This is a genomic window from Desulfitobacterium dehalogenans ATCC 51507 (genome assembly GCF_000243155.2).
Classification (GTDB): domain Bacteria; phylum Bacillota; class Desulfitobacteriia; order Desulfitobacteriales; family Desulfitobacteriaceae; genus Desulfitobacterium; species Desulfitobacterium dehalogenans.
In genome coordinates this window covers 4,091,461-4,149,131 of record NC_018017.1, presented here as the reverse complement: position 1 = coordinate 4,149,131, position 57,671 = coordinate 4,091,461, and the positions used below count along the sequence as shown (strand labels likewise).

The window sequence follows — 57,671 nt, the reverse complement described above, 5'->3', positions numbered from 1 at the left end:
GTTATGGATTCTGACGGATTATTGGGAGTGGACGGTTCCGGAGGGGATCGGCCATAAAATCACCGATTGGAAGAAAAAATGTTATAAGACCCAAATCACAGTAAAATTTACTAATCAAGAATCCATTTATAGACAGGAGCAATTTGCCTTTTCCTTAAAGCGCTTTCTGCGGGATATGGAGCAGGAAATGGGGATGCCCGTCCATTGTGAGATTGAGCTGTGGGGGGAGAAGGATGAGTTTTCTGAGGAAGAGCTTCTTTACATTAAATGTTTAAATCAATCTTTCACCGGCTTTACTTGGTCCATACAAGAAACAATCCCCCAACCAAAGTTGGGGGATCAGGGTTCCAGTTAAAAAGTGTCATCTAGGCAAAGTAAGGCGTATGCTCGATGAAGATTTTGCGTCGGGTGTTTCTTTTGAATCGCCTTTGGGTTTCTTATCGCAATCTTTATGATGCTTCTTCCCAAAATCAACCTTTCCGTTGGCTAGGTCCTCTTCTACTTTCTTTTGCCGCTCTTTAATCGCTTCTTTGATTTTTTCAGCCTTTTCTTTTTCCAGGATTCCGGCTTCCACTTTCTTATCGATCATTTGCACCTTAAGCTCAACCATTTGTTGATGGAGAGCTTTGATTTCTGCTAACTTGGCAGGATCCGGCGCAGTGGTGGTTGCCCCAAAGGCTGTACCGGCACCAAAGGTGAGGAAGGCGAGGGTCAATAAACTTACCGCGAGCTTCTTCAACAATTTACACTCCTCCTTTGTATGGATAGGTCAAGTGACATGCTTTTAACTGGAACATTTCATAGAATACCCAGAAAAAGAAAGAAACATAGTGGTAATCCTTGGATGGAATTATTTTGAAAAACAGGAAGGACAAAGACTGCTCGGGAGGGAATAGTACCTAAGATGATAGGGATAGATTATATCTTTCTTAACGGGATGCAAGGAGAATGCTATGATGTTCTACCTTTTTGTTGCAGATTCGGGGGAACTGACACTTTCCCCTCTGTTAGATGATAGACATTTCACAGAGGAGTTTGAGGTGTTGCGGCCCGGACTTCCCTTAAGCTTTGCCCAATTTCTTCTCGAAGAAATCCACTTTAAGAGGATGGGATCCATAAAAGCTAAGGTGCTTTCTCTATGGGAAGTTTATGCAAAGGAAAAAGGGCGGGATAAAAATAGGGATGGGGCATGGGTTAAAAGAGAGATTCTCAAGATCTTGCGGAAGCAGCCCGGGTTAAAGGACCGCAATTGGTGTTGGGAGAAAAAGACAGGTTTGCCTGAGAGTCCGTTGAGGAGCAATCTAAAGAACATAACAGAGAAAGAAAGAGTTCAGGATTTCTTGGATAGAACTACGGGCAGATTATTAGCTAAGGCTGATCTCCAGCGGCTGGGGCAGGAATGTCGCCTATCCTATACTGAAATCCTGACCCTTTGCCATGAGCAGGTTATGAAAGGGTATGCCCAATGGATTCCCGCAGTAAAAAGGGAAGGGAAGGGCTGGAGATGCGAACGCTGCGGGGATGCTTTGGTTGAAGAATGGACAAGCATCTATGGATTGGCCGCTACTTGTCCTGCCTGCACTTCCTTAGGGGCAGTAAGCTCACTTCATGAACTCTACCGGAGTATTGCCCCTTCCCCAATGAGTTCCCTCTCCTCTACGGAGACTGTTCATTCGGCTTCCTCCTCTTTTCACGGCCGTAGTAACATTTCTTGGGTATTTTCCCCTCGTTGGGAACTTAGCCAGGCCCAAAAGCTTGCGGCCCAACAGGTTTTAAATTTTGTAAAAGGGGGCGCTATAGACTATAACATGATTCAAGGAGAAGACTCCAGGAAGGAAATGCTGCTCTGGGCGGCGTGTGGAGCTGGGAAGACCGAAGTCTGCTTTCCTGCTGCGGCATGGGCACTTGAACAAGGGAAAAAGGTATTATTTGCTGCACCTCGTCAAGATGTGGTTCTGGATGTAGCCCCTCGTCTCCAACAGGATTTTCCCGGCTTAAAGCTGAGTATTCTCACGGGAACAAGTCAGGAACGTTTTACACCGGCTCCCTTTGTCCTGGCCACTACCCATCAAATCCTGCGTTTTTCACAGGCTTTTAACCTAATCTTTCTTGATGAGATGGATGCCTTTCCCTACTATGGCAATACAGCCTTAACTTGGGGAATGGAGCGGGCATTGGGTCCGGGAGGAAAGATAGTCTATCTGACAGCTACTCCCTCGCCGGAAAGCTTGGAGAAGGTTAAAGCAGGAAGAGTGGGGCTCATCCGCCTTCCTGCCCGTCATCATGGCAAGGCAGTTCCCGTCCCTCAGTGGCAAAAGGTTTCGGGGAGCCTGGATCCTGAGTGTTTATACCATAAGGGACAGGGACAAAAGGTCTTTGATTGGCTTAAGGAGTTGGCTCTATTGGGTCCTGTTCTTCTCTTTGTTCCGAAAATATCCTGGGTCAACCCTTGGGTCGAAATCCTAAGAAAGGAGTTCCCCCAATGGGCAATCTCTGGAAGCTATAGTGCCGATCCCCATCGCGGTGAAAAAATCGAAGCTCTGCGGAACAAAATGTTTCGAGTCTTTGTCTGCACTTCGGTTCTTGAACGGGGGGTCACCATACCTAATGTTCAAATCATCGTCCTTGAAGCGGATCACGGAATTTTTGACGAGAGAGCCTTGGTCCAAATGGCCGGGCGAGTGGGTAGGACTCAAGAGAATCCCACTGGAAATGCACTTTTCCTATCCTCCAAAAGAACGCCTTCTATAGAAAAGGCGATTTATTGGATTAAAGAACAAAATGAGATAGCGTTTGCACAGGGTTTGATTGATAATTAAGAAGTCGGAGTCTTAGTACGGTTAGTCATGGATAATCAGCTTAAGAGAGGGGATATAAATAAGGAGGTTCCTTATGTCCGGCTATACCTTATCTCTATGGCAAGATATGAAAGATCTTGCCCGGGCTCTGTTCTATGAAAAAAGTTCAACCTGCCTCCTCTGTGAAACCTACGTGTCAGGGGGTCAGGTTTTTTGTGATGATTGTAAGCAAGCCTATTTTCACCCGGATTTGAATCGGTGTATCCATTGCGGCAAGCTTCTTGAATCCCCTCATAAAAAATGTGAGGACTGCACTGAGGGCAGAGGGCCTAAAGGTATGGATCAAGTTGTGGCCTGGGGACATTATACGGGGGCTTGGCGGGAGTTCATTCAGGATGTAAAGTTTAAGTTTCAGCCTTATCTGCTGAAACGGCTTGGTCAACCTCTAGGAGAATTTGCTCTCTGCCATCTGCCGCCACCTAATATTCTTGTTCCTGTCCCCATGCACGATGAGCGATTAGGGGAAAGGGGCTTTAATCAGGCAGCGGTCATCGCCTCTCTTCTCCATTGGGAGCTGGGGATCCCTTTATGGGAGGGTCTGGCTCGGGTCCAGCCCACCACTCCGCAAGTAGGATTAAGTAGGAAAGAAAGGCTTCATAATCTGGAGTCGGCTTTTCAAATGCCTTCTTCAGCGCAAAGTCAAATCCATGGAGCTAAGGTTTGGCTTATTGATGATGTGACCACCACAGGTGCGACCTTGGAGCACTGTTCCAAGGTCCTCAAAAGAGGTGGGGCAGCTCATGTATATGGACTCGTTTTAGCGGCAGGTTTGGAGAAAAGGAGATAAAAGGGACTATTCAGTCTCAGAATTCGGTGTTATAATAGGGGCGGATAGGCGTGAGTCTGTTACTATTTTTTAAGGTAAGGGGATTTTCTTCATGGCGTTTCAAGACAAAGAACTAGTCTGCAAAGACTGCGGAACCACTTTCATTTTCACTGTGGGTGAACAAGAATTCTATGCAGAAAAAGGCTTCGAAAACGAGCCACAACGTTGCAGAGACTGCCGCAACGCACGTAAAACCAACCGCAACAGCGGTGAAACTCGTCAACGCGAAATGCACACTGTAGTTTGTGCTGAGTGTGGCGTTGAAACACAAGTTCCATTCCAACCTACTTCTGATCGTCCCGTTTACTGCCGTGATTGCTACCAAAATCATCGCGTAAGTCGCTAATCAGAGTAAACGAGAATATATGAGAGCATTGGAGTTTATCCAATGCTTTTTTTAAATGGTTCTTTTTATTCATTTTAAGGAAAAGCTGTTGAATAAATTTACATCCTTATGTATAATAATCAATATCCATAAGACGAATATAAAACTTTAGTTAAAAAAGTAGCATGTTTTGACCGTTGGATAAGTAAAGTAAAAAGGAAGAGTAAAAGGAGAGGGATAAAAATGAAAAAGAATGTACGTCATGGGATCATTGCTGTGGTTATGATGGGCTTGCTTGCCCTTACAGGCTGCGGCGGTAATCAAAGCCAGCCGTCTGCGAGCAATGGCTCTAATCCAGGAGAAGAAAAAGTATTAAAGGTCGGTTCCGCTATTGAGTATGCACCTTTTGAATTTATGGACGAAAAACAAAATCCCACAGGCTTTGATATCGATTTAATGAATGAGATCGGTAAGGACATGGGGTATACTGTTAAATTTGAGTCATCCTCCTTTGATGGGTTAGTTGCAGCAATCGGTCAAGGTAAATATGATGCAGTCATCTCTGCTATGACTATTACCGAAGATCGTTCCAAATCTGTGCTTTTTAGCGATCCATATTTTGAATCCGCCCAAATTATCGCTGTAAAGAAAGGTTCCGCTATTAAATCTGAGCAGGATTTAATAGGTAAAAAGGTTGGTGTTCAGCAAGGAACTACAGGTCAGGATGCGGTTGAAGGGTTAGGAATCGATCCTAAGAAATTTGAGACTATCGGGGATGCTATTAACGATATGATGATCGGTGGATCCGATGCAGTGGTTGCAGACACACCTACCCTTTACTACTTTATTAAACAGAACCCCAAGATGGATATTGAAATAGTATCCAGTGCTTTCGAAAAAGAGTATTTTGGCATCGCCTTTAAGCTTGATAACAAAGGATTAGCCGATCAAGTAAATGCTTCTTTAAAAAAGCTTATGGACAATGGAAGATACAACGAGATTTATAAGAGCTGGTTTAATGAGGATGCTCCTAAGTTCTAAGCCCGGCTCAGAATGATGATGACTCGAAACGCCTAGCAGTGCTGGGCGTTTTGTTTGACTATGATGCTCATTTTACAGGATGCCGGACAGACCGTTGGAGAAAAATGCCTGAACAATAATTCTTGAATAAACTTGCGATGAAATGTATAATTACCAAAGAATCAAAGAAGGACTTAAAAATGTGCACTATATAAGGAGGATGAGGGTGTGGAACTCCGTTGGGAATTGATGATTGATAGCCTTAGGCCTTTACTGAAAGGAACTGTAATTACCTTAGAGCTTACGGCTGGGGCTGTAGCTATGGGGATTGTCATCGGTCTGTTTATGGCTTTAATGCGCTTGTCCAATAGCCGAATTTTACGTGGCTTTGCTATAGCCTATATTGATTTTTTCAGAGGGACACCCCTTTTAGTACAAATCCTCATGGTGTACTTTGCGGTTCCTCAACTCCTAAATTTCCAGATTCCTGATAATTACCAGTTTGTTGCAGGTATATTGGCCATGGGTCTTAACTCGGGAGCCTATATTGCGGAGATTTTTCGGGCCGGGATTCAGTCTATTGATAAAGGGCAAGGAGAAGCGGCACGGTCTTTGGGAATGACTCATGGTCAAGCTATGAGACATGTTATTCTTCCTCAGGCCTTTAAACGGGTTATCCCTCCTTTGGGCAATGAATTTATTGCCTTACTTAAGGACTCGTCCTTGGTGTCCATCATTGCGCTTCAGGATCTTATGTATACCGGAAAGCTTATTGTAAGTCGTACCTATCAGCCTTTTGTTATTTATTTAGAAGTGGCCTTATTCTATCTGGTCATGACCCTGATCCTTTCTCGGTTCGTGAATTATACAGAGAGGAGGCTCGGTAAAAGTGATAACCGTTAAAAATCTGCATAAGCATTTTGGCAAACTTGAAGTCTTGCGCGGAATTGATTGTCATATTAAAGAAAAAGAAGTTGTGGTGGTTATTGGCCCCAGCGGCTCGGGGAAAAGTACTTTCTTGCGTTGCCTCAACAAGCTGGAGGAGACCACTGCCGGAGAAATTGTCGTGGACGGTATTCCTTTGAATTCGGAAACCAATGTGAATGCTATACGACGGGAAGTGGGAATGGTTTTTCAAAGGTTTAACCTATTCCCCCACAAGACGGCTTTGGAGAATATCACTCTGGCTCCGGAAATCGTCCGCAAGACTAACAAGCAGGAAACTGAAAAAATCGCCATGGAGCTTTTGATAAAGGTCGGCTTGGAAGATAAGGCTCATGAGTATCCGGATCGACTCTCCGGAGGACAGCAGCAGCGGGTCGCTATTGCAAGGGCTCTCGCCATGCGTCCTAAAGTCATGCTCTTTGATGAACCCACTTCGGCACTTGATCCCGAGATGGTGGGAGAAGTTTTGGCCGTAATGAAGGATCTGGCTCGGGAAGGCATGACCATGGTTGTGGTCACTCATGAAATGGGCTTTGCCCGAGAAGTGGGAGATCGAGTGATCTTCATGGATGAGGGGAAAATCATGGAGGAAGGATCCCCTGACGACCTCTTTGGAAACCCTCAGAATCCTCGCACTCAATCCTTCTTGAGTAAGATCCTTTAGATTTTAAATAGTGCAGATTTTGTTTGCAATATCTCTTCAGAAAAGCTGATGCTGTGGTCCATAGAGTCCTGCATCAGCTTTTGTGTTACGAAAAGATCTCTTATAAAGCTAAAGGCAGCATGAAAAAAGTTGCCAAAAAGAGGTTTAGATTAGCGTCCTCCTGGGCATCCTTCATAAGAGACTAGCTTTTGGCAGATGGCCGGAGCTGTCAAGGAATCAAGGAGGTTTTTTTCTGTGCTGGGTAAAGTAAAGTGGTTTAGCAAACAAAAAGGGTATGGATTTATCGAAGGAGATCATGGACAGGATATTTTCGTTCATTTCTCTTCTATCATGGGTGACGGCTTCCGTACTTTAGAAGAAGGTCAAGGTGTGGAATTCGACATTATCCAAGGTCCGAGGGGAGAACAGGCTTCTAATGTGCAAGCGAGATAAGTGATAGCGAAAAGGAAGAGCTGCTTCATTGAGTTTTGAGAAAGTTACTATCACATGAATAAAAAGAAGGATTGTTGGAATAATTTACAACGATTCTTCTTTTTTATAATGGAAATTTAGTTAAAAGAGAAGAAAGTTTTGGAAGGATTTTTTGCGGGAAGAGGGAATAATATAGTAAGCAGATATTAAGGGGGGTTTTACTATGAACATCAGCGTTCGCGGCAAACAAATGGAAGTCACCGATGCCCTGAAAGAGTACGTTTTGAAAAGGGTAGGCAAATTGGAAAAATACTCTGACGAGTTTATGGATGTTAAAGTAACCCTGCTAGTAGAGGAAGGCCGGCATCGTGTTGAGGTCACTGCACCCCTTCATGGCATGATTCTTCGAGGTGAGGAAGAAAGCGGAGATATGTATGCCTCCATCGACCTGGTAGTGGAAAAACTGGAGCGTCAAATTGATAAGTACCGCACTCGGATTAACAAACGGATGCGCACTAAAGTTCTCAAAGATCATGAAATTGAGCATCCTGCTCTCCATGAGGACGAAACTGAAGAAGTTGTCCGTCATAAAAAGTTTGGTACCAAACCTATGTCCGTGGAAGAAGCCATTATGCAGATGAATTTGGTAGGACATAATTTCTACGCCTTTACTAACATGGATACCAATGCCATCAATGTGGTTTATCGCCGGAGATTAGGCGATTATGGTCTCTTAGAGCCCGAAGATTGATTTTAATCGGCGAGCTGCAGAAATTGGGAGCCTAGGATAAAGTTAAATAAGCGTATTCAAAACGAATGGTCTACAAGCGTAGACCATTCTTGCGTGCATATGGTTGTTTTAGGACATTCCTACAGAATTTAGCAAGAGATTTAAGCCGGGCTATGATGCTATTAGCTTGCACCCTGTAGATGAGAATGATAAAATGAGTTGATACCCTTGGACAGATGGAAAGGTGGTCAATAATGGGTTTCTTAAATAAACTTTTTGATGACAATGCTCGTGAGATTAAAAAGTATCAGAAAAAGGTTGCTGCGATTAATGACTTAGAGCCGGAAATCAAGGCGCTGTCGGATGAACAGCTACGTGCCAAGACCGATGAATTTAAACAACGGCTGGAGAATGGAGAGAGTCTTGACAGCCTTTTGCCTGAGGCATTTGCAGTGGTTCGAGAGGCTTCCTGGCGTGTCAATGGACAACGGCACTACGATGTGCAGCTGATCGGCGGCATGGTCCTTCATGATGGCCGGATTGCAGAGATGCGTACTGGGGAAGGAAAAACCTTGGTTGCAACCCTTCCATCCTATTTGAATGCATTGACTGGTCGTGGCGTGCATATTGTTACCGTCAACGACTATCTTGCCCGTCGTGACAGCGAAATGATGGGCCGCATTCACCAGTTCTTAGGGCTATCTGTGGGTCTCATTGTCCATGGATTAAATTATGTTCAGCGGCGGGAAAGCTATGCTGCAGATATAACCTATGGTACCAATAATGAATTTGGCTTTGATTACTTACGTGATAATATGGTGACCCGACCCGATGGATTGGTTCAGCGGGAACTTCATTATGCCATTGTGGACGAAGTGGACTCCATTTTGATTGACGAAGCTCGTACCCCTTTGATTATTTCCGGGGAGGCGGACAAGCCTACAGAGCTCTATGACCGAATCGCGATGATTATCCCTCGCTTAAAGCCGGAAGAAGACTATAATGTTAACGAAAAAGACCGGGTTGTTACCCTGACTGAACAAGGAGTTAGCAGGGTTGAAACTATGCTCTCGGTCGAGAATCTCTTTGATGATCTGCACACAGAGTTGGCTCATCATGTGAACCAGGGATTAAAAGCCCATGCCCTCTTTAAAAGGGACCGGGATTACGTGGTTAAGGATGGACAGGTCATCATTGTTGATGAATTTACCGGACGTCTTATGTTTGGGCGCCGTTATTCCGAAGGCTTACACCAGGCGATTGAAGCTAAGGAAAAAGTAAAGATCGAAAAAGAATCCCAAACCTTGGCGACCATTACCTTCCAGAACTATTTCCGGATGTTTGAAAAGCTTGCCGGTATGACCGGTACCGCTATGACGGAAGAGCCGGAATTCAAGAAGATTTATAAATTAGATGTAGTTGAGATCCCCACCAATAAGCCCATGATTCGCGCGGATATATCCGATGTGGTCTATCGGACTGAGGACGGTAAGTTCAAAGCGGTGGTTGAGGAGATCATCGAACGCCACAAAAAAGGACAACCGGTTCTTGTGGGAACCGTATCGGTGGAAAAGTCCGAGCGCTTAAGCAGCATGTTGGAGCGCCGCGGTATACCTCATCAGGTCTTGAATGCAAAGTTTCATGAGAAAGAAGCCGAGATTATTGCCGGAGCCGGCTTGAAGGGCATGGTCACCATCGCCACCAACATGGCAGGTCGTGGTACGGATATTATCCTTGGGGAAGAAGTAGCCGAATTGGGTGGTCTGCATATCATAGGTACAGAGCGCCACGAATCCCGCCGGATTGATAATCAGCTCCGTGGTCGTGCCGGGCGTCAAGGAGACCCGGGCTCTTCCCAGTTTTTCCTTTCCTTGGAAGACGATTTGATGCGCCTCTTTGGTGCGGATAATATCACGGGTATGATGGATAAATTAGGAATGGATGACTCCATCCCCATTACGTCCAAGATGATCAGCCGTTCCGTAGAGACAGCTCAACGCCGAGTGGAAAATAGAAACTTTGAAATCCGGAAGCATGTTCTTGATTATGATGATGTGATGAATCTTCAGCGGGAAGTCATCTACGCCCAACGCCGTCAAGTTCTTATGGGTGGCAACATTCAGGAGAGCATTGCGGATATGCTGGAAAAAGTGGTTCGGGAAACGGTGGATATGTTTGGGGCACAGAGTCCCTATCCAGAAGAATGGGATCTCAACAGCTTCCTGGAGTATGTAGAAAACCTCTTCTTGCCCAATCACGATATCACCGCGGAACAAGTCGGGAGCATGGAAAAAGAAGAAATCGTGGAAATGCTTCTGGAAAGCGCTCAAGCTCATTACAAAACCCGTGAAACAGCCTTTGGTGAAGAGCTCATGAGGGAAATCGAGCGGGCCGTTATGCTGCAAGTAGTGGATAAGAAGTGGATGGATCACTTGGATGCCATGGATATGCTCAGAGAAGGTATTGGTCTGAGAGCTTATGGCCAAAAGAATCCCTTGGTGGAATATCGTCGTGAAGCTTACGATATGTTCCAGGGCATGATCAGTTCAATTCAAGAAGACACGATCCGCTATATTATGAGGGTGACACCTCAAGTGACGGAGCAAACGCCGGAAGAGCCTCAGCATGTCCGCACCAACCGGGATGAGGAACAGCCGGCACGCCCGGTCCATAATGAGGGGCCTCAAATAGGCCGCAACGATCCCTGTCCCTGCGGCAGCGGCAAGAAATACAAAAAATGCTGCGGATCAGAAAATTAGAGCACTTTTTATAAAGGAAAACTCGTAAGGCATAATGAGGCCCTGGGCTGCAATATGCCTTACTTTTCGAAAACGATAAGGTGGTGAACGTTAAGTGATATTTGAATGGAAAAAAGAGCTGGAAAGTTTAGAAATGCGCTTAGCTGATTTGAGGGTTTCACTTTGACGTCCCTCAGCGTGAGGATAAAATCAGTATCTTAGAGATCGAACTACAAAGGCCGGACTTTTGGGATAACCCCGAAGCGGCTCAAAAAGTCATGCAGGAACTTTCTTATCAGCAGGAGAAAGTCAAAACCTATTACACCTTAAAGCAGCAATTAGATGATATGCTAACCCTCTATCAAATGGCAGTGGAAGAAAAGGATGAATCCCTCGAGCCTGAACTTGAGGAAGGAATTTTAGCCCTTCAACAAAGCCTGGACGGGTTAGAACTGGAGATCCTTTTGAGCGGCCCTTATGATCGCAATAACGCCATTCTGACCCTTCATGCGGGAGCCGGTGGTACGGAAGCTCAGGACTGGGTATCTATGCTGTATCGGATGTATATCCGCTATGGAGAACGCCATGGTTATAAAGTAGAAATCATGGATTTTCTGCCCGGCGATGAAGCAGGAGTAAAGAGTGCAACCCTATCCTTTGCAGGAGAAAATGCCTATGGCTATTTGAAGGCGGAGAAAGGAGTACATCGCCTGGTGCGGATATCTCCTTTTGACGCTTCAGGACGACGTCATACCTCCTTTGCATCTGTGGATGTTATACCTGAGGTGATGGAGGATAATGCAGAGATTCAAATTCCTCCAGAAGATCTCAAAGTGGATACCTACCGTGCCAGCGGTGCGGGTGGACAGCATGTGAATAAGACAAGCTCCGCAGTTCGGATCACTCACTTACCCACGGGGATTGTGGTTCAGTCCCAGAGCGAGCGTTCTCAGATTCAAAACAGAGCCTATTGCTTGCGTATCCTGCAAGCCAAGCTCTTGGAGCTGAAACGCAAGCAGCAGGAAGATGAGATTTCCGAGATTCGTGGAGAACAACAAGATATTGCTTGGGGAAGCCAGATTCGTTCCTATGTGTTCCATCCTTATAATATGGTCAAGGATCACCGGACCAACGAGGAAACAGCGAATACCGGAGCTGTTATGGACGGAGAGATTGACCCGTTTATCGCTGCTTACCTGCAAAAGACAAAAGCCGCTCAGTAAGCTGAGATCAGATGTAGTATGCAAAGATAAAATATAAGCTGAATCAAGATGTGTAAAGATGAGGCTTGGCCATGAGCCAAGCCTTTTAAACTCATAGAATATAAATGTTGGCGATTTTTTAGATATTCTATGAGTTTTCGACTTTAAAATGAGATACTATAGAAAACTGGTTTTAATAGGATGCTTTGTCAACCACATAAATGGAGGGATTATGGTGAGTGTGATTGAACTCAAACGAATGGCCAATCAAATACGCCAGGATATTATTACCATGCTTGTGCCGGCCAAATCAGGTCATCCTGGAGGCAGCCTATCTGCTGCGGACATACTAGCGGTTCTGTATTTTCATGAGATGAACGTTAATCCGGAGGATCCCCATTGGGTTGATCGGGATCGCTTTGTATTAGCTAAGGGACATGCTGCACCGGTGCTTTATGCAGCCCTTGTTGAAAAGGGCTTCTTTCCCAAAGAGGAAATCCTGGGACTGCGCCAAACCGGTCGGATTCTACAAGGTCATCCGGATATGAAGAAAGTCCCCGGTGTGGATATGTCCACGGGCTCTTTGGGCCAAGGGCTTTCTGCAGCCAACGGGATGGCTCTTGCCGGAAAATTGGACAAGAAGGATTTCCGGGTCTATGTCGTCTTAGGAGACGGTGAAATGGCGGAAGGCCAAGTGTGGGAGGCAGCTATGGCTGCAGCTCACTATAAGCTGGATAATGTCATTGCCGTTCTCGACTACAACGGTCTGCAAATTGACGGAACAACGGACAAAATTATGTCCTCCGATCCTTTGAACGACAAATGGAAGGCTTTTGGCTGGCATGTCATTGAGGTGGATGGACATGATATAGAAGATCTACTGGCTGCCTTTGCCGAAGCTAAAAGTATAAAAGGAAAACCCACCATTCTTATTGCCCGGACCGTCAAGGGTAAAGGGGTGTCCTTTATGGAAAACCAAGTGGGCTGGCATGGGAACGCACCTAATGCCGAACAAGCAGAGCAAGCCTTGAAGGAATTAGGAGAGGAGGCGGCACGCCTTGGCTAAACAAGCAACACGGGATGCCTATGGTAAGGCCTTAGTGACCTTAGGGGCAGAAAATAAAGATATCGTTGTTTTGGATGCGGACCTGTCTAAATCCACGAAGACTGCTGATTTTGCAAAGCATTATCCGGAACGGTTTTTTAATATGGGAATCGCGGAAGCCAACCTTATGGGCACAGCGGCAGGTTTGGCAGCGGCGGGGAAGATTCCCTTTGCCAGCACGTTTGCCATTTTTGCCACAGGACGGGCCTTTGAGCAGATTCGCAACTCTATCGCCTATCCGAAATTAAATGTTAAAATCGCCGCCACCCATGCCGGTGTTACTGTTGGTGAGGACGGAGGATCTCACCAGGCGGTGGAGGATGTGGCCATTATGAGGGCTGTACCCAATATGACCGTATTAGTGCCTGCAGATGGGGAAGAAACCCGGCAAGTCATCCGCGCAGCTGCAGACTATGAAGGCCCTGTCTATATCCGTATGGGCCGGCTAGATGTTCCTCTGCTCTTTGATGATAACTATAAGTTTGAGATCGGCAAAGCCAATGTCCTTCGGGAAGGCTCGAACTGTGTCGTTTTTGCTAACGGAGTCATGGTGGCAGCAGCTTTGGAAGCTGCTCAGGACCTTGAAGAAGAAGGACTTGATGTTGCGGTGGTTAATGTGGCTTCCGTAAAGCCTCTCGATGTGGAGACCATCGTCGCTTGTGCCCAAAAGACCGGTGCGGCAGTCACTGCTGAAGAGCATAATATTATTGGCGGTTTGGGAAGCGCAGTGGCCGAAGTCTTAAGTGAATATAGACCTACTCCTTTAGTACGGGTTGGGATGAAGGATACTTTTGGTGAATCTGGCCGTCCTTTGGAGTTGTTGGAGAAATACGGCTTGACCAAAAAGGAAGTTGTGGAAGCAGTGAAAGCGGTTATTGCCAGGAAATAGAGATTCCCAAAAGGTAGGAGCGGGGAGGGATAGGTTTTGAGTAATCCCTGTGGTATGACTAAAGCTAATATTCTTCGACAAACCGAAGTGAATGGGATTCTTATTTATTTGGGTACGGGTGTCAATCCCGTGAATTCTCCAACACAATTTTTTGTGGCATGGGGCAATACAATAAAAAATGGCCTGATTCACACCTTCAATCGCGAAGAGCCTAATGAAGGTTGCCTTTGGTTCATTGATGAGGATGAAGCGGAGACAAAATTTTCAGCCTTGGAGAAAGCTTTAAAAGAGAATCTGTAACCCATAGTGTTATAAACCCGATTTTTCGAATCGGGTTTTTTCTTTTACCCCCAACTTCTTCTTTGAAATAAGTTTTTGGCATTTTGATAACAGGAAATCCATACCTCATGTCGAATTACCTTATAGGTTTGGATAAAATGGGAGCTCAAGGAGAATTCAAGGAGGCCTAGGAAAAAATGATCCAAATGACGAATGTATCGAAGATCTATCCGAACGGCGCCAAGGCCCTTGTCGATATTAGTCTAAAAATAGACAAAGGGGAGTTTATTTTTCTGGTGGGACCCAGTGGTGCGGGGAAATCCACCCTGATCCGCTTGCTCTACCGTGAGGAATTGCCCACCCGGGGTCAAGTGACCATGAATGGTAAAAGTATGATTCGTATGCGGGAACGGGAGGTTCCCCATCTGCGTAGAAATATTGGCGTTATATTCCAGGACTTTCGTCTTTTACCCAATAAAACGGCCTTTGAAAATGTGGCCTTTGCCTTGGAGGTTATCGGTGTTGGCAATCGGGAGGTCAAGAGCCGGACGAAGAAAGTTCTGGAGCTTGTGGGCTTAGCCAATAAAGAGAAAGCCTTTCCTCATGAGTTATCCGGAGGGGAGCAGCAGAGGGTTTCGGTAGCCAGAGCTATTGTCAACAATCCCTCCCTTTTAGTGGCGGATGAACCTACGGGTAATCTGGACCCGGAGACTGCCTGGGAGATTATGGAGCTGCTCTATAATATTAATCGCAGAGGAACGACCATTGTGATGGCCACTCATGCCCGGGATATCGTCGATCAAATGCAGAAGCGTGTCATAGCGATTGAAGATGGAAAAGTTGCACGTGATCAGAAGCAGGGGGCTTATGGATATGGCGTTTAATTCTCTCGAGTACATATTTCGCGAAGTAACTCACTCTATTCGCAGAAATTTATGGTTAAGTATTGCTTCAGTGCTGACGGTGATGATCTCTATGGTCATTTTAGGAGCATCGGTGTTCTTCTTGCTCAATGCCTCGAATCTGGCTTCGGATTTTGAATCCGAACTGCAGATTGCCGTGTTTGCTCAGGATGATTTGAATTCTCAAGAGGTCGGGGCTTTGGGTGAGAAGCTCAAAGGCTTGGCGGGGGTGGACACTATTGAGTTTGTTCCGAAAGAGCAGGCTTTGAAGAATTTTTCCGGTTCGATGAGTTCCACGACCATTGTCTCGGATTTAGGGGGCACGAACCCTTTCCCGGATAAATATACCGTCCATGTAGTGGACCCGCAGCAAGTTGAAAGTGTGGCCGACCGGATTACTAAGCTGACCGGTGTGGATAATGTAGTCTATGGGAAAAACCTGGTAGAGCCCTTGCTGAAGTTTACCAAGTGGCTCCGCTGGGCGGGAACAACGGTGGTAGGGCTGTTTGCCATCGCCTCCCTGATTTTGATCTCTTTAAACATTAAGATGAATGTTTTTTCCCGTCGTAAGGAAATTGAGATTATGAAGCTGGTCGGGGCGAGCAATGCCTTTATTCGCTGGCCCTTTATCTTGGAGGGGATGTTTTTAGGATTGGCAGGGGGTTTGTTGGCTATCCTGCTGGTGGGGTTCGGCTATGATTGGCTGGCTAAGTACATACAAACCACGTTGGCCTTTATGCCCGTGGTTAACGAAGCAGGGCTCATCGGAAAGGTACTGGGTTCCATCGTCCTTTTAAGTATGGGAATAGGTGCGGCAGGAAGCGTGATTTCCTTAAGACGTTTCCTGAAGGTTTAATGATCAAGGAGGGAAAAAAATGACCAAGAAAAGAGGAGCAATAGCCTTTTTACTTACAACAGTATTGCTTGCAGGTTCCGTCATTCCACTTCAAGCCGGGGAATTAGAGGACGCCATAAAAGAACAAAGGGAGCTGCAGAAGAAGGGAGAACAGGCCCGCAGCCAGCTGAACAATCTTACCCATACTGCCGATAAACTTCAAAATCAGATTAAGAGTTTAGCAACTCAGATTACCGTAGCGACGAATAGCTTGAATGAAAAACAGGTTGCTTATAACCAGGCTGTGGAGGCAGTGAACCAATCCGAGCAGGAGTTAAAGAAGCGAGAGGAAGAACTGGCCAATCGCCAAGAGGTGCTGCGGAAACGGGTCAAAGAAATCTATCAGGTAGGTCAAGTCAGCTATCTGGAAATTCTTTTTGAAGCAGAGGACCTCAGTGATTTTATCACCCGGGTGGAGTATTTTAACCGTTTGATTGACAATGACCAGAAGATTCTAACCGATATTGGCTTGGAAAAGGCAAGAATCGAAGAAGAGACGAAAGTATTGCAAGCCCACCGGGATGAAGCCGCCAAGCTTAAGGCTGAAGCAGAGAAAGCCAAAGCAGAACTGGATGCCAAGAAGAAGGAGCACCAAGTAGCCCTGGATACCAATAAAAAGGCTCAAAGTGATATTTTTGAACAAATCGAGCAAATGGAAGCGGACTCTAACGCAATTGCCGAAAAGATCCGCAAATTAACGGCCAATTCCGGTGTGGTTCATGGAACCATCAGCACCTATCCCTTACCCGGATGCTATGAAATCAGCGACGCCTATGGCTGGCGGATTCACCCTATAACGAAAAAGAAGAGCCTGCATACTGGGACGGACCTCCCCGCGCCCACGGGGACGAAAGTCTTGGCAGCAGGGAATGGGGAAGTCATTATGGCCGATTGGTATGGAGCCTACGGAAATGCTGTTATCGTCGATCATGGAGGGGGATACACCACTCTTTACGGCCACAATTCCAAGCTGGCCGTTAAAGTAGGAGATATGGTGAAGGCCGGCGATGTGGTGGCGTATGCTGGCTCAACAGGCTGGAGCACGGGGCCTCATCTTCACTTTGAAGTGCGTATAAAAGGGGAATCTACGGATCCTATGCAATTTTTTCGCTAAACAGAAAGAATGAGTCTGCGGAAGCACAAGGGCAACCAAAGGCTTCGCATTCTTATGCCTTCTATGAAGCGACAAATGCGAAGCCTGGTTTACTTTGAAATAAGTATGTCCTGAAGTGGATAGGCATATAATATAAAAAATAATAAAAGCCCGCCACTTATCTCCTACCAAAGATCAAGAGATGAGTCACGGTAAAAAACGTCCCAAGAAAGGAACATAAGATGATTGGGATCGGATCAGTGTAGGAAGGGGATATGGATTTGCAGGAGAGTCGATGGAAAGAGTATTTGAAAAACTTGGGATGGGTTCTTGTCATAGGGAGTTTGATTTTTACAGTGGCTGTCGGAGGGTTCATTGTAACTCATCTGGATCATGTAGGACGCTTAGCAAAAGTGGTCCAGCTTGTTAAAAGTGACTATCTTGAGGAAGTGCCTGTAGACACCCTAATTGATGGTGCCACTAAAGGAATTGTGGATTCCTTGGGCGATCCCTATTCAAGTTATATGAATGCTCAAGAGAATGAAGAGCTCATGCAACAGATTGAAGGGAAATTTGGCGGGGTGGGGATTATTTTAAGTCTGAAGGATCCTCAAAAGCTTGTGGTGCTGAGACCAATCAAAAATACCCCGGCAGCTAAAGCCGGACTACAGCCCGGGGATGTTATTATTAAGATCGATGATGTGGACGCTACCACCATCGATCAGGAAAAAGCGGTATCCCTAATGCGTGGGGATCCTGGGACCAAAGTTACCCTGGTGGTCTATCGAGAAAGCATTAAGCGAAATGTCACCGTCCCTTTAACCCGGGAAAATATAGCGGTACCCACGGTAGAAGGACTGGCTTTGCCAGGGAACTCGGACATAGCTTATATCGGAATTTCACAGTTTTCCTCTAATACAGCTCTTGAACTCAATGAAGTTCTGCGAAATATGGATATCAGCCGTTACAAAGGGATGATCTTGGATTTACGCTATAACCATGGCGGAGAATTGGAATCCGCTGTGGGAGTAACCAGTTACTTTGTTCAACCTGGCCCCATCGTCTATATTGTAGATAAAGGAGGCAACACCGTAACCAAGGCTTCAGAAGGTAATTATTTAGGCATTCCTTTTGTGGTTTTAGTTAACGAAGAAAGTGCCTCTGCTGCTGAAATTGTTTCAGGGGCGATTAGAGATCGTGGAACAGGCACCCTTGTAGGCGTCAAGACCTTTGGTAAAGGGATTGTGCAGACGATTTACCAACTGGATAGCGGGACCAGCGTGAAGCTGACCACCGCGAAGTATTTGACTCCTAATAAGATAGATATCCATAAAAAGGGCATCGAGCCCGATGTACAAGTGAAGCTAAAGGATGGAGAAGAAGCGACTCTTTCTCCTACCACAAAAGCCTTCGATACCCAGCTTACGGAAGCACTGAAGGCGCTTCGTCAAAAAATGGAATAGCTGCAGTGGGACAGATTTCTGTCCCGCTTTTTGTTTTCCCCAAAATCCTGTGACCCCTGACCTCCCTTATGCATACACTACACCGCAAGCAAAATTTCAAGGGGGAAAGGACATGGGGAATAAACCCAATGGACGACATTACTTTGCAGAGGGGATTACCAATCGCGGATACATATCGCTTCTACCCAATATGATGTCAGAATGGGAACGTACTTATGTCCTGATTGGAGGGCCGGGAACAGGCAAATCCACCATGATTAAGATGATTGGACTGGACCTTCTTGATCGCGGGTATGAGGTTGATTTTCTTCGCTCCGCATGGGATCCGGATTCTATGGCGGGAGTGCTTATTCGCCGTTTCAACTGGGCAATCCTTGATCAATATGAGATCGCACCTCTGCATTGGCGCGCACCTGGGGTGATTGAGCGTTTTATTGATTTTTCCAGATATTGCAATCAAGGAAAGCTTGAGCAACAAAGATTGGGAATCCTTGAGCTTGAGGAAAAGATCAAACATGGGCAACAGAAAATAGGCGAAATTTTAGCCGAGGAATTCGGAGAAAGAATCCGAGAAAGGTTTTATTTAAAGGCCGAAGGTGGTAGACCTTGGTTGCCGAAGCTTTATGCTTCAAATTTATTTAAAGAGGCAAAAGGCCCCTGGAGCAAGGCTCAGGATGCCTTGAAAAAAATCCAGAAGAGTGCCGTTCAATCCTTCTTTCTTCATGGAATTAGTACGGAGGGCTGGCTGAACTTAGCCCCTTATTTCTTGACAGACTATGACCAGATTCGTTTCGATGGGGAAGAGGCACATGAAGCTATGGAATGGGTTTTGAAAGAAGCGGAACAGCTGGGGCAGGTTATTGATATTGTCTTACATCCTCTTTACCCTGATGAGATTCTGGGCATCGTTTTTCCAGAAAGAAAGCTAACCATCTGGCAAGGGGATCCGGAGCATCTAGGGGATCAAGGACTTGGGCGTCCTTTTAGCAATGATCTCAGAGAAGCCCTTCTGGGCACCCAGAAGTTGAGAGATAAACTTAAATCCATGTATACGAAAACGGTTGACTTCGATCAAGTGGATAGTATGAAAACGGATTTATTAAGTTCTGCTTTAAGAGATATGGACCCCAAAAACCTATAAAAAAAGAATGATCTTCAGAGTCATACCATTGATTGACAGCAGTTGCCTTTCATATTTCATACAATCAAGGGAAGACTAGAAATACTCATGATAAGCACCAACAAAACGGTGCTTTTTTGATATTGCGAAACAGAAGGTTTTCTATAGAGTGGATCGACCCTGGAAAGGAGCGTGTTCCATGAAAAAAGTGCCCTCCATGATCATCGTGTTACTCCTAAGTATGGCCTTAACCGGCTGTAACATGCAAAATATTTTTGGCGGCTTAATGGGGAGCAAGGAGAAAACATCGAGTAGATCCTCCCAACAGGAAGAGAAAAAAATAATAGCAGTAGCTTTAAACCAGGAGGATCCTAACAAAGACATGTTTCTTCTCGGTATCCAGGAGATGGCCGAAAAAGAAGAAATGGAAGTTAAGGTTTTGAACAGAGAAGACCAAGGGAATTCCCAAGCCCTTAAGGATGCTAAGGTTCTCATTCTTCAAGAAGGGGAGCAATCCTTTTTAAAGGAGGCGCAAAAAGGAGATATACCGATTCTAGCCTTAAATGGCCTGCCTTCCGGGGTGAAAGCCAAGGGGGTCATCCTACCGGATCCGGATCAGGTGGGAAGGCTCATGGCTCAGCAAGTCCAAGGAAAAGTCACTGAAGGGCAGGTTGTCTATCTACAAGGGGAAGCAGAAGATCCTATCGCTCAAATGAATGTAGCGGCCTTCAAGCAAGAGTTGGGTAAAGATTCCAAATTGACGTTACATAGCATTACAAATCCTCCCGAATCGGAAACAATAGCCATACAAAGCCTTATGGAACATTTGCAGAAAAACTCCGGTCAAGTTAAGGCTATCTGTGCCAAGAATGAGAAACTCATTTCGCTGGCCTATGAGTTGCTTAAAACCATGGGACTTACCGATAAAATTTATCTTATGGGTGGAGAAGCTAATCCTAAATCATTGCATAGGATTGCCTCTGGCAGTCAGATCGCTGACATTGATACAGCGCCCTATGTTCAAGGTGCTAATGCATTTCAATGGGCTCAGAAATTAATGGATAAGCAATCCGTAGACATAACCCAATCCATTACCGGTGATCAAGGTGAAGTGGCGGCTAAGATTATTCCAGTTAAAACCGTGACAACGGAAAATCTCGCCCTCATTCAGAAAAGCTATACAAAAGCAGCAGAAGCTCAGAAAGAGCTAGAAAAGAAAAAGGAAGAGTCTCAGGCGAAGGGTTCTGGAGGCCAAGGGAATCAAAAAGGCGGGGAAAAAAGCAGTAATGGTAGTGGTAGTGGTAGTGGCAATAGTGAAGAAAAAGGTGCAGAATCCAGCAGTCAAGGCCAGGAAAGCTCCTCTTCGGGACAGAGCGGGGGACAGGGAGTTATGCCTGAAGGAGTAAAGAAAGTGACTGAAAAAGTCCATACGGAAATTATCCGCGAATACCTTGATGAAAAAGGCAATGTTCTGGGAACAGAAAAAAGTGCCAATGATCAAGTTCGGACCGTCCCACCGGAAATGCTCCTGAAAGAACAGCAGCAACAGAAACAGCAAGGGGGGCAGAAAGAGCAGGAGCAAGGTAAGCAGGGCAATCAAGGTAAGCAAGGTGAAGGCGCTTCAAATGAAATGAAACAGGGTGCAGGAGGTTCCTAATATTTCCAGCGAAAATTAACAAAAAAGCCGAACATATTTTCGGCTTTTTTGTTTTGTTTCCTATGGAGAAGTGATATAATCTTGCTTAGAATGATTTAAAGACCAGAACAAATAGTAGAACTTATAAGTTTTATAAGAAAGGAGATTGGAGCAACTCATGGAGTTCCGTTTACAAGCCCCCTATAAGCCCTCCGGGGATCAGCCCCAGGCGATTGATGCTCTGGTCGAAAGTATACATTCCGGCAGACGTCATCAAACCTTGCTGGGGGTAACAGGTTCAGGAAAAACCTTTACTATGGCCAACATTATTGAAAAAGTTCAACGGCCTACTCTGATTCTCGCTCATAATAAGACTTTAGCGGCTCAGCTTTACACTGAGTTCAAGGAGTTCTTTCCGGAAAATGCTGTGGAGTATTTTGTCAGTTACTATGATTACTATCAGCCGGAAGCCTATGTCCCTTCCAGCGATACCTATATAGAAAAGGATTCCTCTATCAATGATGAGATTGATAAAATGCGCCACTCCGCTACGGCAGCTTTATTCGAACGTCGTGATGTGATTGTGGTGGCCAGTGTATCTTGTATTTATGGTTTGGGTTCTCCCGAGGAATACCGTGATCTGATGGTTTCCTTACGACAGGGGCAGGAAATTGACCGCAATGAAATTTTAAAAAAACTCATATCCATTCAGTATGATCGCAATGATATGGCTTTTGAACGAGGAACCTTCCGTGTCCGTGGAGATGTAGTTGAAGTCCATCCCGCCGGGTCCGGTGAACACGCTATTCGTATCGAAATGTTTGGGGATGAAATCGAACATATCTACGAGATCAATGTTCTAACAGGTGAAATACTAGGAGAACGCCGACATGTTTCCATTTTCCCGAACTCTCACTATGTCACGGCACGAGATAAAGTATTAGTAGCTGCCGAGAATATTGAAAAAGAATTAGAAGAGCAGCTCAAACGATTTAAGGATGAAAATAAACTTTTGGAAGCTCAGCGTTTAGAACAAAGAACTCGTTATGATCTGGAGATGCTGAGGGAGATGGGGTTTTGCAACGGTGTTGAAAACTACTCCCGCCATTTAACCTTCAGAGAAGCAGGAGAAACCCCCTATACCCTTCTGCACTTTTTCCCTGAGGATTACCTTATGATGATTGACGAATCCCATGTCACTTTACCTCAAGTTCGCGGTATGTATGAAGGGGACCGTTCCCGTAAAACCACCCTGGTAGACTACGGATTCCGGCTTCCCTCCGCTTTAGATAACCGCCCCTTGAAATTCGCTGAGTATGAAGAACTGGTCCCCCAACGAGTCTATATCAGCGCCACTCCCGGCCCCTATGAGCTGGAACATTGTCCCCAGATTGTGGAGCAGATTATTCGACCCACCGGGCTTTTGGACCCGGAGATTTCTGTCCGGCCGACAAAAGGTCAGATTGATGATCTTATCGGGGAAATCAACCAAAGGATTGAACGGGATGAACGTGTTCTCGTCACCACCCTGACCAAAAAGATGGCAGAGGATTTAACGGATTATCTGAAAAACCTCAATATGTCCGTCAAATACCTCCACTCCGATATTACGACTTTGGAGCGGGTGGAGATCCTTCGGGAATTGCGTTTGGGAGATATCGATGTCATCGTGGGAATCAACCTGCTCCGGGAGGGCCTGGATCTTCCGGAAGTTTCCCTGGTTGCTATTCTCGACGCGGACAAAGAGGGCTTTCTCCGCGCTGAACGCTCTCTGATTCAGACCATTGGCCGCGCCGCTCGGAATGCCCAAGGGAAAGTCATTATGTATGCGGACCAAATAACCCGCTCCATGAGAGTGGCTATCGACGAAACCAATCGCCGCCGGGCTATTCAGGAAGCCTATAATGAAAAGCACGGGATTATCCCCCAGACCATTCGCAAAAAAATCCACGAGGCTCCGGAAGCCACCAAGGTTGCAGAAAAGAAAGCAGCCTATGGCTCGAAAATGCCTGCTGAAGAACTGGCAGAACTGCTTAAGAGCCTGGAACAAGAAATGCGCTTAGCTGCCAAAGATATGGACTTCGAACGAGCGGCCGAGATCCGCGATGCTATTATCGAACTTAAAGGGGAAGAGAACAAATATAAACGCCCTACTCAAGGCCGTGCTCGCAAAAGGGAGTCGCCGGCTCCGGCAGGTCGCAAGAGTGCGCCCAGGAAGAGGAGTAAGTAGAGTAAGTTGCTTTGGTCGATGAAAGATGATCTCCAGGATTTTGCGTTATACCGTTCGCTCAGAAAGCTGCGCGGTGCAAAACTAACGCTCAAGCTCTCCGCTCCGAAAGGTACCCGGCCAAATCGCTCCTGCTCAATGGCCGGTTGGAAACGTCCTGTTTCCAACCTTTCTCCGCTGCTAGCTTTTCGCGAAGTTTGGCATCCTGCTCGCTTTGAAGGCGCTCACTTTTGTAATGCAAAATCCTTGGGTTGAATCTTAAGGCGTTTAAAGTATTCTTTAATGCATCAGTGTTATGGTCATTCTTAAAATCAGTAATACTGGTCTAAGCTCTTATATCGTTTCATTCTCGAACCACGGAGATTGGTTTGCCGTTCCTTGACTTGAATGGGCCAATGGGTAAACACCTATTATGTGAACTCTCAGGACGAAGCCCCTAAGGATAGCTGTTAACTTTTTCTTCAGAGCTGCTCCTGAAAAGACCCCAGAACCCCCCCAAGGATTTTGTTTTAAGGCAGAGAACGGATTTAAGCGAGCAGGTAAGCAATCTTCGTGAAAAGTCTGCAGCGGAGTCGGGTTGGAAACAGGACGTTTCCAACCGGCTATGAGGCAGGAGCCGATTTAGCCGGGCACCCGACGTAGCGGAGGACTTGAGCGATTAGATTGCTCCGCGCAGCTTATGGAGTGAACGCCGAAAGCAAAATCCTGGAGACACTATATCTATAGAAAACTACCCAAAACAAGCTCATACAACAATCTAATCTTTACCGAGGAGGCCCCCTATGACCCAGAACTTTATCAAAGTCCGCGGCGCCCGCGCCCATAACTTGAAAAATATTAATGTGGATATTCCCAGAGACCAGCTGGTGGTTGTCACCGGCTTATCCGGCTCCGGAAAATCGTCGTTGGCTTTTGACACCATTTACGCTGAAGGCCAACGCCGCTATGTTGAATCTCTGTCTGCCTATGCCCGTATGTTTCTCGGGCAAATGGACAAGCCGGATGTGGATTATATCGAAGGCCTGTCTCCGGCCATCTCCATTGACCAAAAAACAACCAACCGTAACCCCCGTTCTACAGTGGGAACGGTGACGGAGGTCTATGATTATCTTCGTCTCCTTTATGCCCGGGTCGGCCATCCCCATTGTCCACAATGCGGCAGAGAAATCAGCCAACAAACGATACAACAAATGGTGGACCAGGTCATGGTCTACCCTGAACGCACCAAGCTCCAAATTCTTGCCCCCTTAGTCAAAGGGAAAAAAGGGGAGCATGTCAAAGTGTTGGAGGATGCCCGCAAGGCGGGATATGTACGGGTAAGGGTGGATGGTGAAAATCGGGATTTAAGCGAAGAGATTAAATTAGAAAAAAATAAGAAACACTCCATCGAAGTCGTGGTAGACCGTATCGCTTTAAAGCCTGATAGTGCGGTCCGTCTGGCTGACTCCCTGGAAACGGCTTTGAAGCTGGGGGAAGGCAATGTCCTTGTGGACATTATTGAAAATACGGAAATCCTTTTCAGTGAAAATTTCGCCTGCCCGGACTGCGGTATAGCCCTTGAAGAGATTTCTCCCCGTCTTTTCTCCTTTAACAGCCCTTATGGGGCCTGCCCTGATTGTACGGGCTTAGGGGCGAATCTGGAAGTGGATATAGACTTGATCATTCCCAATAAGAAGCTGAGTCTGGGCGAAGGAGCCATCGTACCCTGGGCCAAATCCCAATCCAGCTACTATCCGGCCATGATGGCTGCGGTCAGTGAAGCCCTCGGTTTTACCATGGATACTCCCTTGGAAGAACTCTCTGAGGAGCAATGGAAGGGCCTGCTTTACGGAATTGAAAAGCCTATAAAATACACGTTTATGAGTTTCTTTGACGATAAACCCAAAGCCCATACAGGACCTTTTGAGGGGCTTATTCCCTTTTTTGAGCGGCGCTACAAGGAGTCCACTTCCGATTATGTCCGAACTGAAATCGAAAACTTTATGAGCGAGCATGATTGCCCTGCATGCAAAGGAAAGCGCCTCAAGCCGGAGGCTTTAGCGGTGACCGTAGGAGAACTATCCATCGATGATTATACCCGCTTGCCGATTACGGAAGCTTTAGAGTTTATCACCCAATTGCAGCTCAGTGAAAAAGAACAGACCATCGCCCGGCAAATTCTCAAAGAGGTTCGGGAGCGCCTGGGATTCTTAGTCAATGTAGGACTGGATTATCTTACCTTGCATCGGGCGGCGGGAACACTCTCCGGCGGAGAAGCCCAGCGGATTCGGCTGGCTACTCAGATTGGTTCCAGTTTGACCGGAGTTCTCTATGTTCTGGATGAGCCCAGCATCGGCTTGCACCAGAGGGATAATGAAAAGCTCCTGGCGGCCTTAAAGCATCTGAGAGATTTGGGCAATACTTTGCTGGTGGTTGAGCATGATGAGGATACCATGCTGACTGCGGATCATATCATCGATATCGGCCCGGGAGCAGGAGCCCATGGAGGGCGGATTATTGCCGAAGGAAAGATCGAGGAGATCAAAGCCAATACTGAGTCCATCACCGGGCAATATTTGAACGGCACCCGGAGAATTCCTGTTCCTGCGGAAAGGAGAAAGCTCAACGGTAAGTGGCTGGAGGTTAAGGGAGCCCGTGAAAATAATCTGAAAAACATCAATGTCCGCATTCCCCTTGGCGTTTTCAATGTGGTCACAGGCGTATCGGGTTCGGGAAAAAGCACCTTGGTCAATGAGATCGTTTATAAGACCTTGGCCACCAAGCTTAACAAAGCAACCAAGCTGCGTGCCGGACTCCATAAGGTCGTTGAAGGTTTAGAGCACTTGGATAAGGTCATAGATATTGACCAATCCCCTATTGGCAGATCTCCCCGTTCCAATCCTGCCACTTATACTGGGGTATTTGATTATATTCGTGAACTTTTCTCCCATACTCCCGAGGCCAAAATGCGTGGTTATGCTACTGGGCGCTTTAGTTTCAATGTCAAAGGCGGTCGCTGTGAAGCCTGTAAAGGGGATGGCATCATCAAGATTGAGATGCACTTCCTCCCGGATGTCTATGTTCCTTGTGAAGTCTGTCGGGGAGCCCGTTATAATCGCGAGACCTTGGAAGTAAAATATAAAGGGAAGAGCATTGCTGAAATCCTCGACATGACGGTGGATGAGGCGGTGGAATTTTTCCAGGCTGTTCCCCGAATTTTACGGAAGATGCAAACGCTGCAGGATGTGGGGCTCGGCTATATCCGGCTCGGTCAGCCGGCGACTACCCTGTCCGGTGGTGAGGCTCAGCGGATTAAGCTGGCCACTGAACTTAGTCGGCGCAGTACGGGTAAGACTATCTATATTTTGGATGAGCCTACCACAGGGTTGCATATGGCCGATGTGGATCGTTTGCTGGAAGTGCTTCATCGCCTTGTGGATGGGGGCGATACCGTCCTTGTCATTGAGCATAACCTTGATGTGATCAAGACTGCGGATTATCTCATTGATCTTGGTCCGGAAGGAGGCAGTGGCGGAGGCCAGGTGGTCATCACGGGAACCCCGGAAGAAGTTGCCGCTTGCCCAACATCCTACACCGGTAGATTCCTCAAGAAATATCTGAGCTGATCAATAACTATGAGTATGACTGTTAGAAATTGGCGGACGATTCCTCCAAATAAGTCATAAGATATATTGAACTGCACTCCGATTGCTGGCAAATAACAATAGGAAGTGCAGTTCAGTTTTTTTGTCTTCTTTATGATCCGATAGTAACAGGGTGTAGCTATGGCTTGAGCGCTAGGGATTATGCTTTAATAGGGACACGCTTAGTAAGATCACGAATGCAGCAGAGGATAAAACCGATAACTATAACGGAACCGAGGAAGGAGGCTGCCGTAGGGAGAGTGAGAGAGAGGAGCAGCGTTCCAAAGGGTAAGAAGACGCCTACAGGCATTCCCCAAAAAGAACTATAAACCATACCGAGAAGGATACTAAGCAGGATTGTCCCCAGCCCAACCAATCCATTATAGCGGTAATAGGCTGAGCCGATCATCCACCCGACCACATAGTAAAAGTATTTTCCTAATGTGGCGAGGATAATTCCTATTAGGGAAAAACCGCTGGCCTCCAGAGGAGAAGGAACAATGAGTGTCTGGATGAGGTTAGCGATGAATACCTCTTCAACCTCCAGCTCAATGGCGGAAGAAGATTCCAGGACAAGGGACAGGTTCAAACCGTTAACAATCAAATGCTCTAAACCGGCCAACAGCAAAGTGACCAGAGTGATAGCTATAGCCAAGGCAAAAGAGCCTAAGGCTGCACCTTTAAAATAATCTTTGCGGGTTACACCATTCTGAACATAATGAGGGAGAAAAGAATAAGCAGCGATAATTCCTATAACCAGCATGTAGATTCGTGAAGAAACATGGGAAGCTACGAAAAAGCTGGTGCTGGTGATGTTGTCATCCCCTACATTGAGGGCGATGATATGCTGGATAATTTGAACAAGCACAATAATGCCGAGAAAGAAGAGAGTCCAGAGTCCCTGGGCCATAAATAAATCTGCTGCTACTTTAGGATAAACGGCTTTTTTGGTGTTCATATTATTCCTCCTCCTTGGTCAAATGTATGAACAGATCCTGAAGAGAAACGGGCCCGATCTGCAATCCTTTAGCCAGAGCGGATTGTTGCTGTCTCTCACTAAGGACCCCGTAGATCATGACTGATTTGGTATTGCCAAGTCTTTGTTCATTGAGCTTTTGCATCCCATGAATAAATTCATCCACCACTTCAGCTGGACCGGTAATAGAAGAGGCCCGGGAGATAAATTCTTCATAATTTTCTTGGAGGATGAGACTTCCCCGATCCAAGATCAGCACCTCATCAAAAAGGTAATCCATCTCCGAGACCAAGTGGGTGGAGAGGATAAAGGTACGAGGATAGTTCCCTTGATCCGCCAGCAGCTCCTGGTAAAAAACTTCCCTGGTGGGAGCGTCCATTCCCAGATAAGCTTCATCCAGAATGGTAATGGGACAGCGGCTGGCCAAGCCTATAACCACGTTAAAGACGGATTGCATTCCCCGGGAGAGACTTTTCAGAGATTTATTCATAGGCAGTTTGAAACGTCGAGTAAGATAATTGGCATAGTCCTTATCATAATGGGGGCGATAGCGCTCCACTGCTTCCAGTAATGCAGGAACCTTTTCTGATTCATCCTTATAGTCTTTCTCGTAGATAAAGCAGACTTGCTCCATCACCGATGCATTTTCGAAGGGCTCTTCCCCATTGATGAGAATTTTTCCTGAGGAAGGCTCCCGGAAGGAGGCGAGCAAGGAAAGCAAAGAAGTCTTTCCTGCACCATTGCGACCAATGAGGCCATAGATTTTACCCTCTCCTAATGTAAAGGAGATATTTTTTAAAGCAGGAAAATTTTTATACTGAAGAGATACATTATGAACCACAACTTGAGTGCCCATAGAATCCCGTCCTTTCATCGTAGTAATCAACAGCTCTTCATCCTTCGGATAAGTTCAATTATTTCTTCTGTGGATATCCCCAGTTTACCAGCCTCTTGGAGTAAGCCTACGAGATACTCATTAATAAAGGCATCCTTACGCTTTTCCAGGAGCCGATCCCGGGCTCCCTCTGTCACAAACATGCCTAAGCCTCTTTTCTTAAACAAAATACCCTCGTCAATCAATTGATTAACCCCCTTGGATACCGTTACATGGTTGATCTTATAGAAATTGACCAGTTGATTGGTGGAAGGAGCTTGCTCGCCCTCCTTAAGCTGATTGTTAACAATTTGATCTTCAATCAATTCCCGGATTTGAATATAGATAGGTTTGTTATTATCGAATGGTTGACTCAAGGAACGACACCCCCCTTCATAGAGTAAAATAAGTGTTCAGCGCTGGATAAAACACAGACTATTATGGTTATATACTTATGTATATAACCATAATAGAAAAAACGTCCCGCGTCAAGAGGAATTGGGGAGAATTTTCAATATCTGGAGGTAATAAGAACCTGAGGTTAATAGCTTTGGAAAGGATTCCTTCTTCGGCTTGTCGAATTAAACAATCGAGGAGTTGAAGTCATTTGAATATCAAACTGGTGGCCACGGATTTGGATGATACCTTATTAAGAGATGATTTAACCCTATCGGAGCGGGTCATTGAAGCTATCCGGCAAGCAAGGGAGCAAGGCGTTTATGTGACCTTTGCCACAGGAAGGATGCCCGCTTCGGCCAGACTCTATGCTGAGCAATTGGGGTTGGACGTTCCTATCATTACGTATAATGGAGCCATGATTCAGGAGGCTATAAGCCGGAAAATTCTTTACCGAAAAGTAATTCCTGTGGCCCTAGCCCGGGAAGTGATTGGCTTTTTATTGAGGGAAAAGGTGCACTTTCATATGTATCGGGAGGACAGGGTTTTTGTTCAGGAAATGAACGAATGGTCCCAGGCCTATGGGCAAAAAATCAGGGTCACTGTAGAAGAGGCTGACCTTATGACAATCCTTGAAGAGGAAAAAGAGGGCGTGGAGAAGATCATAGCCTTTGGATCCCCTGAAGAGCTGGCAGGATTACGGCAAAAGTTATGCCAAAAGTTACCGGATAAGCTTCATTTAACCTCTTCCAAACCTTATTTTCTGGAGATGAATCATCAGGAAGTCAATAAAGGAAACACCCTGCTCACCTTTGCCGAAGGGCTGGGCATCAAGCGGGAGGAGGTCATGGCGATTGGAGACAGTCTCAACGATATGGAGATGATTCGGTGTGCAGGCCTCGGAGTAGCTATGGCTAATGCTCTGCAAGAGGTAAAGGATGCAGCTGATGTGGTAACCGCTTCCAACGAAGAGGATGGCGTTGCCAAGGCTATTGAGGAGTATGTTCTGCTTAAACATAAATAAACCTGGACAGAAAAAGGACATAAAAATGCCAAAGAGATACTTTAAAAGGCTCTCTTTGGCAAAATCCAGGGTTGAAGTCGGTGAAAGGGTTAAGGCGATATGACGCGAATCTGCGGAGTAATTTCTAAGGTCGCCGTGCCCGTCACGCCGCTTTGGGGATCGGTAATCGTTACTGTAACCCCGGTCAGGGAGTAAGCATCCAGATTCGGACCGAAATCCACTTTCAGCAGGCCCTTGTAGGCTGTGGCAGCAATACCCACATCACTGGTAGCCTTTAGATTATTGGCAAGAGATGAGTTGGTAATATCACGGCCATTTTGATCCTTTACAATATAGGTTGCATAACCCATGTCGTTACTGATGCCATCGCTCCAAGCTATGCCCAGTTTTGTTGAAGTGATCTTGATTTCACTAATTTTCTGGTCGGGGTTTGGGGGCGGCAATTCAGGTTGGGGAATACCGACGGGATAAGTGTAACTGGAGGAACCTGCGTTTGAAGTTGAGTCGAGGCTCACTGCTGAACCACTCGCTCCGTCAAGGAGTATAATGGTAATGGGTTTGCCCGTATCTGAAGAAGACTTAAAGGTTATGGTTCCTATCCCTTGACTTGGATCTAAAGAAATAGATGAGCTTAGGGTAGAAGTTGCACGTAATTGAGAGGCTGGAATTTCCGCGGTAATATCTTTACCTGTCTCATCAAGCAGTTGATATTTAAAAGTAGCGGTATTTGTTCCGGTTTTTGTGTAGTTGCTCAAATTCATCGTTCTATATTTTTTAGTTGGTGAATCCACAGCAACAAGGCAAGAGGCTTGGCTGCCGTCTTTTGTTTTTACCGTAATATGGGCTGATCCATAACCCATACCCTCAACTTTTCCCTGGCTCACCGTAGCCACAGTCGGATTGCTGGACAGCCAAACAAGCTCATTGCCGGTTCCTTCAACTGAACCTGACGACATATCCAGTATAGCTGTCAGAGATTCACTTTGTCCCTTGGTCAGAGTTATAAAGGTTTTATCCAGTCTGATTCCCACCGGTAAATCAGCAGGGGGCTTTAAATCCTGCATGACCTTATCCGGAACGATCCCTGTTCCGCCAAACACAGTGAGATGATCTAAGTTCACCAATCGTTGTTGATAATACTTTTTCGTCGTATCAGGAGTAGCGTTATTGACGAGAATAATCGGCTCGGATTTTTTGGCTGCCAGTGCAGAGCCGGAAAGAGCGTCGGCAAATCCCTCTCCACTGGCAATACAAATGGCTCCTGTACTGAATAAGTTATTGAATTTTTCGTTGACAGCGATATTTCTGGCATATTTATCAGCCCCGACGATACGCTCAACATTAGGAAATTGACTGGCGACCTTGTCGCTAATAACATCTGAATAGCCAATTACATAGGTTTTCGTGATATGAGCCGAATTTAAATCAAGATATTCTTGGACAGAGTTTGCTAAAGAGTCGCCGGAAACTAAAAGAATCGGAATCTGTTCGATTGCCGCAATGGGTGCCACAGAAAGAGCATCCGCAAAATCATCACCGGTGCAAACGAACAATTGGGACGGTGAGTTTTGAACTTGGTCGGCAATTTTTAGAGCGGTCTCATACCGGTTCTGACCGGCAAGCCGGGTTGTAGAGATTCCCATGGCTTGCAGTTCTGCTTCAATAGAAGGTGCAATAACTCCGGTTCCGCCAACGATGATGACCTGGTTCACCTCTAAATCGGCTAAAGCCTGTTTAGTGGGTGTCGGCAAACTATCTGAAGTAGTTAATAGGATCGGTGCATTATGTTTTGGGGCCAGGGGTGCACTTGCCAGTGCATCCGGATAGTTTTCGCCGGAGACAAGAATCGCATAGTCTGAATGTGACCATTGCTTGGCAATGGTTGCTGCCGTTTCATACCTGTCTTGGCCAGCCAATCGATTCACTGTTGGTGCTGTGCTTGCATAGGTTAGCCCGGGAAAAACTAAAGCAAAAAAAATGGTGAATGTTAAGAAGATACTTGTTGCTTTCTTCTCAAATGTCATCTGTTTCGCCTCGCTTTTCTATTATTTTACAATTATAAGTATATCACCTTAAGTTTTAAATTCAACTAATAAGATAAGATTGGGGTATTGACGCTGATAATCATTTGGTGCGTTAAGTTTCCCTGAGCTATCATAACCTTGGCCCATAAGAAAGGGTTCGCTTTAATTAAAGAATATTAAATTTTTGTTAACTCTCATTTTCGCGGAACAAAAGGAATGCGTTATACGTCTATTAATGTGAAGGATTCTTGCTTATTGAGAAATCTTTGACGTACAAGGGAGACAGGCAGAAGAAAAGAGGCGTATAATCATGAAAAAAGACAGCAGAGTATGGAGAAGATTCGGGCTAACATTACTTATTATAGGGGCCCTCGCTTTAGTGGGGTGCAGTTCGCTCTCCTTAGAATCCTTCAAAACGTTCAAAGGATTTCATATGGCTCAAGAGAATAAGCAAGGTACAGGAGGACAAGATAAATCTCCGGAAGAAAGCTCTCAGGGCGATGGCAACACTGCAGAAAACCCCATTTATGAAGAAAAGGATGACCTCATAAAAGAGGGTAACGAAAATTCCAACACCAATGAAGAAGGGACCGATGATCCCGTTTTTATAGAAATTCCTCCTGCGCAAAATTCTCAAGAGAGTCCGGCGAATATGTCTCCGGAACCGGCTCCTCCAGGGACCCCGGTTCGTACATTTTATGAATTATCCGGCACACCTCCCACTGCTCCGGGCTTAGCTATGAAGCATCGTGTATTTAAAGAAGAACCTTCGAAAATTGTTTATTTAACCATCGACGACGGACCCTCGGAAAATACAGCCCCTATCTTGGAAGTACTCAAGAGGGAAGGGGTTAACGCTACCTTCTTTGTTATCGGGAGCCAGGTCGAAAGATACCCTGAGTTGCTCAAAAAGGCCTATGAACAAGGCAATGCTATTGGCAATCATACTTATTCTCATAATTACAGTGAAATCTACAAAAGTCCAGAGGCATTTGTAGCTAACCTGAAAAAGAACGAAGATTTAATTTACCAACTTATTGGTGTTCGCCCCAAGGTGATCCGTACTCCGGGGGGAACCCACGGAAATTTTCATATCAGTTACTATAACGCAGTGGATGCGCTGGATTATTTAGTTTATGACTGGAATGTAAGTACAGGGGATGCATCGGCACCTCTGGTGTCTGCGGAGACTATTATTAGGAATGTCAAAGAACAAGTCCCTGGTAGAGACCGAATTATTCTTTTGATGCACGACGCTCCGGGCAAATGGACGACAGTGGATGCCTTGCCGAAGATTATTCGTTTTCTCAAGGAGCAAGGCTATGAGTTCGGAGTACTATCCCCTGAGGTTGCCCCCATTCTCTTCCCAGGAGGGTTTCACGATTAGGGTTTAGGATCAACTCAGGAAAGGGCTGTGTTAAAACTTGCTAATGGTTTTATCACAGCCCTGCGTTTGTCTGTATCATCATTAAAAAAGGCGGCCTTATCCACTTTCAGAGTAGGATAAGGTCGTTTCTTACCCTACTCTGAAAAAGCCCCGGAAGCTGATTCTCCAGGATTTTGCTTTCGGCGTTCACTCCATAAGCTGCGCGGAGCAATCTAATCGCTCAAGACTTCCGCTGTGTCGGGTTCCCGGCCAAATCGCTCCTGCTCAATGGCCGGTTGGAAACTTCCTGTTTCCAACCCGACTCTGCTGCAGTCTTTTCGCGAAGATTGCTTACCTGCTCGCTTAGAATCCGTTCTCTGCCTTAAAGCAAAACCCTTGGGCTGTCTTTCGGGTCTGAGCAGTGCAGCTACCCGACCAAGACAACCTGCCCTGAAAAAGACCTGAAAGAGAGTAGCAAAAGCCCCAAAAAAGCGCTGAAAAGGGACCCGCAAGCGTAGCTTTACGCACAGGAGCGAACGGATTTAGCGGAGGGGCGGTCGGGTTAACGATGCTTTCTTAACGTTGCGGAGCCACCGGTTTACATCAGGTATTACCCAAAGGTTTGGCGGAGCTGTTAAGAAAGCGAGTGGACCAGCCCTGGAGCTATGGAGTGAGCGATGTGCGTAAAGCTACGCGACCCGAGTAAACGCTTTTTTATTTTTATACAGTCTTTTATATACATTACATCAGCCGGTCCCGAATCACGGTGTAAATCTGAGGATCATCTCCACCGGGATACCAGATGGATATTCCTCGAATATTATACTGATTGACGATATCCACGAAGGTAGCAAAGTAAATTGCATTGATAAACCAGACTTCGTGGACTATTTCATCAGCATCAATATAGCTGAAGTGAGGACCCCCTTGGGGATCCTGAATAATCTGAGCCCCGTATTGCTGGGCTAGACGGATTGCTGCGTCATAGGTAACACCTCTCCTGGTGGTTCCCCAATCATAACCGTAAGTAGGCAAACCGGCTTCCAGTTTTGAGCTAGGGATAACGGTCACCGCATAGTCAAGGACTTCCTGAATCCAGCCGACTGGGGCAATAGAGCCGGGAGTATCCCAGCTATAATCATAGAGCATGAGGCGAACAACATCTACAATACTCCCAATCCCCAAATAATCATGGCCGGCGCTGACCGGCTCGTCGGCATAGGTCTTCGCTTGAATGGCTACGTATAGCTTTTTGTTATAGGGTACCAGAGCTGTTTTGAGCTCTCTTAGGAAAAGGACAAAAAGATCTCGATCAGTGACTGCAATATTTTCGTAATCGATCTCGATTCCGGCATAATTCATGGAAAGAACTTTATTAACGATTTGGGTAACATGGCGTTGACGGATGGTGGGGTTGTTCAATACAGTGGAGATCAGTTGTTGATCATAATTATTGGCGATTAAAGGTATAAGCTCGATCCCTCGAGAGAGTGTGAATTCAATCAATGCAGAGTCTTCGCCATTAGGATAAAGGAGCAAATCTCCTGTTGGGGTGAGTTCATACCAGAAGGGAGAAAGAGTTGTGAAAAGTTCAGCATGCTGGCGTACTACAGCCATGGCCTCCTGTTGTACCCAATAAGGAATCCAAGCTGAAAAAGTATGTCGTCTTCCGGGTCTTTTGGGTATTACGATTTGTTGGCCGATGCGCAATTGGTAGGGGTCGACACCAGGGTTGGCGGCAAAGAGCTCATCTACCGATACTCCATAGATCAGTGAAAGCTTGTAAAGAGTATCGCCGGCTTTAATGGTATAAGGGACGTAGTCTGGTTGTGGAACAGGCTGGAAGAGAACATTGTAAGTAAGGGGGCCTACGATCCCATCAGGGGTCAATCCCCTGTCCCTCTGAAAGCGGATTACAGCTGCCTCTGTCTTAGCGCCAAAGGTTCCATCGATGGGTCCGGGTATGTATCCCAGCTCACTTAAACGGACCTGGACTTCGGCAACATCGTTTCCTCTGGACCCTCTACGTAAAATTCTCATCATATCACCTCTGAATACAGCGCTATACTATAAACAGTATATTCATAGTCTTAATAGAAAGGTGACAGTACATAAGATTTTGTTTAAATCTACTTTTTCAAATTTTATTTAATTATTATTAAAAATTTTTATATAGAGATAGAATTGGCATAAGAATTGCAATAAAGCCGGGATAAAGCTATACTAGAGAGGGAAGGAGTCGATCCTTTTTGCGAATTTTGTTGGTCGCATTGAATGCGAAATATGTGCATACCAATTTAGCTATACGGTACTTACGTGAAAGTGTTCGAGGAGAATTTCCGGATGTTGATCTTCGGGAATTTACCATTAATGAGCCGATTGAGCGGATTGCTGCCGAGATATATGAAGTCAAGGCAGATGTCATTGGTTTTTCATGTTATATCTGGAACTTGAAGGAGACCTTGGCGGTTATCCGTCAGTTAAGACCGACTTCTCCCCATACCCGAATCCTGGTAGGGGGACCGGAGGTTTCTTTCGAAGCAGAAGCCTTTTTAAGAGAAAATCCAGAAATTGATGGTGCGGTTCTAGGGGAAGGGGAGATTACCTTCCTGGAACTGATGCGGGCTTGGGAATCGGGTTCCGAACCCTCCCAAGTACAGGGGCTGGCCTGGCGATCTTCCACACAAGAGATCGTTCTAAATCCGCCTCGTCAGCAGATAGCCATGGCTGAGCTTCCTAATCCATATAATCATAAGGAAGAGCTTCAAGGGCGTCTTGCCTATGTAGAGACGACTCGTGGCTGCCCTTTTAATTGTCAATACTGTCTTTCTTCCACCTTTCAAGGGGTTAGGTATCTCCCCGCGGAACGTTTTCGCGAGATCTTACGTCAAACCTTGCAATGCGGAGCACGGACCATTAAGTTAGTGGATCGCACTTTTAATGTGGATAAGGAGCATTCCTTTAAAATTTTGGATATTGCCCGGGAAGAAGCAGCCCATTATCCCTCGGAGGCAGGGATTCGGATCCATTGCGAGATTGCGGGGGAGTTGCTGGATGAGGATTGGCTTCATTATTTGCAAGACTATCCTAAGGATCTGGTTCAATTTGAGATCGGGGTGCAGTCCACAAATCCGGAGACCCTAGCCATCATTTGTCGCCCTCAGCATTTTGAACGCTGGGCAAAGTACGTCCGAGAGATTCGCAGTATGAGTAAAGCTCATCTGCATCTGGATCTCATTGCCGGGTTGCCTAAAGAAGGCTGGGATAGCTTCCGAGGATCCTTTAATGAAGTGTATGCCGTTCAACCAGATATGCTCCAGTTAGGCTTTTTGAAGGTGCTTAAGGGGTCGGGGCTGCGGAAGAAGAGCAAGGAATATGGGCTCGTCTTTTCCCCGGATCCTCCCTATACCGTTTTGCAGACGGATGATTTAAGCCATGATGAGCTACTCAAGCTTCACCGTCTGGAAGATATTCTTGATCGGTATTATAACTCGGGTCGCTTTGGTCATACTTTGGACTGGGCCATCGGAAGGTATTCCACGCCCTTTGATTTTTATCATGAATTTGCTGAATATTGGCATCAGCAGGGGTGGTTCAGACAGAGTTGGTCAGCTAAGGCCCTTTTTGAAAAGTTATGGGCTTTTTTCGCATATCAGTCCTTTCGTTCAGACATATGCGCACCCCTAAGAGAACGGTTGAGATTGGATTATTATTTGTGGGAACGCCCCAATAGTGTTCCAGCATATCTGCTCCTTCCTGACGAGAACCTTCCGCCAAACTATCCGGAGATAAAGTACTCCTTTCAGCAGGATCCAAGATGGGCTCATATCATACCGGAGTTTCGCGGGATGGACCGCCGGCAATGGACTCGGGCAACAGCAGTGGAATATTTCCAAGAGCCACAGCCCCAATGGGTACTGTTTTTTTATCAAAACGGACGGACACAAACCTATCCCATCCGTACAGATTAATGAAGCGTTATGAAGAGAAGGATAAAGGAGAATGTCATGGTTAAGGGTTTAGTTAAACAGCTCCGATATAGAATTCCAATAATTGGGTTTTTGGTATGTGCCCTTCTCCTCACGGGCTGTGGGGAAGACCCTCAGCAAGGATTGCCGGGGGGAGCTGCTCCGGCAGTGATTGAGGTCTGGCATTCTTTGGCAGGAGCTGAGGTGGAGGCCTTGGGTAAGGAAGTCCAAAAAATTATGGACGGTCACCCCGAAGTGATTGTTCATCTAGAATATATAGAAGAAGGAGAGATAGCACATCTCGCTTATCTTGCCCAGGCCGGTGGAGAAGGGCCGGAGATATTTTTAACTACTTCTCAAGCCTTAACTGAACTCTTCCAACAAGGAGCCTTAGCCCCTGTCATAGGAAATGCGGATTCCTTTATCGGCTTAACCTCTCAGTTTAAATATGGGGAAAAGCTTTACGCTCATCCTTTAGCTACGGATGTTCCTGTTTTTTACTATCGAACGGATTTAGCCCAACTGCCCCCTACTTTAGCTGATTTTTATACAACCAAGGGAGTGCTGGCTTTAACCGCTCTTGATGCTAAGAATTTGGCTCCCTGGTGGTTAGCTCAAGGAGGAAAATTAGCCGGCAATGGGCAGCCTGTCCTTCAAGAACCGGCCAATTTGATTTTTCTCCAACAGCTTTTGGCTTGGAAAGAAGAGAAATTATTGGTGGTCGACCCTAATGCCTGGGACCTATTCCTCAATGCTCAGGCTGCTTATACTATCGCTAATGCAAGCCGAGCTCAAGGATTGACCGAGGCTATACCCTGGGGAAGTGTGCCTTTACATCAGCTGACAGCCGGACAAGGGGAACTGTTAGCGGTAAGAACCCTCGGTATTGCTAATTCATCGATCAAATCTTCGGAGAGTTTAAGCCCTTTAATCCGTTTAGTAGAAGAAGAGTTGCTATCTTCAGATTCACAATGGGCTATTGCCAAGGCGGGTAAACGTTTTCCGGCCAGCAGTTCGTTCTATAGTCGTGAAGAAGCTCAGTCGGGAATTCTCCGCCAAGTGGGGTTGAGCTTGGCTCAAGTCTGGTCCTTGCCGGGAAATGCCTTGGAAGGGAAGCTTATTCCTATTCAAGACAAGGCATGGCAAAAGGCTTGGACTGGAGTTAAGCCGGAGGAGGTTTTGGCAGAAGCTCAAGCGGAGGCTAGAAAGGCACTTGAGGCAAAATAGAGAAGGGGGAGTGGCTATGCCGTCAAAGCATGTTCGATTGCTTGTCATTACAGGGCTTTCGGGAGCGGGTAAAACCCAAGCGCTTCAAAGTCTTGAGGATCAGGGGTATTTTTGTGTGGATAATCTGCCTCCATCCTTGATTTTGAAATTTGCCGAGCTTTGTACTCAGTCCCAAGGGAAAGTGACTCGTGCGGCTATCGTCTGCGACTTGCGCGGCGGTGAGTTTTTCTCCTCATTGGCGGAAGCCTTAGGGGATTTGCATGCCGAAGGATTTCAATACGAGATCCTTTTCTTAGAAGCCTCGGATGAAGTTCTGGTAGGACGATATAAGGAATCCCGGCGTAGACATCCACTGTCTCCCGGCGGAGGAATTTTGGAAGGAATTCAAATGGAGCGGCAAATGTTGACCGATCTCCGCGGGGTAGCTCATAAGATTATCGATACCTCCAATCTGTCTTCCCAGCAGCTGCGCCATCAGGTAGCTGAGATTTTTGGAAGTGAGCAAACTTCAGGGCATTTAGCAGTCTCCGTAGTTTCCTTTGGTTTTAAGTATGGCATTCCCTTGGATGTAGACTTACTGATTGATGTGCGCTTTTTACCCAACCCCTTCTATGTCAGTGAACTGCGGCCTCTTACCGGGGAGCATCCTCAGGTAAAAGATTATATTTTCAGCAACCCTGTTGCCCAAGAGTTTGTGGATAAATATCTGGGTCTCTTAGAGTTTATCCTTCCCTATTATGTAAAGGAAGGCAAGCGGCACCTGGTCATTGGGGTAGGCTGTACAGGGGGACAGCACCGATCGGTTGCTATTGCGGAACGAATTGGTGTTTTTCTTCAGGAACGTCATTATACGATGAGTGTTAAACACCGGGATGCCGCCCGAAATCGGAAGGGTGATAAATTAAAATGAAGTTTAAACTGGTCAAATCACTCCCCAGATCCCTCAAATGGCTTTATCCCAACTTAGGTGTTAAACGCTGGTTTTTGCTGGCGGTTCTCGGAGTATTCCTCTTTGCGGCGGGTTTTTCCGTCATGAATGATGGCATCGCCTTGGGTTACTTGGAATTGCAATTCCGGGAAGGAATTTATCGTATGACGGGAAGTGCGCCCCGTACGGCTGTTCCTATGGGGTTGTTCATCAGCGCTTTAGGAGCGGGGGCTATGGCTGTGGGTTTTAAACGGATGCTTCGTTCCATTATATCCGTGTTATTGCCTGATGAAGAAGCCCGGATTGTGGATGTCATGTATTCACGGCAGCATTTACGACGTGGCCCGAAAATCGTTGTCATTGGCGGAGGAACAGGTTTATCGGCATTGCTTCGAGGGCTGAAGAATTATACTCGCAATCTGACGGCCATTGTTACTGTGGCAGATGATGGAGGGAGTTCAGGAAAGCTTCGCAGTGAAATGGGTATTCTCCCACCGGGGGATATCCGTAATTGCCTGGTTGCCTTATCGGATACAGAGAATATTATGGAGAAATTATTTTCCTATCGCTTTGATACGGGAACCTTGAAAGGACATAGTTTAGGGAATCTGTTTTTAGCGGGGATGGCGGATACTTTTGGGGATTTCAAAAAAGGCATCGAGCATGTCGGTGAGATTTTTGCACTGCGGGGCAGTGTTTACCCGTCGACCATGGAGCAAGTGGTTTTAGGAGCGGAGTTAGCTGATGGGACCTCTGTCAAGGGGGAGACTCAGGTCAGAGATACTCAAGGCCGTATTCAACGAGTCTATCTGGAACCGGAGGATTGTGAACCCATTCCGGAAGCTTTAAGAGCTCTGGAAGAAGCGGATCTGATTGTTTTAGGACCGGGCAGTCTTTATACCAGTGTTCTCCCCAATCTCCTGGTGAAAGGACTCAAAGAAAAGATTCAGGAAGTGGATGTTCCCTGCATCTATGTCTGCAATATTATGACTGAGCCGGGGGAGACGGATCAATTCCAGGTCTCGGACCATCTCCAATCCCTTATTGATCACTGCGGAGCAGGGTTTGTGGATGTGGTGGTGGCCAATAAACAAGAAATACCCCAGGATCTGCTGGAACGCTATGCGGAAGAGGGCTCCTATCCGGTACGAGGGAATGCGGAAAGTGTGGAGTGGTTGGGAGCAAAGTACGTGGAAGCGGACCTTTTACAAGAAGGTGATACCGTACGCCACCACCCGGACCGCTTAGCGCGGATCCTTATTCGGTTGCTTTTTAGCTTAAAACCTATGGGAGAGCGTATTGCTTTAGTGGATTCCTATTTGTTGAATCACAAGCTAAGAGAAGAGTCCTAAAGTACTGGTAAAGGAAGTGGGAGAATGTCCTTTAGTGCCGAAACCAAGGATGAGTTGGCTCGGATCGAGGAAAGGAAAAAATGCTGCAATCTTGCAGAATTAGCTGCCTTAGTGCGGATGGATGGGACGTTGCAGATTTCCAATAACTCTTATGCCTTGAATGTTATCACTGAAAGTGCTCCGGTGGCGCGTAAAGTGTATCGCTTGGCCAAAACTTTATTGGAATTACCCGTGGACATCATGGTACGGAGGAAACTGCGCCTGAAAAAGAATAACTCCTACATGGTAAAAATCTATCCCCGGGCTTTAGCTGATTTTCAACAGTTGGGACTTATGGATGAAGAGGGAGAAATATTACCGGGTATCCCTAATTTTTTAGTAAAAAAGAAATGCGATAAAATAGCATACTTGCGAGGGGCATTTTTGGCGGGAGGATCCATCAATAATCCCGAAGGAACCTATCATCTGGAGATTATCACCAATGATCCTCTTCATGCTGACGCATTAAGCAAGCTTCTTAATAAATTTAATTTGGGAGCCAAGGTAAGTATGCGTAAGAATTGGCATGTGGTCTATATTAAAGAGAGTGAACATATTGTTGAATTTCTTGGCTTTATCGGCGCCCACCGGGCCCTTTTGGAATTCGAGAATGTTCGTGTTCTCAAGGACGTGCGCAATCAAGTCAATCGCTTGGTAAACTGTGAAACAGCTAACCTCAATAAGACCGTGGACGCGGCTGTACGGCAAGTAGAGAATATCCAAAAAGTAGCCAATACTATCGGTTTACAAGCCTTGCCGGAACCGTTACGAGAAATTGCCGGGCTGCGGCTGGAATATCCCGATGCCAGCTTGAAGGAGTTAGGCGAGATGTTGGTTCCTAAGGTCGGTAAATCGGGGGTCAATCACCGGATGCGTAAGATCGACGAGCTTGCAGAAAAGTTGGATGAACAAAGCAGACAGGTCAAGAAAGGAGGATGAATGTGCGCATAGGATATGGCTTGAACCTGGAACAAACGCAGAAACTAATCATGACACCAGAGTTGCGCCAAGCGATTGCAGTCCTGCAGTTATCAGCAATAGAACTCTCCGGTTATGTAGAGCAGCAGATGCTGGAAAACCCTCTGCTCGATGTGATTGAAGATTCAGCAGATAAAAGCATGGACAATACCCAGGAAAGTCCTTCAACTCAGGAGAAAGACGAGAGTGCTGATGAGAGTACTTGGGATATGAACTGGGAAGAGTATTTTCAGCATCAGGAAGAACGAATTAGCAGGGAGTATGACCCCGATGCTGGACAGAGCAACCGATTTGAGCCTTTTTTAGCGGCAGCTCCTTCTCTTCAAGAGCATTTGCTTGAACAGATTCATATACAAAAGGTTCCCGTGTCCCCGGATTTACTTGAATACATTATTGGAAACTTAGATGATAATGGCTATTTACCTCTTTCTTTAGAGGAGATAGCTGGACAGCTGCGGCTTCCTCTTGAGGAAGTAGAAAAAGGTTTGGCAGTTATCCAAAGTCTGGACCCTTTGGGAGTTGGGGCAAGGAGTTTGGAAGAATGCCTGCGCTTGCAGCTCCCCATGCTGGAAGAATACCCTCCGGAGATGCCTGAGTTTCTTAAGTACCTGGAGGATTTAGCCGCCGGTCGTTTACAAAGGATTGCTAACCAACTTAAGATTACCCCAAGTCAAGTTCAAGACATGGCGGATTTAATTCGTACCCTGGATCCTAAACCCGGTCGGCGTTTTGCGGGTTCTGGTGAAGTTCGGTATATCCTTCCCGATGTCGTGATTGAAGAGGTTGAGGGTGAATATATTATCCTGGTCAATGATGTGACTGTGCCCCGTCTGGGAATTAATCAGGCCTATCGTAAAGCATTAAGTCAGAATAATGAATCGGAGATTCGCAAATTTGTCGAGCAAAAACTCAATGCGGCAGCATGGTTGATTCGCAGTATCGAGCAAAGGCGACTCACTCTATATAAGGTTGCGGACGCTATTGTAAGACGTCAAGAAGAGTTTTTGAGGCGAGGAATTCGCTATTTAAAGCCTCTCAATCTCAAAGACATTGCGGAAGAGATCGGGGTCCACGAGTCAACGGTCAGTCGGGCTACATCCAATAAATACGTACAGACCCCTCGGGGAATCTTCGAATTTAAGTTCTTTTTTGCCACAGGTTTAGGTAGCGAACAAGGGATTACCACGGAAGGAATTAAACAAACCTTGAAAGGTATCATCGCTGCTGAGGATCCCAAGAGCCCATACTCTGATCAGAAACTCTCAGAGATCCTTAAAGGAAAGAATATGGAGATTTCACGACGAACCGTCGCGAAATACCGTGATGAACTGGGTATCCCTTCAACAACTCTACGGAAACGCTATTAGCGAATAATGATCAGCTGAATAATTACAATCTGATAGTGAATGCCCTTAAAATCTGGGATCAAGGTATAGTCTAAAGAGTAGAAACTTCCTTCGAGCGGTATACTAAGATGATAGAAAGTGCTAAACTAAGACAGATTGGATTGGCATAAAATTGCCAATGGCTATGATTCATTACTCAAAATTTACATAGATAGTAATGCTTAACTTACTGAACACATAAGCTTTCATAGCAAAGACCCAGAGATGATTAAGCTAATGAGGAAAGGAGAACCATACTTAATGCATAAGAAAGGGCTTAAGGACATCGTGGTACGAGATAAACGTGTTTTTGTGCGGGTTGATTTTAACGTACCCATGGATGATCATGGCAATATTACCAACGACACGAGGATTCGGGCAGCTTTGCCTACCATTCAATACCTAATCGGCGAAGGGGCCAAAATTATTCTTGCCTCCCATTTAGGACGTCCTAAAGGAAAACCCGATCCGAAGTACTCCCTTGCTCCCGTAGCAAAACGCCTCAGTAAATTGCTCAATCGACCGGTATCCATTGCCCCGGATTGTATCGGTCCGGAAGTAGAAAAAGAAGTGGCCCAATTACATGAAGGTGAGGTCCTTCTCTTAGAAAACGTTCGTTATCACGAAGAGGAAGAAAAGAATGAGCCGGAGTTTGTTAAGCAATTAGCTCGCTTAGCCGAAGTGTATGTTAATGATGCTTTTGGCACAGCTCACCGGGCTCATGCTTCCACAGAAGGAATCGCTCATCATATTCCCGGCGTGGCAGGCCTCCTTCTCCAAAAGGAAATCGAAAGCATGGGCAAGGCCTTGGAAGATGCGGAGCGGCCTTTTGTGGCCATTATTGGAGGAGCCAAGGTCAGTGATAAAATCGGTGTCATTGAGAACTTGCTCAATAAAGTCGATGCTCTTATCATTGGTGGTGGAATGGCCAATACCTTCCTGAAAGCTCAGGGATATGACCTGGGAAAATCTTTGGTGGAAGCAGATAAATTATCCTTAGCTCAAGAGATTCTTGATAAAGCGCAGGAACTTAAAGTAGACATTCTTTTGCCTCAAGATGTAGTGGCGGCAAAAGAATTTAAGGCCGATGCACCTTATCGGATTACCACCATCCAAGAGTTAACTGAGGACGAAATGGCCTTGGATATCGGACCGGAAAGCGCCGGCCTTTTCAGCGAAAGAATACAAAAGGCACGGACCATCGTGTGGAATGGCCCTATGGGTGTCTTTGAAATGGAACATTTCGCCAAAGGGACAGAGAAGGTTGCTCAGGCCGTGGCTCTATGCCCGGGCATGACTATAGTAGGCGGTGGAGATTCTGTGGCTGCCGTAGAAAAAATGGGTGTGGGGAATCAAATGAGCCATATCTCTACAGGAGGAGGAGCTTCTTTGAAGCTCTTAGAAGGGAAGACCCTACCCGGTGTAGCCGCACTTCAAACTATATAAACTATCTCATCTTGAAAGGAGCTCATTTAATGGCCAAACGACATCCTATTATCGCTGGAAATTGGAAGATGAATAAAAGCCTTCGTGAAGCTCAGGATTATGCGGTAAGGCTCTTAGGAATGCTTGGTGAACTTACTGAAATTGATGTTGTCGTGTGTGCTCCCTTTACAGCCTTAAGTGTTCTCAAGGATGAGCTGGAGGAGAGCGTCATTCATATTGGGGCTCAGGACATGTTCTACGCCCCTAATGGGGCCTATACCGGAGAGATTTCTGCCGCTATGCTGGTGGATGTTGCTTGCACCTATGTCATCCTCGGGCATTCGGAGCGCCGGGAAGTTCTCCGTGAAACAGATGAAGAGATTGCCAAAAAGGTGAAGGCAGCTCTCAAAGCAGGGCTTACCCCTATTCTCTGTGTGGGTGAAAACTTAGCCAACCGTGAAGAAGGAAAGGCCTTTGCTATCGTTCGCGGTCAGGTGGAAAAGGATCTCACTGATCTTTCAGCGGATGAATTGAAAAGAGTGGTCATTGCCTATGAGCCCATTTGGGCCATTGGAACGGGTAAAACCGCCTCCAGTGAAGATGCTCAAGAGATGTGCGCCATGATTCGCTCCACGTTAGCCGGAATTGCCGGCGTGGTTGCCGATGAAATCAACATCCTCTATGGAGGGAGCGTTAAGGGCGACAATATCGCGGAACTCATGGAGCAACCGGATGTGGATGGAGCCCTTGTGGGCGGGGCCAGCCTTGAGCCTGAAGGATTTGCGCAACTGGTTCAGAATGCGGTGGCTGCCCTATGAAGCCCCTTTTATTAATGATTCTTGACGGATGGGGCCATAGTCCTCAGGCAGAGGGCAATGCCATAGCCAATGCCCAAAAGCCGAGCTTCAATACGCTGTTTGAGGAGTACCCCCATACCTTCATCGTTGCTTCAGGGGAAGAGGTAGGATTACCCCCAGGGCAAATGGGAAACTCGGAAGTCGGCCATTTAAATATTGGGGCGGGGCGGGTGGTGTATCAGGAATTCACCCGTATTTCCAAAGCCATACGGACCGGTGAGTTTGCCCAAAATACCGTATTGAAAGAAGCCATGGAACGGGTCAAGGATGGGCCCAACGCTCTGCACCTTATGGGATTGCTCTCAGACGGAGGGGTTCACTCACATAGTGAGCATCTTTTTGCCCTTTTAGATATGGCAAAAGCCATGGGGGTTAAAAAAGTATTTATCCATGCCCTTTTAGATGGCCGGGATGTGCTGCCTCAAAGTGCTAAGGTATTCATGACCAGACTCAATATTAAATGTAAGGAATTAGGCCTTGGCAAAGTCGCTACCGTAAGTGGCCGTTATTATACGATGGATCGGGATAAACGTTGGGAGCGGGTAGAAAAGGGTTACCGGGCCTTAGTCGATGGGGAAGGTTTGAAAGCACCTAACCCTTTGGCAGCGATTGAACAATCTTATGATATCAGAGTCACGGATGAGTTTGTAGCGCCTACGGTCATTGTGGATTCAGAAGGAAAGGCCGTTGGAACCCTCCAGGATGGAGATAGCTTCATCTTCTTTAACTTCCGTTCCGATCGTGCCCGGGAGATTTCTTATGCCCTCGTGAATGAGGAATTTACTGGCTTTGAGCGAGGAAAACCTTTGAATCTTCATTATGTGTGTATGACTGAATATGACGATACTCTGAAAGTTCCAGTGGCTTTTCCTGCTCAGAACTTAGACAATACCTTAGGGGAGGTTCTGGCAAAACATAAGAAGAAGCAGCTTCGTATCGCTGAGACAGAAAAATACGCCCATGTTACTTTCTTTTTTAACGGAGGGGTAGAGGATCCTTGTCCTGGCGAAACCCGTTGCCTTATTCCTTCTCCAAAAGTTGCTACCTATAATCTGAAGCCGGAAATGAGTGCCTATGAAATTACTGAGGAGCTCCTTAAACGCTTGGATACAGAGGATTATGACATTATCATTCTGAACTTTGCCAATTCGGATATGGTGGGTCATACCGGGGAATTTGGGGCTACCGTTAAAGCCATAGAAGCGGTGGATGAGTGTATTGGAAAAATCGTTCCCAAGATTTTAGAGCGCCAGGGAACTGTCATCATAACAGCTGATCATGGCAATGCTGAAGCTAAAGTGGACTTGGAAACAGGCCAACCTCTGACTGCCCATACTTCCAATCCGGTGCCTTTTATCTTGGTTAATGATGACCTTAAGGGCAAAACCTTGCGGGAGGGAGGGGCTCTTCGGGATGTGGCTCCTACGGCCCTGGAGCTGATGGGGATTCCGCAGCCTCAGGAGATGACGGGGACGTCCTTGATTTTATAAGGTGACTCTCCGGGATCTCCAGGATTTTGCTTTAGGCGTTCACTCCATAAGCTGCGCGGAGCAATCTAATCGCTCAAGGCTTCCGCTGCGTCAGGTCCCCGGCTAAATCGGCTCCTGCCTCATAGCCGGTTGGAAACGTCCTGTTTCCAACCTGACTCCGCTGCAGTCTTTCGCGAAGATTGCTTGCCTGCTCGCTTAAATCCGTTCTCTGCCTGAAAGCAAAATCCTTGGGCTGCATTTCGGGTTTGAGCGGTGCGGATGATAGGATAAAGTTAATAAGGCAAGTTATACCAACATGATTTATGTTAAATATTATATTTAGGAGGTTATACATATGAGTTATATCGACGAGATTTATGGACGTGAGATCCTGGATTCCCGTGGCAATCCTACTGTTGAGGTAGAAGTCGTTTTAGAAGATGGTTCCATGGGGCGGGCGGCTGTTCCCTCAGGTGCTTCCACAGGTGCGTTTGAAGCCGTTGAATTGAGAGATGGCGATAAAGGGCGTTTTCTGGGTAAAGGGGTTCTTAAAGCCGTAGAACATGTTAATAAAGTGATCGCCCCGGAACTGGAAGGACTAAGCCCCTTTGACCAACCGGCTATTGACCGTGAACTCATTGCTCTTGATGGAACAGAGAACAAGGGTAAACTTGGAGCCAATGCCATTCTAGGAGTTTCTTTGGCTAACGCCAAAGCTGCAGCTGAATGCGTTGGACTTCCCCTTTATCAATACTTAGGGGGCGTTAACGCCAAGGAGCTCCCTGTTCCGATGATGAACATCTTAAACGGCGGTCAGCATGCTGATAATAACGTGGATATTCAAGAATTTATGATTATGCCTGTAGGTGCTAAAAGCTTTACTGAAGCTCTGCAGATGGGAACAGAAGTATATCATAGCTTGAAGGCAGTTCTTAAGGAAAAGTCGCTTGCGACTGCTATTGGCGATGAGGGAGGATTTGCTCCCAGCTTGGAATCCAATGCCGATGCACTGCTGGCTATTATGGATGCCATTCAACGTGCAGGTTACACGCCTGGAAAAGATATCGCTCTGGCCCTGGATGTAGCAGCCACGGAGCTTTATAAAGATGGAAAATATCATCTTGAAGGGGAAGGACTAACCAAGACTTCTGATGAAATGATTGCCTATTATGAAGATCTGGTTGAAAAGTACCCTATCGTTTCCATCGAGGACGGGTTGTCTGAAGAAGACTGGGAAGGATGGAAAAAGCTTACTGAAAAACTGGGAAGCAAGATTCAACTGGTGGGAGATGATCTGTTTGTCACCAATCCTGCCCGCTTGGCACGGGGTATTAAGGAAAAATGCGCCAATTCCATCTTAATTAAACTCAATCAGATCGGGACCCTTACTGAAACCCTGGATGCCATCGAAATGGCCAAACGTGCTGGATACACAACGGTTATTTCACATCGCTCCGGGGAAACAGAGGATGTGACTATGGCTCATGTAGCCGTCGCTGTCAATGCAGGACAGATTAAAACAGGTGCGCCCGCACGGACAGAACGTGTAGCAAAATATAATGAACTTCTTCGCATCGAAGAAGAACTTGGGGAAACCGGAGTTTATCGCGGCCATGAGGCATTGGGCCGTTGATGGTTCCATATTGACAGTTGACTTATCTACTCTTGCCTTTTGTCAAATTTTTGTGCTAAAATAGCGGTACTGACTAAATCATAAGGAATGACCGCCACGAGAGAAGTGGCGGTTTACCTGATATAGGCAGGATACTGCTTCCGACTGGTTTTTAATATATTTAGGGGGTGAATAGGTATGGTTATTTTTCTAACCGTTATATTAGTCCTTAGCTCCTTGGGTCTGATCGCAACGGTTTTACTTCAATCCGGCGTGAGTGCAGGTTTGGGGGCTATTGGTGGCGCCAGTGAGTCCTTCTTTGGGAAGAAGAAGGGATTGGATGCTGTCCTTCAAAAAGTTAGTATTGCCTCAGCTGTTGTATTTTTGCTGAGTTCTCTGGGGGTAGCCTGGCTTATGAAATAAAGTCAGGTCCCCTTTTTCCCTTTATTCAGCTTCCGTAAAAATAGAGCAATAACCGCAGAAAGCTAATCCTTTAAAAACATGAGTTCTTATAACCTGCATAATTGAACCGGTAGGTTCACATTCATCCATTACCTTACTAAAATGCAATAATGAACAATCCTAGTATGTAGTTTTAATGGTGCCAAACGGGAACTGAATTAATATTTAGGGGGAAACTGGCTCATTACATAAATTTTCATTATTTAGGGGGGTTTTTGATAATGGATTTTGCTTCAATGCCTATATGGGCTGTCTTAGCAGGTCTTGTCGGGCTGGCATTTGCCTTTTACTTCGCAAGTAGTGTTTTAAAAGAAAGCCCAGGAAATGCTCGGATGCAGGAAATTTCTCTCGCGATTCAAGAGGGTGCCATGGCATTTCTCAATCGCCAGTACAAAACACTTATTCCTTTTGTAATCATCATCTTTATTATCCTGACTTTCTTAAAAAGCTGGCAAACTGCGGTATCTTTCCTTGTGGGAGCGCTGCTTTCCGCTGTGGCCGGCTATGTGGGTATGGGAATTACCACTCGTGCTAATGCCCGTACTACGGAAGCCGCTCGGACCAGCTTGAACAAGGCCTTGGGAGTATCCTTCCGTGCAGGGGCTGTTATGGGTCTTTCTGTTAACGGATTAGGTCTTATTGGGGTCGCTGCTCTTTTCTTATGGTTCCAAGATGCTGAAACCATCAACTCTTTTGCCTTTGGTGCCAGTGCTATTGCTTTGTTTGCTCGTGTCGGCGGTGGTATCTATACGAAAGCAGCCGATGTCGGTGCGGACTTGGTAGGTAAAGTTGAAGCCGGTATTCCTGAAGATGATCCTCGTAACCCTGCTGTTATCGCCGATAATGTGGGAGATAACGTAGGTGATACTGCCGGGATGGGAGCCGACCTTTTCGAATCCTATGCTGCTACCACCATTGCAGCTATGCTTATCGGTGCTGTAGCTTTCCAATCCGTAGGAAGCGGAGCTCCCGGACTTATGCTTCCCCTCATGATTGGGGTGGCTGGAATGCTTTCTTCGATTATTGCAAGCTTTTTTGTTCGTACCGGAGAAAATGCCAATCCACAAACTGCCTTGAACAAAGGGTTGTGGGGTACTAACTTATTAACAGCTATCGCTTCTTACGCTATCGTCCAATTGATGATCACTGAACCTGTGCGTGTAAGTGAAACCCTTACGCTAACTCCTAACAATATATTCATTGCGATTATTTGTGGATTAGTCGTTAATATTCTTATTGGTCTATTAACAGAGTACTATACGTCAAATCAGAAGGCTCCTTCCCAAGCAATTGCCAAAGCTTCTGAGACCGGTGCAGCCACCAATATTATTCAGGGTCTGGCTACCGGTATGAAGAGTACCGCTCTTCCTGTTATCGTCATTTGCGTTGCTACTTATGTTTCCTTTGCAGTCGCTGGAATCTTCGGTATTGCTATGGCTGCTATGGCTATGCTTTCTACTGCAGGGATGGTCGTGGCCATCGACTCCTTCGGACCGGTTGCGGATAATGCCGGCGGTATTGCTGAAATGGCCGAATTAGAGCCCGAGGTCCGTAAAACCACGGATAAACTCGACTCTGTAGGGAACACCACTGCCGCTGTGGCTAAAGGATTTGCTATCGGTTCCGCAGCCTTGACCGCCTTAGCTCTCTTTAATGCTTACTCTGAGCTTGCGCATCTGGATAGAATCGACATCCTCGTACCCACCACGATTATCGGTCTCTTTATCGGAGCCGCGCTACCCTTCCTCTTCTCTGCTTTTGCTATGGAAGCTGTAGGTAAAGCTGCTTTCGAAATGATTGGTGAAGTCCGTCGCCAATTCCGTGAGATTCCTGGTCTTATGGAAGGAAAGGCTAAACCGGATTATCGCGCTTGCGTGGATATCTCCACTAAAGCTGCTATTCGTCAAATGATTGTTCCTGGACTCTTAGCCATAGGCTCTCCGATCCTGGTAGGGTTTTTACTCGGTAAGGATGCTTTAGGTGGAATGCTTGCCGGTGGAACAGTTTCCGGATTGCTCATGGCAATCTTCATGGCTAACGCTGGTGGAGCTTGGGACAATGCCAAGAAGTATGTTGAAGCTGGAAATCTCGGCGGTAAAGGAACTCCGACTCATGCCGCTGCTGTCATCGGGGACACCGTAGGCGATCCCTTCAAGGATACAGCTGGTCCATCCTTAAACGCCTTAATTAAAGTTATGGGTACCATTTCCCTGATTATCGCTCCATTTTTGATTTAGTAGATTAGATTATCCAGGAAGAGAGCATCGCTGACTACCTTTTAAAGTAATCAGCGATGCTCCTTTTTCATATCCCTAGTCCAAGGTCTTGAGCAGTTTGAACAGCACTGCATTAAGCCAGCTGCTTGCCCTACTGGAAGAAAGCGAGAGTTTATGCTATACTTATGATCTAAAGTTTTACTGTATGTAAACGGGAATCTGGGAGGAGGAGCCTTGTGGCATCTGAAGGAATTAAAGTTATCTCCGACAACCGAAAAGCCTATCATGATTATTTTGTTGAGGAGAAGCTGGAAGCCGGGATTATCCTCACAGGAACCGAGATTAAATCCATTCGTAATGGACGTGTCAACCTCAAGGACAGCTATGCCCGGATCGAAAACGGTGAGGTTTGGCTTTATCAGCTGCATATTAGCCCATACGAGCAAGGAAACCGTTTTAATCATGATCCCTTGCGCAAGCGCAAACTCCTTCTTAATCGTTCAGAGATCATTAAGCTTATCGGGAAAGTGCAACAACAGGGACTGACCCTGATTCCCACCAAGATTTACCTTAAACATGGCCTGGCTAAAATCGAACTCGGGGTTTGCCGAGGGAAAAAGAATTATGATAAACGCCAAGATATTGCCGAGCGGGATGCCAAACGTGAGATTGAGCGTCACTTCCGGGATCAAGGCAAAAACTATTGACCTGACTAAAAAAACCAAAGGGTACTCCTTTTTGAAGGGGGTATCCTTTGGTTTTTCTTACATGGAGCAATGACCCTTCAGATCCTCCGCTTAAGCTTGCGGGGGATCGTACATGTCATTGGTCATCGTTCCCACGATCCGGATATCTCTCTTTCCGATCAGCTCACCGCTGGGGGAAAGAAAGATATTCTTTTCGATGATCGTATCCATGGCGGCTTCGATTTCGCCTTTAGTCAAGTCCGGCCTTGGATCATCCAGGCTGAAGGAAAAGGCTTTGTTTCCGGTTGTGTTAAAGGTCAGCCGCAGAACCGTTTTGCTTATGATTGCCATCGCAGCACCTCCTTTCCGGTTAATGCTTTCAGGAATTACTCGTCTATCAAATCATAATTTTTTCTGAGGATCGTCTGAATCACCAGACGTTCGCTCAGACCGAATAAAGCTGCCGCCACATCATAAATATCTTGGTCCGTGGCCTCAGCTTTGACGTTGTTCAGGCTTTTTTGCCTGATGATCGGGGAACCGGAGGGGGTTTCACCCACCTGATATCTTATCACTACAGTTGAGCTCAATGGATGAGCTACTACAGCCATATGCATCACCCTCCTTTCCGCTGTATTGACCGACCGGGAGACCCCGTCCTGTCCTATCTTATGGGCTTGTTCATCCAGAGGTGACAGAAGCAACGACTATCGTGGTTAAGGGAATGTATATTCTTGGAGTTCCTTGTCAGGTTTGTCACACTTAAGACCTTGATCACATAGTCTATGAGTAAATCAATCAAAAAGGACGGGAATTCCCGATTAAAGGCAGGGAACCATCATGGGGGATGTGAGCACAGAACGCACGCCGCTTTTAATAGCAGCTGAAATCAATACGATGAAGCATCAGGTATGCAAAGTTCTTCTGTACAATGCCATCGAGATCGGCAGCCGCCTGGTGGAGGCCAAGGGTCTGCTCCCCTATGGTGAATGGGGCCGGTGGCTGGAAGAGTCAGTCAGTTACTCCCAGAAAACGGCGGGCAACCTGATCCGCCTGTTTGAGGAGTATGGGCCCCCACAGCCCGCCTCACCAGATTGGCAAGCGCTTTCCAAACTGAGCTACACTCAGGGGCTCATTCTGCTGGGGATCCCGGAGGAGGAACGGGCTCAGTTTATCACCGAGCTGGATCTGGAGAGCATGTCGACCCGGGAGCTGCAAAAGGCGGTTCAGGAACGGAACCGGGCTGCGGCGGAGCGGGATCAGGCTCTTCAGGAAAAGACAGAGCTCCAGCAAACCCTGGCAGACCAGGAAGGCCAGATAACCCGGCTGAGCGGCGAACGGGACAACCTGATAACCAAAGTGGAAGAGCTGAATCAAGCCAAAGCGAAGAGCGAGGCCAGAGCCGAGAAATTGAGCATGGACCTAAAAAACCTTAAGCAGGATACTTCCGCCCAAGCCATCGACCGGATGAGCAACAGGCTTGATCAGGCTTACCACAAGAGCAAAGCCAATAAAATCGCCTTTTTATACGAGAGCCTTGACCGGAACTTCAGGGAGCTTTTGTGGGAGCTGAAGGAATTTGCCAAGCAGGAGCCCGACACATATAAAGTCTACAAAGATAAGATCATAAATTTTTTAGCTGAGGGCTTAAAAGCGAAAATGTAGAATGAAAGTCTCTTTATCCGAATGATATACTATACGGATAAAGGGGCTTTTTCATATTGAAGGGGCACGCTGACGGTGAACCGGCAAAGGTATAAAAGAAACTATGCACATAGCAGGGACAGAGGGTAATTCTATGGTAAACTTATACTAAGAATATTGGGAAAATTCGCAACAATGGATTGTAGATTCACGGCAGACTCCCATGTTGTTAAGGTTGGCACCACCAGAGTAAAAAAACAGGCTCAACATATACTGAAAGGATGTTTATAGATGATTGAACAAGTATACCCAGATATTTTTAAAATTCAAATTCCACTTCCGAACAACCCTTTAAAGGCAACCAATGCCTATTTAGTCAAAGGAGATGAGCGGAACCTCCTTATTGACACCGGCTTTAATCGTTCCGAATGCAGGGAGGCTATGGATCAAGCTATAGAGGAGCTTGGTATTGCGATGGAAAACACGGATATCTTCATAACTCATATTCATGGCGATCATTCGGGCCTGGCCGGTTACTTATCCCGTCCGACCAACACAGTCTATAGTGGCAGGTATTGTGCCCAATCTTTGCAGGGCTATGCAGAGGAAGGGTTAAAAGGCTTCTTTGATGACCTGATCAGTCAAAGCGGGCTGCCCCATATCAGTATATCCGCCCACCCCGGGTATACCTATGCCAGTGACATCGTGGAAAGTGTAGCCATTGTCCAGGATGGGGATATTCTCCAAGTTGGAGAATTCAGCTTTCAGTGTATTGAGACCTCGGGTCACGCCCCGGATCATGTTTGTCTTTATGATTCGGAGCGAAAAATCCTGTTTTCCGGGGATCATATCTTAGGAAAAATCACTCCCAATAATACGATTTGGGCGCCGCCGGCAACCATCACCAGAGATTACCTCGGTGAATACCTGAAAAGCCTGGACAAAATTGCCAGTCTTGATCTAAAGGTGGTTTTCCCTGCCCATCGTTATGTTCTTGAGGATGGATATACAAGGATAGAAGAGCTTAAATCTCATCATCAGCGGCGGCTGGAAAATATCCTGACGATATTGGGCAAGGGGAGTTTGTCGGGAGCCCAAGTAGCCAGTCAAATGCAATGGGATTTATCCATTAAGTCCTGGGAAGATTTCCCGCCGGCCCAAAAAATATTTGCGACCGGGGAAGCTCTGGCCCACCTGACCCATCTTGTTTTTCAAAAGGTTGTGGTTAAGGAATTAAAAGATGGGGTGGTTTATTATACAAGAGTATAGAAGATTAGTTTCGATTGCAGACACCGCCTTCTTGCTGAAGGCGGTCTTTCTATTTCATGCTGTGCAGTCTGCGGTTTCCTTGCCACAGGCCATGATTTTTTCCTGGCGGCTTCAATAAATCCTTGTTGACATATGCTATAATATATAGAAATAAATGCGAAAAGATGGGAAGTGAGATGGTTTTGTACAGAAAAATAGCGGTTGTCTTTTTGTTGGCAGCTTTATTGTTTTCTCTGTGCGCCTGTTCTTCCGGGAAGGGGGAAACAGGTGGATTCACTATTTTGTCAAGTAGTGAAAATAAGGATTTAGAGCCAATGCTTACTGAATTTGCCCAAAGAAATAAAATAGAATTGAGATTTGAGTATACGGGCTCTCTAAATATTCCTGCCATGATCAAATCATCGCCTCAGGATTATGATGCTGTATGGTCCTCAAACAGCATATGGAACGCGTCTATCCCAAGCTCAGTATTAAAAAACTCAAAATCCATATCCGTTAACCCCGTAATCTTTGCGGTAAAGGAAAGCAGATATAAAGCCTTGGGATTTAGCAGGGATACCGTTGTCAATGACTTGGTGAAGGCGGTTGAAGTAGGAAAGTTAAAGTTTCTGATGCCCTCAGTCACGCAAACAAACAGCGGAGCATCGGCTTACATAGGTTTCTTAAACAGCCTGGCGGGTAATCCTCCGGTGTTGACAGAAGAAGACTTAACATCACCGGCTCTTCAGGAAAGCTTAAAGAAGCTGTTTAAAGGAGTGGCGAGGAATTCCGGCAGTGATGAGTACTTAATAGACATATTCAGGGAAGGGGACTACGATGCCCTGGTAAACTACGAATCGTCCCTTATCGAGCTGAACAAACAGCTTATCGAAAGCAATAAAGAACCTTTGCTGTTTATCTATCCCTCTGACGGAGTCTCTGTTTCGGACAGCCCATTTGCCTATATAGACAATAATGACAGTGAGAAACTGGAGACTTTTAATAAGCTGCAGGACTTCTTATTATCTGCGGATACCCAGCAAAAGCTTGAAGGGTTGGGGAGAAGAACCACCTACGGAGGCCTGGTATCCAACGTTGAGGTGTTTAAGGAATCCTACGGGATTGATAAGAACGCTTATTTGTCCCCTATTAAATATCCAGCGAGTCCTGTGCTTAAAATGGCCTTGACCCTTTACCAGGATTTATTCAGAAAGCCCTCTGCGGTAGTATTCTGCCTTGACTATTCAGGCAGTATGTACGGCGAGGGCAATAAGCAGCTTGTAGCGGCCATGGAGCGGATACTGAATCATGAGCTGGCAGCAGAGGATATGATCCAGTTTTCCGAAAATGATGAAATAGTTGTCATTCCCTTTGCCGCTGATCTCAAATGGGTTGATTCAACTCACTCCGGCACGGATACTAGAACCTTGATTTCCAGGATAAAGGATACCGGAACAGGGGGCGGAACAGATATATACAGACCGGTGGAACGTGCCATTAAGATATTAAATGATTTTGATTCCGAAACCTATACCAAATCTATCGTCCTGATGACCGACGGTGAATCAGGGGGCAGGTTCAGTCCTGGTACAGCCTACGATACCCCCGTATTTTCAATTATGTTCGGAAAGGCCAATCCGAAACAGCTGGATGAAATCAGCAGGCTGACAAGGGGCAAGACTTTTGATGGCAGAACAGACCTTATTAACGCCTTTAAGGAGATAAGAGCATATAATTAGAGGAGATTGCTATGAAAGAAATATTCCTTGGTGTTGCAGCGGCAGCAGCATTCCTTGTAGTCTGGCTGATCGGCGGCAATCTATTGATATCCGCCTTAAGCAGTGCAGCCTGCCTGGGAATCGTTGTGCTGACAATAAAGGCTCTGGAAAAGGAAAAGAAAGTAAGGATTGATTTAAAGGGTGATGATGATGCCTATGGTAAGGTTCATCAAGGGATTATGGATCACAGCTCTGCCATGGCCCGGTATATGGATCAATTGAAGAGGCTGAACGTGGAGAAGGACATCCTGGTCATGTTGTCCTCAATCCATAAAACCTGTTTGAAAATAGCTGAGGCCCTGGAGGAGGACCATTCTCTATACACGAAGCTGAATGACTTTTCCTTATATTATCTGCCGGGGCTGATGAATATTTTAAATACTTATGAGAATTTGGCCGAGGGCTCATTTAAAACAGAGGAAGCACAGAAATTTGCCGGGCAGTTTTCCCTTTTTTTGCCGCAAATAACGGATGCTTTCGACAAAAAGTATTACAGCCTGTTTTCCAAGGATGTGCTGGACAGCAAGGCCGAAATGGCTGCCATGGCGGCTGTATTTAAATCAGAAGGACTTATGGACAATAAGGATTTTATGGGAGGAGGTTCATAAATGAAAAAAGTATTGACCGCCGTCGTTGCTTTTATCGTAGTGATCGTCATCGGAATCGCCGCTTCATCCATGGCTGAGCCGAAGGATACGGCAATAACTGTTACCGGAGCGGTAGGCGGAGGTAAAGAGAATTTTCTGGCGGACCCGGAAATTCTGGGAATTTTACATGACAAATACA

General features: G+C 46.2%; 50 protein-coding genes and 1 pseudogene (2 of these 51 only partly in view). 42 read left to right on the top strand and 9 right to left on the bottom strand.

Annotation, left to right across the window (positions count from 1 at the left end; translation table 11 throughout):
• On the top strand, positions 1–355 hold the 3' portion of the coding sequence (locus tag DESDE_RS19790) for a hypothetical protein (RefSeq protein ID WP_172637640.1). 44 nt of this gene lie to the left of the window's left edge; the window shows 355 of its 399 coding nt (coding positions 45–399); its start codon lies beyond the left edge, outside the window; it ends in the stop codon at positions 353–355.
• A gap of 6 nt (positions 356–361) precedes the next feature.
• On the opposite strand, the gene DESDE_RS19785 is transcribed toward DESDE_RS19790, so the two are convergent.
• Positions 362–742, bottom strand: a complete 381-nt coding sequence (locus DESDE_RS19785; RefSeq protein ID WP_014795800.1) for a DUF2680 domain-containing protein — start codon at positions 740–742, stop codon at positions 362–364.
• A gap of 214 nt (positions 743–956) precedes the next feature.
• On the opposite strand from DESDE_RS19785, the gene DESDE_RS19780 reads away from it, so the two are divergent.
• The 21 genes from DESDE_RS19780 to uvrA all read left to right on the top strand — a co-directional run bounded on the left by DESDE_RS19780 (position 957) and on the right by uvrA (position 26,933).
• Positions 957–2,819: a helicase-related protein gene (locus DESDE_RS19780; RefSeq protein WP_041917309.1), complete on the top strand. Its 1,863-nt coding sequence runs from the start codon at positions 957–959 to the stop codon at positions 2,817–2,819.
• A gap of 73 nt (positions 2,820–2,892) precedes the next feature.
• Positions 2,893–3,645: a ComFC family protein gene (locus DESDE_RS19775; protein WP_014795798.1), complete on the top strand. Its 753-nt coding sequence runs from the start codon at positions 2,893–2,895 to the stop codon at positions 3,643–3,645.
• A 91-nt stretch (positions 3,646–3,736) separates the two neighbouring features.
• Complete coding sequence (locus tag DESDE_RS21395) at positions 3,737–4,030, top strand: zinc-ribbon domain containing protein (protein ID WP_014795797.1); 294 nt, start codon at positions 3,737–3,739, stop codon at positions 4,028–4,030.
• Between the two features lie 222 nt (positions 4,031–4,252).
• Complete coding sequence (locus DESDE_RS19770) at positions 4,253–5,050, top strand: basic amino acid ABC transporter substrate-binding protein (protein WP_014795796.1); 798 nt, start codon at positions 4,253–4,255, stop codon at positions 5,048–5,050.
• 207 nt (positions 5,051–5,257) lie between these two features.
• The gene (locus tag DESDE_RS19765; RefSeq protein ID WP_014795795.1) at positions 5,258–5,932 is read left to right on the top strand and encodes an amino acid ABC transporter permease; all 675 of its coding nucleotides are present in this window, start codon (positions 5,258–5,260) and stop codon (positions 5,930–5,932) included.
• Positions 5,919–6,638 (top strand): amino acid ABC transporter ATP-binding protein, encoded by a 720-nt coding sequence (locus DESDE_RS19760; protein ID WP_014795794.1) that lies wholly within the window; start codon positions 5,919–5,921, stop codon positions 6,636–6,638. Before DESDE_RS19765 ends, DESDE_RS19760 begins: the two co-directional genes overlap by 14 nt.
• Before the next feature lie 234 nt (positions 6,639–6,872).
• Positions 6,873–7,070, top strand: coding sequence for a cold shock domain-containing protein (locus DESDE_RS19755; RefSeq protein ID WP_014795793.1), 198 nt, complete (start codon positions 6,873–6,875; stop codon positions 7,068–7,070).
• A gap of 202 nt (positions 7,071–7,272) precedes the next feature.
• Entirely contained in the window at positions 7,273–7,800 is a 528-nt protein-coding gene (gene hpf, locus DESDE_RS19750) for a ribosome hibernation-promoting factor, HPF/YfiA family (RefSeq protein WP_014795792.1), read from the top strand.
• A 233-nt stretch (positions 7,801–8,033) separates the two neighbouring features.
• Positions 8,034–10,538, top strand: coding sequence for a preprotein translocase subunit SecA (secA, locus tag DESDE_RS19745; protein WP_014795791.1), 2,505 nt, complete (start codon positions 8,034–8,036; stop codon positions 10,536–10,538).
• Positions 10,539–10,632: 94 nt separating this feature from the next.
• Positions 10,633–11,740 (top strand): peptide chain release factor 2 gene (gene prfB, locus DESDE_RS19740; RefSeq protein WP_174270155.1). Its coding sequence is split into 2 segments (ribosomal slippage): positions 10,633–10,701 and positions 10,703–11,740, totalling 1,107 coding nucleotides; the frame shifts between segments, so codons are not numbered across the junction.
• Between the two features lie 211 nt (positions 11,741–11,951).
• Positions 11,952–12,785 (top strand): transketolase, encoded by an 834-nt coding sequence (locus DESDE_RS19735; RefSeq protein ID WP_019851478.1) that lies wholly within the window; start codon positions 11,952–11,954, stop codon positions 12,783–12,785.
• On the top strand, positions 12,778–13,713 hold the full coding sequence (locus DESDE_RS19730) for a transketolase family protein (RefSeq protein WP_014795789.1): 936 nt from the start codon (positions 12,778–12,780) through the stop codon (positions 13,711–13,713). The genes DESDE_RS19735 and DESDE_RS19730 overlap by 8 nt, the downstream gene beginning before the upstream one ends.
• Before the next feature lie 36 nt (positions 13,714–13,749).
• Positions 13,750–14,013 (top strand): hypothetical protein, encoded by a 264-nt coding sequence (locus DESDE_RS19725; protein WP_014795788.1) that lies wholly within the window; start codon positions 13,750–13,752, stop codon positions 14,011–14,013.
• 176 nt (positions 14,014–14,189) lie between these two features.
• Positions 14,190–14,876, top strand: a complete 687-nt coding sequence (gene ftsE, locus DESDE_RS19720; protein WP_014795787.1) for a cell division ATP-binding protein FtsE — start codon at positions 14,190–14,192, stop codon at positions 14,874–14,876.
• A complete protein-coding gene (gene ftsX / locus DESDE_RS19715) occupies positions 14,866–15,750 on the top strand; it encodes a permease-like cell division protein FtsX (protein WP_019851475.1) in 885 nt (294 codons plus the stop codon). Before ftsE ends, ftsX begins: the two co-directional genes overlap by 11 nt.
• Positions 15,751–15,769: 19 nt before the next feature.
• Positions 15,770–16,903 (top strand): murein hydrolase activator EnvC family protein, encoded by a 1,134-nt coding sequence (locus DESDE_RS19710; protein WP_014795785.1) that lies wholly within the window; start codon positions 15,770–15,772, stop codon positions 16,901–16,903.
• 254 nt (positions 16,904–17,157) lie between these two features.
• Positions 17,158–18,345 carry a S41 family peptidase gene (locus DESDE_RS19705; protein ID WP_014795784.1) on the top strand — a complete coding sequence of 396 codons (1,188 nt, stop codon included), beginning with the start codon at positions 17,158–17,160 and terminating at the stop codon, positions 18,343–18,345.
• Between the two features lie 112 nt (positions 18,346–18,457).
• Positions 18,458–19,486: a hypothetical protein gene (locus DESDE_RS19700; RefSeq protein ID WP_014795783.1), complete on the top strand. Its 1,029-nt coding sequence runs from the start codon at positions 18,458–18,460 to the stop codon at positions 19,484–19,486.
• 178 nt (positions 19,487–19,664) lie between these two features.
• Positions 19,665–21,122, top strand: coding sequence for a sugar ABC transporter substrate-binding protein (locus DESDE_RS19695; protein ID WP_014795782.1), 1,458 nt, complete (start codon positions 19,665–19,667; stop codon positions 21,120–21,122).
• Positions 21,123–21,279: 157 nt separating this feature from the next.
• Entirely contained in the window at positions 21,280–23,331 is a 2,052-nt protein-coding gene (gene uvrB / locus DESDE_RS19690; RefSeq protein WP_014795781.1) for an excinuclease ABC subunit UvrB, read from the top strand.
• A 779-nt stretch (positions 23,332–24,110) separates the two neighbouring features.
• On the top strand, positions 24,111–26,933 hold the full coding sequence (gene uvrA, locus DESDE_RS19680) for an excinuclease ABC subunit UvrA (RefSeq protein ID WP_014795780.1): 2,823 nt from the start codon (positions 24,111–24,113) through the stop codon (positions 26,931–26,933).
• Between the two features lie 178 nt (positions 26,934–27,111).
• Here the strand turns inward: uvrA and DESDE_RS19675 are convergent, their stop codons facing one another.
• From DESDE_RS19675 to DESDE_RS19665, 3 genes are read right to left on the bottom strand one after another with little or no spacing between them, the layout of a single operon-like run.
• Positions 27,112–27,909: a hypothetical protein gene (locus tag DESDE_RS19675; RefSeq protein WP_014795779.1), complete on the bottom strand. Its 798-nt coding sequence runs from the start codon at positions 27,907–27,909 to the stop codon at positions 27,112–27,114.
• A gap of 1 nt (position 27,910) precedes the next feature.
• Positions 27,911–28,783: an ATP-binding cassette domain-containing protein gene (locus tag DESDE_RS19670; RefSeq protein ID WP_014795778.1), complete on the bottom strand. Its 873-nt coding sequence runs from the start codon at positions 28,781–28,783 to the stop codon at positions 27,911–27,913.
• A gap of 26 nt (positions 28,784–28,809) precedes the next feature.
• Entirely contained in the window at positions 28,810–29,178 is a 369-nt protein-coding gene (locus DESDE_RS19665) for a GntR family transcriptional regulator (RefSeq protein ID WP_014795777.1), read from the bottom strand.
• A 230-nt stretch (positions 29,179–29,408) separates the two neighbouring features.
• Between DESDE_RS19665 and DESDE_RS19660 the strand changes: the two genes are divergently transcribed.
• Entirely contained in the window at positions 29,409–30,221 is an 813-nt protein-coding gene (locus DESDE_RS19660; protein WP_014795776.1) for a Cof-type HAD-IIB family hydrolase, read from the top strand.
• Positions 30,222–30,310: 89 nt separating this feature from the next.
• Here DESDE_RS19660 and DESDE_RS19655 read toward each other — a convergent pair whose 3' ends face one another.
• Entirely contained in the window at positions 30,311–32,245 is a 1,935-nt protein-coding gene (locus DESDE_RS19655; protein WP_014795775.1) for a cell wall-binding repeat-containing protein, read from the bottom strand.
• A 310-nt stretch (positions 32,246–32,555) separates the two neighbouring features.
• Between DESDE_RS19655 and DESDE_RS19650 the strand changes: the two genes are divergently transcribed.
• Positions 32,556–33,632: a polysaccharide deacetylase family protein gene (locus DESDE_RS19650; RefSeq protein ID WP_014795774.1), complete on the top strand. Its 1,077-nt coding sequence runs from the start codon at positions 32,556–32,558 to the stop codon at positions 33,630–33,632.
• A 212-nt stretch (positions 33,633–33,844) separates the two neighbouring features.
• On the opposite strand, the gene DESDE_RS19645 is transcribed toward DESDE_RS19650, so the two are convergent.
• Both DESDE_RS19645 and DESDE_RS19640 read right to left on the bottom strand, forming a co-directional pair.
• Positions 33,845–34,123, bottom strand: a complete 279-nt coding sequence (locus tag DESDE_RS19645; protein WP_050981854.1) for a hypothetical protein — start codon at positions 34,121–34,123, stop codon at positions 33,845–33,847.
• A gap of 229 nt (positions 34,124–34,352) precedes the next feature.
• Positions 34,353–35,651: a glycosyl hydrolase family 18 protein gene (locus tag DESDE_RS19640; protein ID WP_014795773.1), complete on the bottom strand. Its 1,299-nt coding sequence runs from the start codon at positions 35,649–35,651 to the stop codon at positions 34,353–34,355.
• Positions 35,652–35,860: 209 nt separating this feature from the next.
• Here DESDE_RS19640 and DESDE_RS19635 point away from each other — a divergent pair, with 209 nt between their 5' ends.
• The 13 genes and pseudogenes from DESDE_RS19635 to smpB all read left to right on the top strand — a co-directional run bounded on the left by DESDE_RS19635 (position 35,861) and on the right by smpB (position 52,236).
• On the top strand, positions 35,861–37,582 hold the full coding sequence (locus tag DESDE_RS19635) for a B12-binding domain-containing radical SAM protein (protein WP_014795772.1): 1,722 nt from the start codon (positions 35,861–35,863) through the stop codon (positions 37,580–37,582).
• A gap of 36 nt (positions 37,583–37,618) precedes the next feature.
• Positions 37,619–38,806 (top strand): type 2 periplasmic-binding domain-containing protein, encoded by a 1,188-nt coding sequence (locus DESDE_RS19630; RefSeq protein WP_014795771.1) that lies wholly within the window; start codon positions 37,619–37,621, stop codon positions 38,804–38,806.
• Positions 38,807–38,822: 16 nt separating this feature from the next.
• A complete protein-coding gene (rapZ, locus tag DESDE_RS19625; protein WP_014795770.1) occupies positions 38,823–39,716 on the top strand; it encodes an RNase adapter RapZ in 894 nt (297 codons plus the stop codon).
• Entirely contained in the window at positions 39,713–41,086 is a 1,374-nt protein-coding gene (locus DESDE_RS19620) for a gluconeogenesis factor YvcK family protein (RefSeq protein ID WP_014795769.1), read from the top strand. The genes rapZ and DESDE_RS19620 overlap by 4 nt, the downstream gene beginning before the upstream one ends.
• A 24-nt stretch (positions 41,087–41,110) precedes the next feature.
• The gene (whiA, locus tag DESDE_RS19615) at positions 41,111–42,064 is read left to right on the top strand and encodes a DNA-binding protein WhiA (protein WP_014795768.1); all 954 of its coding nucleotides are present in this window, start codon (positions 41,111–41,113) and stop codon (positions 42,062–42,064) included.
• 2 nt (positions 42,065–42,066) lie between these two features.
• On the top strand, positions 42,067–43,470 hold the full coding sequence (gene rpoN, locus DESDE_RS19610; RefSeq protein ID WP_014795767.1) for an RNA polymerase factor sigma-54: 1,404 nt from the start codon (positions 42,067–42,069) through the stop codon (positions 43,468–43,470).
• A 279-nt stretch (positions 43,471–43,749) separates the two neighbouring features.
• On the top strand, positions 43,750–44,934 hold the full coding sequence (locus DESDE_RS19605; RefSeq protein ID WP_014795766.1) for a phosphoglycerate kinase: 1,185 nt from the start codon (positions 43,750–43,752) through the stop codon (positions 44,932–44,934).
• A 29-nt stretch (positions 44,935–44,963) separates the two neighbouring features.
• On the top strand, positions 44,964–45,731 hold the full coding sequence (gene tpiA, locus DESDE_RS19600; RefSeq protein WP_014795765.1) for a triose-phosphate isomerase: 768 nt from the start codon (positions 44,964–44,966) through the stop codon (positions 45,729–45,731).
• 59 nt (positions 45,732–45,790) lie between these two features.
• Positions 45,791–47,260, top strand: a pseudogene (gene gpmI, locus DESDE_RS19595) (2,3-bisphosphoglycerate-independent phosphoglycerate mutase); the annotation flags it as partial.
• Between the two features lie 334 nt (positions 47,261–47,594).
• Positions 47,595–48,872, top strand: a complete 1,278-nt coding sequence (gene eno / locus DESDE_RS19585; protein ID WP_014795763.1) for a phosphopyruvate hydratase — start codon at positions 47,595–47,597, stop codon at positions 48,870–48,872.
• Positions 48,873–49,049: 177 nt separating this feature from the next.
• Positions 49,050–49,274: a preprotein translocase subunit SecG gene (gene secG, locus DESDE_RS19580; protein ID WP_014795762.1), complete on the top strand. Its 225-nt coding sequence runs from the start codon at positions 49,050–49,052 to the stop codon at positions 49,272–49,274.
• Positions 49,275–49,534: 260 nt separating this feature from the next.
• Positions 49,535–51,550, top strand: a complete 2,016-nt coding sequence (locus DESDE_RS19575; protein WP_014795761.1) for a sodium-translocating pyrophosphatase — start codon at positions 49,535–49,537, stop codon at positions 51,548–51,550.
• A gap of 215 nt (positions 51,551–51,765) precedes the next feature.
• Entirely contained in the window at positions 51,766–52,236 is a 471-nt protein-coding gene (smpB, locus tag DESDE_RS19570; RefSeq protein ID WP_014795760.1) for an SsrA-binding protein SmpB, read from the top strand.
• A 90-nt stretch (positions 52,237–52,326) separates the two neighbouring features.
• Here smpB and DESDE_RS19565 read toward each other — a convergent pair whose 3' ends face one another.
• Both DESDE_RS19565 and DESDE_RS19560 read right to left on the bottom strand, forming a co-directional pair.
• Positions 52,327–52,566 (bottom strand): DUF2922 domain-containing protein, encoded by a 240-nt coding sequence (locus DESDE_RS19565; protein ID WP_014795759.1) that lies wholly within the window; start codon positions 52,564–52,566, stop codon positions 52,327–52,329.
• A gap of 35 nt (positions 52,567–52,601) precedes the next feature.
• On the bottom strand, positions 52,602–52,826 hold the full coding sequence (locus DESDE_RS19560) for a DUF1659 domain-containing protein (protein WP_014795758.1): 225 nt from the start codon (positions 52,824–52,826) through the stop codon (positions 52,602–52,604).
• 229 nt (positions 52,827–53,055) lie between these two features.
• Here DESDE_RS19560 and DESDE_RS19555 point away from each other — a divergent pair, with 229 nt between their 5' ends.
• The 5 genes from DESDE_RS19555 to DESDE_RS19535 all read left to right on the top strand — a co-directional run.
• Positions 53,056–53,880, top strand: coding sequence for a DUF3102 domain-containing protein (locus tag DESDE_RS19555; RefSeq protein ID WP_014795757.1), 825 nt, complete (start codon positions 53,056–53,058; stop codon positions 53,878–53,880).
• A gap of 270 nt (positions 53,881–54,150) precedes the next feature.
• A complete protein-coding gene (locus DESDE_RS19550) occupies positions 54,151–55,128 on the top strand; it encodes an MBL fold metallo-hydrolase (RefSeq protein WP_014795756.1) in 978 nt (325 codons plus the stop codon).
• Positions 55,129–55,409: 281 nt separating this feature from the next.
• The gene (locus tag DESDE_RS19545) at positions 55,410–56,846 is read left to right on the top strand and encodes a substrate-binding and vWA domain-containing protein (RefSeq protein ID WP_242831285.1); all 1,437 of its coding nucleotides are present in this window, start codon (positions 55,410–55,412) and stop codon (positions 56,844–56,846) included.
• Positions 56,847–56,857: 11 nt separating this feature from the next.
• Positions 56,858–57,493 carry a 5-bromo-4-chloroindolyl phosphate hydrolysis family protein gene (locus DESDE_RS19540; protein ID WP_014795754.1) on the top strand — a complete coding sequence of 212 codons (636 nt, stop codon included), beginning with the start codon at positions 56,858–56,860 and terminating at the stop codon, positions 57,491–57,493.
• Positions 57,494–57,671, top strand: the beginning of a protein-coding gene (locus tag DESDE_RS19535; RefSeq protein WP_014795753.1) for a hypothetical protein. It continues 923 nt past the right edge of the window; only the first 178 of its 1,101 coding nucleotides appear in the window; it begins with the start codon at positions 57,494–57,496; its stop codon lies beyond the right edge, outside the window.

What these genes read in the sequence shown, in the direction of transcription:
- DESDE_RS19655 (WP_014795775.1), bottom strand. Translation starts at nt 32,245, where the DNA reads ATGACATTTGAGAAGAAAGCAACAAGTATCTTCTTAACATTCACCATT.
- DESDE_RS19640 (WP_014795773.1), bottom strand. Translation starts at nt 35,651, where the DNA reads ATGAGAATTTTACGTAGAGGGTCCAGAGGAAACGATGTTGCCGAAGTC.
- DESDE_RS19550 (WP_014795756.1), top strand. Translation starts at nt 54,151, where the DNA reads ATGATTGAACAAGTATACCCAGATATTTTTAAAATTCAAATTCCACTT.
- DESDE_RS19770 (WP_014795796.1), top strand. Translation starts at nt 4,253, where the DNA reads ATGAAAAAGAATGTACGTCATGGGATCATTGCTGTGGTTATGATGGGC.
- hpf (WP_014795792.1), top strand. Translation starts at nt 7,273, where the DNA reads ATGAACATCAGCGTTCGCGGCAAACAAATGGAAGTCACCGATGCCCTG.
- DESDE_RS19555 (WP_014795757.1), top strand. Translation starts at nt 53,056, where the DNA reads ATGGGGGATGTGAGCACAGAACGCACGCCGCTTTTAATAGCAGCTGAA.
- ftsE (WP_014795787.1), top strand. Translation starts at nt 14,190, where the DNA reads ATGATCCAAATGACGAATGTATCGAAGATCTATCCGAACGGCGCCAAG.
- DESDE_RS19560 (WP_014795758.1), bottom strand. Translation starts at nt 52,826, where the DNA reads ATGGCTGTAGTAGCTCATCCATTGAGCTCAACTGTAGTGATAAGATAT.
- whiA (WP_014795768.1), top strand. Translation starts at nt 41,111, where the DNA reads ATGTCCTTTAGTGCCGAAACCAAGGATGAGTTGGCTCGGATCGAGGAA.
- DESDE_RS19780 (WP_041917309.1), top strand. Translation starts at nt 957, where the DNA reads ATGTTCTACCTTTTTGTTGCAGATTCGGGGGAACTGACACTTTCCCCT.
- DESDE_RS19670 (WP_014795778.1), bottom strand. Translation starts at nt 28,783, where the DNA reads ATGGGCACTCAAGTTGTGGTTCATAATGTATCTCTTCAGTATAAAAAT.
- uvrA (WP_014795780.1), top strand. Translation starts at nt 24,111, where the DNA reads ATGACCCAGAACTTTATCAAAGTCCGCGGCGCCCGCGCCCATAACTTG.
- DESDE_RS19620 (WP_014795769.1), top strand. Translation starts at nt 39,713, where the DNA reads ATGAAGTTTAAACTGGTCAAATCACTCCCCAGATCCCTCAAATGGCTT.
- uvrB (WP_014795781.1), top strand. Translation starts at nt 21,280, where the DNA reads ATGGAGTTCCGTTTACAAGCCCCCTATAAGCCCTCCGGGGATCAGCCC.
- DESDE_RS21395 (WP_014795797.1), top strand. Translation starts at nt 3,737, where the DNA reads ATGGCGTTTCAAGACAAAGAACTAGTCTGCAAAGACTGCGGAACCACT.
- DESDE_RS19700 (WP_014795783.1), top strand. Translation starts at nt 18,458, where the DNA reads ATGGGGAATAAACCCAATGGACGACATTACTTTGCAGAGGGGATTACC.
- rapZ (WP_014795770.1), top strand. Translation starts at nt 38,823, where the DNA reads ATGCCGTCAAAGCATGTTCGATTGCTTGTCATTACAGGGCTTTCGGGA.
- DESDE_RS19735 (WP_019851478.1), top strand. Translation starts at nt 11,952, where the DNA reads ATGGTGAGTGTGATTGAACTCAAACGAATGGCCAATCAAATACGCCAG.
- DESDE_RS19630 (WP_014795771.1), top strand. Translation starts at nt 37,619, where the DNA reads ATGGTTAAGGGTTTAGTTAAACAGCTCCGATATAGAATTCCAATAATT.
- DESDE_RS19540 (WP_014795754.1), top strand. Translation starts at nt 56,858, where the DNA reads ATGAAAGAAATATTCCTTGGTGTTGCAGCGGCAGCAGCATTCCTTGTA.
- ftsX (WP_019851475.1), top strand. Translation starts at nt 14,866, where the DNA reads ATGGCGTTTAATTCTCTCGAGTACATATTTCGCGAAGTAACTCACTCT.
- DESDE_RS19705 (WP_014795784.1), top strand. Translation starts at nt 17,158, where the DNA reads ATGGATTTGCAGGAGAGTCGATGGAAAGAGTATTTGAAAAACTTGGGA.
- DESDE_RS19575 (WP_014795761.1), top strand. Translation starts at nt 49,535, where the DNA reads ATGGATTTTGCTTCAATGCCTATATGGGCTGTCTTAGCAGGTCTTGTC.
- DESDE_RS19710 (WP_014795785.1), top strand. Translation starts at nt 15,770, where the DNA reads ATGACCAAGAAAAGAGGAGCAATAGCCTTTTTACTTACAACAGTATTG.
- DESDE_RS19650 (WP_014795774.1), top strand. Translation starts at nt 32,556, where the DNA reads ATGAAAAAAGACAGCAGAGTATGGAGAAGATTCGGGCTAACATTACTT.
- DESDE_RS19695 (WP_014795782.1), top strand. Translation starts at nt 19,665, where the DNA reads ATGAAAAAAGTGCCCTCCATGATCATCGTGTTACTCCTAAGTATGGCC.
- DESDE_RS19775 (WP_014795798.1), top strand. Translation starts at nt 2,893, where the DNA reads ATGTCCGGCTATACCTTATCTCTATGGCAAGATATGAAAGATCTTGCC.
- secA (WP_014795791.1), top strand. Translation starts at nt 8,034, where the DNA reads ATGGGTTTCTTAAATAAACTTTTTGATGACAATGCTCGTGAGATTAAA.
- secG (WP_014795762.1), top strand. Translation starts at nt 49,050, where the DNA reads ATGGTTATTTTTCTAACCGTTATATTAGTCCTTAGCTCCTTGGGTCTG.
- DESDE_RS19675 (WP_014795779.1), bottom strand. Translation starts at nt 27,909, where the DNA reads ATGAACACCAAAAAAGCCGTTTATCCTAAAGTAGCAGCAGATTTATTT.
- DESDE_RS19605 (WP_014795766.1), top strand. Translation starts at nt 43,750, where the DNA reads ATGCATAAGAAAGGGCTTAAGGACATCGTGGTACGAGATAAACGTGTT.
- DESDE_RS19565 (WP_014795759.1), bottom strand. Translation starts at nt 52,566, where the DNA reads ATGGCAATCATAAGCAAAACGGTTCTGCGGCTGACCTTTAACACAACC.
- eno (WP_014795763.1), top strand. Translation starts at nt 47,595, where the DNA reads ATGAGTTATATCGACGAGATTTATGGACGTGAGATCCTGGATTCCCGT.
- tpiA (WP_014795765.1), top strand. Translation starts at nt 44,964, where the DNA reads ATGGCCAAACGACATCCTATTATCGCTGGAAATTGGAAGATGAATAAA.